At 45.0% G+C, this 57,671-nt stretch carries 52 protein-coding genes (2 of these 52 cut by a window edge); 26 read left to right on the forward strand and 26 right to left on the reverse strand.

Annotated features, from left to right (window positions below; all coding sequences use genetic code 11):
- Nucleotides 1-349 carry the 3' end of an AraC family transcriptional regulator gene (locus tag RWS24_RS00560; RefSeq protein WP_314364536.1) on the forward strand. The gene continues 662 nt to the left of window position 1, outside the view, so 349 of the gene's 1,011 nt are visible here — the last part of the coding sequence; its start codon lies off the left edge, out of view; its stop codon occupies nt 347-349.
- A 269-nt stretch (nt 350-618) separates the two neighbouring features.
- Here RWS24_RS00560 and RWS24_RS00565 read toward each other — a convergent pair whose 3' ends face one another.
- The 6 genes from RWS24_RS00565 to uvrA form a co-directional block, all read right to left on the reverse strand.
- Complete coding sequence (locus RWS24_RS00565; RefSeq protein WP_314364537.1) at nt 619-4,317, reverse strand: pullulanase; 3,699 nt, start codon at nt 4,315-4,317, stop codon at nt 619-621.
- Between the two features lie 223 nt (nt 4,318-4,540).
- Nucleotides 4,541-4,972 carry a transcription antitermination factor NusB gene (gene nusB, locus RWS24_RS00570; RefSeq protein ID WP_268701131.1) on the reverse strand — a complete coding sequence of 144 codons (432 nt, stop codon included), beginning with the start codon at nt 4,970-4,972 and terminating at the stop codon, nt 4,541-4,543.
- Nucleotides 4,965-5,354 carry an Asp23/Gls24 family envelope stress response protein gene (locus RWS24_RS00575; protein ID WP_002896484.1) on the reverse strand — a complete coding sequence of 130 codons (390 nt, stop codon included), beginning with the start codon at nt 5,352-5,354 and terminating at the stop codon, nt 4,965-4,967. The genes nusB and RWS24_RS00575 overlap by 8 nt, the downstream gene beginning before the upstream one ends.
- A gap of 19 nt (nt 5,355-5,373) precedes the next feature.
- Nucleotides 5,374-5,934, reverse strand: coding sequence for an elongation factor P (efp, locus tag RWS24_RS00580; RefSeq protein ID WP_002896485.1), 561 nt, complete (start codon nt 5,932-5,934; stop codon nt 5,374-5,376).
- Nucleotides 5,935-5,995: 61 nt separating this feature from the next.
- Nucleotides 5,996-7,057 carry a Xaa-Pro peptidase family protein gene (locus RWS24_RS00585; RefSeq protein WP_314364542.1) on the reverse strand — a complete coding sequence of 354 codons (1,062 nt, stop codon included), beginning with the start codon at nt 7,055-7,057 and terminating at the stop codon, nt 5,996-5,998.
- Nucleotides 7,058-7,210: 153 nt separating this feature from the next.
- Nucleotides 7,211-10,042: an excinuclease ABC subunit UvrA gene (gene uvrA / locus RWS24_RS00590; RefSeq protein ID WP_314364543.1), complete on the reverse strand. Its 2,832-nt coding sequence runs from the start codon at nt 10,040-10,042 to the stop codon at nt 7,211-7,213.
- A 128-nt stretch (nt 10,043-10,170) separates the two neighbouring features.
- Between uvrA and RWS24_RS00595 the strand changes: the two genes are divergently transcribed.
- The 4 genes from RWS24_RS00595 to RWS24_RS00610 all read left to right on the forward strand — a co-directional run bounded on the left by RWS24_RS00595 (nt 10,171) and on the right by RWS24_RS00610 (nt 14,152).
- Nucleotides 10,171-11,115 carry a magnesium transporter CorA family protein gene (locus tag RWS24_RS00595; RefSeq protein ID WP_314364545.1) on the forward strand — a complete coding sequence of 315 codons (945 nt, stop codon included), beginning with the start codon at nt 10,171-10,173 and terminating at the stop codon, nt 11,113-11,115.
- Nucleotides 11,116-11,133: 18 nt separating this feature from the next.
- Complete coding sequence (locus RWS24_RS00600) at nt 11,134-11,805, forward strand: DUF1129 family protein (protein ID WP_314364546.1); 672 nt, start codon at nt 11,134-11,136, stop codon at nt 11,803-11,805.
- A 281-nt stretch (nt 11,806-12,086) separates the two neighbouring features.
- On the forward strand, nt 12,087-12,830 hold the full coding sequence (locus RWS24_RS00605) for an ABC transporter ATP-binding protein (RefSeq protein ID WP_314364547.1): 744 nt from the start codon (nt 12,087-12,089) through the stop codon (nt 12,828-12,830).
- Between the two features lie 2 nt (nt 12,831-12,832).
- The gene (locus tag RWS24_RS00610) at nt 12,833-14,152 is read left to right on the forward strand and encodes a hypothetical protein (RefSeq protein ID WP_314364548.1); all 1,320 of its coding nucleotides are present in this window, start codon (nt 12,833-12,835) and stop codon (nt 14,150-14,152) included.
- A gap of 41 nt (nt 14,153-14,193) precedes the next feature.
- On the opposite strand, the gene RWS24_RS00615 is transcribed toward RWS24_RS00610, so the two are convergent.
- From RWS24_RS00615 to hutI, 8 genes are all read right to left on the reverse strand, one after another.
- Nucleotides 14,194-14,403 carry a DUF1648 domain-containing protein gene (locus tag RWS24_RS00615; protein ID WP_314364550.1) on the reverse strand — a complete coding sequence of 70 codons (210 nt, stop codon included), beginning with the start codon at nt 14,401-14,403 and terminating at the stop codon, nt 14,194-14,196.
- Nucleotides 14,403-15,947: an ABC transporter permease gene (locus RWS24_RS00620; RefSeq protein WP_314364551.1), complete on the reverse strand. Its 1,545-nt coding sequence runs from the start codon at nt 15,945-15,947 to the stop codon at nt 14,403-14,405. Before RWS24_RS00620 ends, RWS24_RS00615 begins: the two co-directional genes overlap by 1 nt.
- Nucleotides 15,937-16,650: an ABC transporter ATP-binding protein gene (locus tag RWS24_RS00625; protein WP_314364553.1), complete on the reverse strand. Its 714-nt coding sequence runs from the start codon at nt 16,648-16,650 to the stop codon at nt 15,937-15,939. The genes RWS24_RS00620 and RWS24_RS00625 overlap by 11 nt, the downstream gene beginning before the upstream one ends.
- Before the next feature lie 140 nt (nt 16,651-16,790).
- A complete protein-coding gene (locus RWS24_RS00630; protein WP_314364629.1) occupies nt 16,791-17,447 on the reverse strand; it encodes a TetR/AcrR family transcriptional regulator in 657 nt (218 codons plus the stop codon).
- Nucleotides 17,448-17,500: 53 nt separating this feature from the next.
- Complete coding sequence (gene rpsR / locus RWS24_RS00635; RefSeq protein ID WP_000068664.1) at nt 17,501-17,740, reverse strand: 30S ribosomal protein S18; 240 nt, start codon at nt 17,738-17,740, stop codon at nt 17,501-17,503.
- Between the two features lie 31 nt (nt 17,741-17,771).
- Nucleotides 17,772-18,242, reverse strand: a complete 471-nt coding sequence (gene ssbA / locus RWS24_RS00640) for a single-stranded DNA-binding protein SsbA (protein ID WP_000609606.1) — start codon at nt 18,240-18,242, stop codon at nt 17,772-17,774.
- Between the two features lie 11 nt (nt 18,243-18,253).
- A complete protein-coding gene (rpsF, locus tag RWS24_RS00645; protein WP_314364562.1) occupies nt 18,254-18,544 on the reverse strand; it encodes a 30S ribosomal protein S6 in 291 nt (96 codons plus the stop codon).
- Nucleotides 18,545-18,722: 178 nt separating this feature from the next.
- On the reverse strand, nt 18,723-19,988 hold the full coding sequence (gene hutI, locus RWS24_RS00650) for an imidazolonepropionase (protein ID WP_314364563.1): 1,266 nt from the start codon (nt 19,986-19,988) through the stop codon (nt 18,723-18,725).
- A 199-nt stretch (nt 19,989-20,187) separates the two neighbouring features.
- On the opposite strand from hutI, the gene RWS24_RS00655 reads away from it, so the two are divergent.
- From RWS24_RS00655 to hutG, 8 genes are all read left to right on the forward strand, one after another.
- The gene (locus RWS24_RS00655) at nt 20,188-22,218 is read left to right on the forward strand and encodes a urocanate hydratase (protein WP_268701128.1); all 2,031 of its coding nucleotides are present in this window, start codon (nt 20,188-20,190) and stop codon (nt 22,216-22,218) included.
- Between the two features lie 114 nt (nt 22,219-22,332).
- Nucleotides 22,333-23,232 (forward strand): glutamate formimidoyltransferase, encoded by a 900-nt coding sequence (ftcD, locus tag RWS24_RS00660; RefSeq protein WP_314364564.1) that lies wholly within the window; start codon nt 22,333-22,335, stop codon nt 23,230-23,232.
- A 14-nt stretch (nt 23,233-23,246) separates the two neighbouring features.
- On the forward strand, nt 23,247-23,873 hold the full coding sequence (locus RWS24_RS00665) for a cyclodeaminase/cyclohydrolase family protein (RefSeq protein WP_125342193.1): 627 nt from the start codon (nt 23,247-23,249) through the stop codon (nt 23,871-23,873).
- A 66-nt stretch (nt 23,874-23,939) separates the two neighbouring features.
- On the forward strand, nt 23,940-25,613 hold the full coding sequence (locus RWS24_RS00670; RefSeq protein WP_048777176.1) for a formate--tetrahydrofolate ligase: 1,674 nt from the start codon (nt 23,940-23,942) through the stop codon (nt 25,611-25,613).
- A gap of 12 nt (nt 25,614-25,625) precedes the next feature.
- On the forward strand, nt 25,626-26,225 hold the full coding sequence (locus RWS24_RS00675) for a HutD family protein (protein WP_125342192.1): 600 nt from the start codon (nt 25,626-25,628) through the stop codon (nt 26,223-26,225).
- Nucleotides 26,226-26,301: 76 nt separating this feature from the next.
- On the forward strand, nt 26,302-27,642 hold the full coding sequence (locus RWS24_RS00680; protein ID WP_314364570.1) for an APC family permease: 1,341 nt from the start codon (nt 26,302-26,304) through the stop codon (nt 27,640-27,642).
- 35 nt (nt 27,643-27,677) lie between these two features.
- The gene (hutH, locus tag RWS24_RS00685; RefSeq protein WP_314364571.1) at nt 27,678-29,219 is read left to right on the forward strand and encodes a histidine ammonia-lyase; all 1,542 of its coding nucleotides are present in this window, start codon (nt 27,678-27,680) and stop codon (nt 29,217-29,219) included.
- Between the two features lie 142 nt (nt 29,220-29,361).
- Nucleotides 29,362-30,351: a formimidoylglutamase gene (hutG, locus tag RWS24_RS00690; protein ID WP_314364572.1), complete on the forward strand. Its 990-nt coding sequence runs from the start codon at nt 29,362-29,364 to the stop codon at nt 30,349-30,351.
- 79 nt (nt 30,352-30,430) lie between these two features.
- Here the strand turns inward: hutG and RWS24_RS00695 are convergent, their stop codons facing one another.
- Complete coding sequence (locus RWS24_RS00695) at nt 30,431-33,469, reverse strand: AAA family ATPase (RefSeq protein WP_314364573.1); 3,039 nt, start codon at nt 33,467-33,469, stop codon at nt 30,431-30,433.
- A gap of 160 nt (nt 33,470-33,629) precedes the next feature.
- Here RWS24_RS00695 and RWS24_RS00700 point away from each other — a divergent pair, with 160 nt between their 5' ends.
- The 4 genes from RWS24_RS00700 to RWS24_RS00715 all read left to right on the forward strand — a co-directional run bounded on the left by RWS24_RS00700 (nt 33,630) and on the right by RWS24_RS00715 (nt 37,176).
- Entirely contained in the window at nt 33,630-34,451 is an 822-nt protein-coding gene (locus tag RWS24_RS00700) for a PrsW family glutamic-type intramembrane protease (protein ID WP_314364574.1), read from the forward strand.
- A 313-nt stretch (nt 34,452-34,764) separates the two neighbouring features.
- Complete coding sequence (locus RWS24_RS00705; RefSeq protein WP_314364576.1) at nt 34,765-35,814, forward strand: bifunctional glycosyltransferase family 2/GtrA family protein; 1,050 nt, start codon at nt 34,765-34,767, stop codon at nt 35,812-35,814.
- On the forward strand, nt 35,811-36,722 hold the full coding sequence (locus tag RWS24_RS00710; RefSeq protein WP_314364577.1) for a phosphodiester glycosidase family protein: 912 nt from the start codon (nt 35,811-35,813) through the stop codon (nt 36,720-36,722). The genes RWS24_RS00705 and RWS24_RS00710 overlap by 4 nt, the downstream gene beginning before the upstream one ends.
- Nucleotides 36,703-37,176 carry a hypothetical protein gene (locus RWS24_RS00715; protein ID WP_314364580.1) on the forward strand — a complete coding sequence of 158 codons (474 nt, stop codon included), beginning with the start codon at nt 36,703-36,705 and terminating at the stop codon, nt 37,174-37,176. The genes RWS24_RS00710 and RWS24_RS00715 overlap by 20 nt, the downstream gene beginning before the upstream one ends.
- Nucleotides 37,177-37,268: 92 nt before the next feature.
- Here the strand turns inward: RWS24_RS00715 and RWS24_RS00720 are convergent, their stop codons facing one another.
- The 9 genes from RWS24_RS00720 to RWS24_RS00760 all read right to left on the reverse strand — a co-directional run bounded on the left by RWS24_RS00720 (nt 37,269) and on the right by RWS24_RS00760 (nt 47,912).
- A complete protein-coding gene (locus RWS24_RS00720; RefSeq protein WP_314364582.1) occupies nt 37,269-37,871 on the reverse strand; it encodes a histidine phosphatase family protein in 603 nt (200 codons plus the stop codon).
- Entirely contained in the window at nt 37,872-38,468 is a 597-nt protein-coding gene (locus tag RWS24_RS00725) for a histidine phosphatase family protein (RefSeq protein WP_314364584.1), read from the reverse strand.
- A gap of 11 nt (nt 38,469-38,479) precedes the next feature.
- A complete protein-coding gene (locus RWS24_RS00730; protein WP_314364585.1) occupies nt 38,480-39,322 on the reverse strand; it encodes an HAD family hydrolase in 843 nt (280 codons plus the stop codon).
- 246 nt (nt 39,323-39,568) lie between these two features.
- Nucleotides 39,569-41,806, reverse strand: coding sequence for an alpha-galactosidase (locus tag RWS24_RS00735; RefSeq protein ID WP_314364586.1), 2,238 nt, complete (start codon nt 41,804-41,806; stop codon nt 39,569-39,571).
- Nucleotides 41,807-41,914: 108 nt separating this feature from the next.
- Nucleotides 41,915-42,859, reverse strand: coding sequence for an AraC family transcriptional regulator (locus RWS24_RS00740; protein WP_314364632.1), 945 nt, complete (start codon nt 42,857-42,859; stop codon nt 41,915-41,917).
- 1 nt (nt 42,860) lies between these two features.
- A complete protein-coding gene (gene metF / locus RWS24_RS00745; protein WP_002896521.1) occupies nt 42,861-43,739 on the reverse strand; it encodes a methylenetetrahydrofolate reductase [NAD(P)H] in 879 nt (292 codons plus the stop codon).
- Nucleotides 43,740-43,876: 137 nt separating this feature from the next.
- Nucleotides 43,877-46,129 carry a 5-methyltetrahydropteroyltriglutamate--homocysteine S-methyltransferase gene (gene metE / locus RWS24_RS00750; RefSeq protein ID WP_314364587.1) on the reverse strand — a complete coding sequence of 751 codons (2,253 nt, stop codon included), beginning with the start codon at nt 46,127-46,129 and terminating at the stop codon, nt 43,877-43,879.
- A gap of 228 nt (nt 46,130-46,357) precedes the next feature.
- Nucleotides 46,358-47,452, reverse strand: coding sequence for an AI-2E family transporter (locus RWS24_RS00755; RefSeq protein ID WP_314364588.1), 1,095 nt, complete (start codon nt 47,450-47,452; stop codon nt 46,358-46,360).
- 88 nt (nt 47,453-47,540) lie between these two features.
- Nucleotides 47,541-47,912, reverse strand: coding sequence for an insulin activator factor (locus RWS24_RS00760; protein ID WP_314364589.1), 372 nt, complete (start codon nt 47,910-47,912; stop codon nt 47,541-47,543).
- 134 nt (nt 47,913-48,046) lie between these two features.
- Here RWS24_RS00760 and pabB point away from each other — a divergent pair, with 134 nt between their 5' ends.
- From pabB to RWS24_RS00805, 9 genes are all read left to right on the forward strand, one after another.
- Nucleotides 48,047-49,777, forward strand: a complete 1,731-nt coding sequence (pabB, locus tag RWS24_RS00765) for an aminodeoxychorismate synthase component I (protein ID WP_314364590.1) — start codon at nt 48,047-48,049, stop codon at nt 49,775-49,777.
- 1 nt (nt 49,778) lies between these two features.
- Nucleotides 49,779-50,393: an alpha/beta hydrolase gene (locus RWS24_RS00770; RefSeq protein WP_314364591.1), complete on the forward strand. Its 615-nt coding sequence runs from the start codon at nt 49,779-49,781 to the stop codon at nt 50,391-50,393.
- A gap of 133 nt (nt 50,394-50,526) precedes the next feature.
- A complete protein-coding gene (locus RWS24_RS00775; RefSeq protein ID WP_314364592.1) occupies nt 50,527-51,435 on the forward strand; it encodes an ATP-binding cassette domain-containing protein in 909 nt (302 codons plus the stop codon).
- 16 nt (nt 51,436-51,451) lie between these two features.
- Nucleotides 51,452-52,210 carry an ABC transporter permease gene (locus RWS24_RS00780; protein ID WP_314364593.1) on the forward strand — a complete coding sequence of 253 codons (759 nt, stop codon included), beginning with the start codon at nt 51,452-51,454 and terminating at the stop codon, nt 52,208-52,210.
- A 37-nt stretch (nt 52,211-52,247) separates the two neighbouring features.
- Nucleotides 52,248-52,940, forward strand: a complete 693-nt coding sequence (locus tag RWS24_RS00785; protein WP_314364594.1) for an ABC transporter permease — start codon at nt 52,248-52,250, stop codon at nt 52,938-52,940.
- Between the two features lie 144 nt (nt 52,941-53,084).
- Complete coding sequence (locus RWS24_RS00790; protein WP_314364596.1) at nt 53,085-53,993, forward strand: ATP-binding cassette domain-containing protein; 909 nt, start codon at nt 53,085-53,087, stop codon at nt 53,991-53,993.
- Nucleotides 53,994-54,005: 12 nt separating this feature from the next.
- Nucleotides 54,006-54,701 (forward strand): ABC transporter permease, encoded by a 696-nt coding sequence (locus tag RWS24_RS00795; RefSeq protein WP_314364598.1) that lies wholly within the window; start codon nt 54,006-54,008, stop codon nt 54,699-54,701.
- Nucleotides 54,702-54,846: 145 nt separating this feature from the next.
- Nucleotides 54,847-55,779 carry an ABC transporter ATP-binding protein gene (locus RWS24_RS00800; RefSeq protein ID WP_002896538.1) on the forward strand — a complete coding sequence of 311 codons (933 nt, stop codon included), beginning with the start codon at nt 54,847-54,849 and terminating at the stop codon, nt 55,777-55,779.
- A complete protein-coding gene (locus tag RWS24_RS00805) occupies nt 55,772-56,494 on the forward strand; it encodes a lantibiotic ABC transporter permease (protein ID WP_314364601.1) in 723 nt (240 codons plus the stop codon). Before RWS24_RS00800 ends, RWS24_RS00805 begins: the two co-directional genes overlap by 8 nt.
- 110 nt (nt 56,495-56,604) lie before the next feature.
- Here the strand turns inward: RWS24_RS00805 and RWS24_RS00810 are convergent, their stop codons facing one another.
- On the reverse strand, nt 56,605-57,222 hold the full coding sequence (locus RWS24_RS00810) for a helix-turn-helix transcriptional regulator (RefSeq protein ID WP_314364602.1): 618 nt from the start codon (nt 57,220-57,222) through the stop codon (nt 56,605-56,607).
- A 109-nt stretch (nt 57,223-57,331) separates the two neighbouring features.
- On the reverse strand, nt 57,332-57,671 hold the end of the coding sequence (locus RWS24_RS00815; RefSeq protein WP_314364604.1) for a CPBP family intramembrane glutamic endopeptidase. The gene runs 494 nt beyond the window's last position; 340 of the gene's 834 nt are visible here — the last part of the coding sequence; its start codon lies off the right edge, out of view; it ends in the stop codon at nt 57,332-57,334.

Raw genomic sequence — 57,671 nt, forward strand, 5'->3', positions numbered from 1 at the left:
TATTGATGACCATTATGCATCCAATATCCCGCAAGACCTATTGGCCAAAATTGCCATGATGAGCAAGACAAAGCTGAAAAATGCTTTTAAACTAAAATACAATATGACCATCACTGAGTACACCCAGCGCCGGCGTATGAGTATGGCCGAGCAGCTTTTGGAAACGCCCCATCTCAGTATCAAGGATGTCGCTCTCACCGTTGGCTACCAGTCACACAGCCGCTTTTCCTCCCTCTTCAAAAAATATATGGGCATCTACCCATACGAGATCCGAAACCGGCACCACCCAACCAACGAGAAAAACTGTGCCCAATGTCAGCACACACTCTGTATACACAAGACTGAGTAAGGGAATGGTCGTTTAATTCAATTTTTTCCTTTGTTGACTTGAAACTAAAGGACTTAACCGCTGACAAAGTTGAGCAGAAAATAAAAATTTGAATCCATTTATGATGACACTCTGCATTAAAAAACGCATAAAATCATAAAAGTATTGATTCTATGCGTTTTTGCTATCTAAATTTTTTATCTATCCCTTTTATCTACAGCCTCCAAAAGCTCCGGAGAAACATCGAATCTGATGTGATTTGAGGTGTATCAGATAAAAAGCAGAACTCCTTACTGTTTCTTTCTAAAGCTTAACAGACCGGCCAGGAAAGCAAGGAAGCCACCTAAAAGTGCCAGCAGGGAGGTGCTTGTTCCAGTTTTTGGCAAGGCTTTTTCTGTTTGGCTGGTCGATTCTTGTACTGCTAAATCCTGAGTTTTTTGCCCATCCAAGGATAAAGCTTGAGGCTGAGCGTTGGCTACAGAAGAGGCAGACAGCTGCTCTTCTTGAGCTGCTGGATCTTGGGATTTTTCTTCCTGAGCGGGGTTCGCTTTTCGAAGTCGCAAAATAGTCGCTGTCAACGGAGCTAGGGCTAAACCATTGCTGTTTCTGGTGACACCTGCTGGATCAGCAATGACCGTCACTCCTGCCGTATTGCCATCTACCACAACCTCTGCACCTGCTAGATGCTTATAGGCTTCACCAAAGTTGAATTGTCGCTCCTTGGTGTCCGCATTGACAAAGATTGCATAAATATCGCCATTTGACGCAACCACTTGGTAACCGATAACAAGGTCTTCTTTCTCAATACCATCTTTGCCAGGCTGGGTAATGAGGGTCACATTTTGCTCCACTTCATCTTTGGAGCTGCGGGTAAAGGCATCCGTTGATTTCCGCAAGGCAATCAAGCCTTTCATATAGGCCCGACTCTTGGCATTTTCAGGGAACTTCTCCGAATCAGTCGCCTTGGTCCAGTCAAAATGGTTGACCGCGTCGCTCGAATCATAAGAATCATGAATGAAATAAGGATAGTCAAAGGGCGTGCCGTCCTCATTGGTCAACAAATGCGCTTTATTAGGAACCTTGTCTTCAGAGACCGGATATTTATAGGCAGGATCACGGAATTGCTTGGTCCGGCCGTACTCTTGACCAGAGTGGATAAATGGTGTCCCTTGCGAAGTCAGAATCATCAGATTTCCCAGACGCAGGCGGCGATGAATCTCTTGATAGTTGGCTACCACTGCCGGATCTTTCTTGATCGACTGGGCAATGATATCAAAGAGTGTCAGATTATCATGGGCTGCGATGTATTGGATTACATCCCCTGGACTGTCCGCCTCAAAATTGGTTGGCTGCGCCTTGATGTTTTTGAAGACATTTTCCACACTACGCTTGCCACCAGTGATAAAGGCTGGTGTTCCCTCATTTGGATACCCCGATTTCAAGGTATTCCGAATATCATCTGAGAAGACCGCTACTGTGTCTGTCAACTTCATCCAAGATTGGTCAGCAGGCTGGACAGCTTTATTTTCATCACCTGCATAAGTCTTCCAGCCCTCACCTAGCATAATGAGATTTGGGTTGAGCTTCTTGGCTTCTTCAAAGGCTTTTTGGATGGACTCAGCATCGTGATCCCCCATCATATCAAAGCGGAAACCATCTACCTTGTACTGCTCTGTCAGGTACTTGATCGAATCCACTAAGACCCGTCTGCTCATATAGTGAGTAGTACCCAAGCGGCCGCCGCCAAAGCTGGATCTCGGTGTCCCATCCGCATCCATAAAGTGGTAGTAATTGGGCTCCAAGTCTTCAAAGATAGAGGTCTTAGCCGTATGATTATAGACCACATCCAGGATAACGCCCATTCCACGCTTATGAATTTCGTTGACAAGGTTTTTGAATTCCTCAATGCGCTTGGCTGGATCTGTCGGCGCGCTGGAGTACATACCTGTCAGCGAGAAGTAGTTTTGCGGATCATAGCCCCAGTTATAGTTGCTGTTGCTAGAAGCATACTTGTCCATGCGCTCAGCATTTTTCAGCTCATTTACAAAGTAATAACTTAGAACTGGCAAGAGCTGAACGTGGGTCACTCCCAAGTCTTTCAAATAATCTAATTTCTCAATGAAAGCTGAGAAAGTTCCAAATTGAGATTTCAAATCTTTTGAAATAGCTGGATCTGAAGTAAAATCACGAACGTGCGCCTCATAAATCAAGGCATCTTCCCGCTTCTTAAAGTTCGGTATAGTAGCATAGGTTAAGTCTTTCGGTCCATATTCACTTGGATCTACAAAGGCTGCCTTGGCAATCTTGTAGGCATCCCCCTTGTCCGCATCTTCACTGTTCCAAGCGGCTAAAGACTTGGCATAGGGATCCAGCACAAGAACTTTTTTGCCGCCACGAGTAATTTCATAATGATAGAAATACCCTCGATAGTCTGAAATTCCTAGACCGCTCTCAGACGTCAGGCTACTGGTCCATGTACCCGACTCACCCTTCTGCATAGCCAGGCGTCCAATGACCTTATTCTGATCTTCCTTGTCATAGACCACCAAATCGACTTGGTCCGCACTTGGTGACCAGAAAGTTAGGTCCACTTGTTTGCCCGCTTGAGAAACACGCGCTCCCAAATCACCATCATACTTATAAATACTATCCTTCAGCTGCCAGTTCATGCTGGTTTTGAATTGGTCATTGCCATATTTGATAAGATAAGGTGACTGAGCTTGGTTAAAATCACCGATGAATTTGGCACTTTTGGTCTTAGGATCCAGAACCACATCTTTAACAGCGACTTCATTGCCATCTTTGTCCGTAATCTTTAAGTTCTTTAAAATGTCCTCTTTTTTAGCATTTTCTAAGGTAGAAAAGCTGGCTTCAATCTCGGTCAATCCTACATGCTGGGCTCCCGTCATACGAATATCGTTGACAAAGTAAGGGTTGGTATAAACTGTCGGATCCGCATCACGCAAGAAAATTTGGCTGTTTTTCTCCAAATTAGCGAAATTATAATCCTGATTTTGAATCTTCACATCATCTCCTGATTTGCTTTCGTCTAGAAGCAAAAAGCCAATCATCTTAGCAGCATCTTTCAAAGGGACATCTACATAGCGACCATATTTCCCAGTCTTTTCAAAATCCACTCCGTCAGGCCAATTCTTGCTTGGATTTTGGACATCTCCCCAGAGCCAGAGCGACTTCTTATCATACTGGCCATCTGTACGATAGTAGTTGATCCGTACCATCCCTTTTTTCAAAGGCTCGTAGGTATGAGGTTGATAGTCTGTGTCAAACCAAACCTCATTCATCTGAGGACTGAGCAGCTCAACTGTCTTGTCACCGGTAATATTTTGCCCTGCGGTATTATTGATTAGAAGGCTGATTTTGCTTCTTTTCTCAGCCATTTTAACATCAAGATAATAGCCGTAGTCATCTTCTTTGGCAGTCGCAAAGCTAGTCGCTCCGGTTGGCCAAGCTCCCTTTTGGCTAGAAGGCGTCTCAACATCATCCCAAGTCCACAGACCCAAGCTCTCTAGATTTTGTGACGGCAAGGTTTTGAAATGAAAGCGAATATTGCCTTCTTCGATAGCATCTTTCGCCGAAGCTTGCGGCTGACTAATTGGTTCTTGCTTGTCTTTTTCACTTGGATTTGCAGCTTCTTGACCAGCTGCTTCTGAACCTGCACTAGCTGGAGCTTGATTGGCTAGCACACCAGTTGGAGCAGCCTGCTCTGAAGCACCCACTCCTGAACTATCTGCCTCTCCAGTTTTTTCTTCACCTGCTGACGTAGGTTGGGCTGCTGCATTTGCATCAGAGACTGCTTCTGTTGCAGGGCTGGTAGTTGTACTCGCTTCATCCGCTTGGACTAATCGGGCATTTCCAAGTAGGAAACCTGAGGCAATGACAACAGAGGCCACTCCTACTTTTAAGCGACGGATGCTGAAATAATGACGCTTCTCGCCCATCCGAGACTGTAGGTGATAGTTATTTTTCATAAACAGAAAACTCCTTTATTTTTTCTTATAGAGAACATCTATGCAAACGTTTTCTGTATTTATTATACCGATTCTTTTTGAACTTGTAAAGGCTTTCAAGAAGAGTTTTTTCACTCAGATACTTCATGCTCTCTGTGTGGATTTTGATGATTCGATAAGCTATTTGCGATTCAAACGACATTTGACGAGCAAAAAAGTCAAGACACTTGTCTCGACCTTCATTTTATTCAACGATAAATTGACTCAAAATCCCATTGATGAACTTACTGGACTTTTCGTCAGAGAATTGCTTGGAAAGCTCAATGGCTTCGTTGACTGCTACCAGCTGTGGAGTGTCAAACTCTGTAATTTCAAAGATCCCCAGACGCAGAATATTTTTCTCTACTAGCGTCAGACGATCCACTGTCCAGCCCTTTTTGAGGTGCTGGGCAATTTTCTTGTCCAAATCGTCCTTGGACTGGATCACACCAGAGACCAGATTGAGCAAGAAGGCTGGAATATCAGCTTCCGCCGCTTTGTCAGCCTCTTCGTCCTTATCATACGAATAGGCAAATCTGCAAGCCTCCACAAGATCCCCTTCATACTCTAGGCTCATCAGGGCCTGAAAAGCCCGCTGGCGCAGACCTCTTCTGGATTCCAACAGTATATCAGTCATTGAGGAAGTCCTCATCAAATAGATCTTTCAAATCTGGCTTTGGTGCCTTTTCTGGAACAATGCCTGCCACATGGATATTGACAGCAGACAACTCTACCTCAGCCATATCAAAAACAGCGCTTTTTACAGCCTTCTGGATTGCTACTGCAACAGTCGGAACGCTGACACCGTATTCCAAATACAGATAGATGTCTACAGTCACATCACCTGTCTCATCTGTATGGAGCGATACTCCACGACCGAGTGAGCGCATAGAAAGACTGTCTGACATACTCTTATTTGCGAAGGAATAAACACCTTCTACCTTTGCCGTTGCAATGGCAATGATTTTTTCCAAAACACGTGGCGCAATGACGATTTCACCTAATTGTTCAGCTGCCATAGTTATTACCTCTTCTATATTATGCGCGAGAAACGTAAGTTCCTTCTGCAGTATTGATGATTAATTTTTGTCCAACTTCAATGAAGTCTGGTACGTTGACAACAAGCCCTGTCTCAAGCGTCGCTGGCTTACCAGATCCGGTAACAGTAGCTCCCTTGATAGAAGGCTGAGTATCAGTCACGACCAATTCAACTGTTGTTGGTACTGTCACACCAATCACTTCTGTTCCGTAGAATTGGATTTTCACATCAGAGTTTTCAAGGATGAATTTCAATTCTTCTTCTACATTGACCACTGGAATTTCATATTGATCGTAAGTCTCAGTATTCATGAAATAAGCAGTGTCATCCATTTGGTACAAGTATTGAGCTGGAACAGTTTCAATAATGGCTTGTTCAAATTTTTCTTCTGGACGGTAGCTGGTATCAAAGGTAGAGCCAGTACGAACATCGCGCAGCTTCATGCGCATAATCGTATTCCCCTTACCTGGCTTGTGGTGGCTCGCTTCCAAAACGCGGATGAGTTTTCCATCAGCTGTTTCGAAGGTCATTCCAGCTTTCAGCTTACTTGCTTCAATCATTCTATATTACCTCTTTTTAAAATTATATTTCTACTTATTCTATCATAAAGCCTGATAATTCTCAAATAACAATCAACTCTTTCGGCGCAAGAGTTAGGACTTCGCAGCCTGTTTCGGTGATGAGGAGATCATCTTCGATGCGGACGCCGTATTTGCCGTCCAGATATATACCCGGCTCATCAGTCAGGACCATGCCGGCCTCAATCGGCTCTTCTGACTTGCCGAAGTAAGGAATCTCATGGATGTCCAGACCGATACCGTGGCCAATCCCATGGCTAAAGTAAGGACCGTAGCCAGCATCGTTAATTATCTGCCGCGGAATCCGGTCAAAATCAATTCGGCTAAGCCCAGCCTTGGCTGCTTCTATCAAGGCTTGATTGCTGCGCAGGACAATATCATAAATCTCCCGCTCCTCATCCGTCACCTGCCCCACATGAACAGTCCGCGTCATATCGCTGACATAGTGATTATAGTAGCAGCCAAAGTCCATGGTCAGGGTTTCCCCTTTTTGAATGACTTTGTCACTAGCCACACCATGAGGCATAGCAGAGCGGTAGCCTGAAGCGATGATGAAGTCAAAAGAGGCACCTGAAGCACCTAGCTGGCGCATACGGGCATCTAAAAAGTTCATAACGGCTAGCTCAGTCGTCTCACCAGGCTTGATAAATTCCAGTACATCTAGGAAGGCTTGGTCCGAAATCTGACAGGCCTTGCGAATGGTCGCGATTTCTTGCTCATCTTTAATCATGCGCAGATTTTCAATAAAGCCCGTCATGGGAACCAGCTGGTAGGCCGAGAAGACATTTTCCAGCATCTTGAAGTAGGCATAGGAAATTTCATCCTCAAAACCGATTTTTTGCAGCTTGTCATCCGCAATAATCTTGACAATCTCCCCAATCGCGTCGCGCGTTTCGACAATATCAAAACCTTGGACAACTCCCTTGGCAATCAGCGTATAGCGCGCATCCGTCAGGAAAATCCGACGATTCTTGCTGATAAAAACTGTCGCTTCTGTCCCACTGAAGCCAGTCAGATAGTAAATATTTTTCAGATTGGTTACTAAAACAGCATCGCATTCTGTCTGAGCCAATGCTGCTTCAAACTTTTCAACTCTTGATAACATGAGGTACCTCCATGAAATAACTAAGCTTATTATATCAAAAAACAAGTCAAATAGGACATTTTTTGACAAGTCCTATCCAAGACTTAAATCTGACCAGCATTCTCCGACACGAAAAATCCCTGTTCTTTTCTAGAAAAACAGGGATTTGATGTATTATTTCACATGCAGCTTGCCTTTCAAGTACTGGCCGGTATAGCTGGCTGGATTAGCAGCAACTTCTTCCGGTGTCCCCGTCGCAATGATCGTACCGCCACCTACACCGCCTTCCGGTCCTAAGTCGATGATATGGTCAGCCGTCTTGATAACATCCAGATTGTGCTCGATAACGAGTACTGTATTGCCATCGTCCACAAAGCGTGATAACACATAAAGGAGCTTGGCAATGTCTTCAGAATGCAGACCCGTTGTCGGCTCATCCAAGATATAGAAAGACTTACCAGTCGAGCGCTTGTGAAGCTCGCTGGCCAGCTTCATTCGCTGAGCTTCACCACCTGACAAGGTAGTGGCTGGCTGCCCCAGAGTCACATAGCCCAGCCCTACGTCCTTGATAGTCTGGAGTTTGCGGGCAATCTTGGGAATATGCTGGAAGAACTCTACCGCATCATTGACAGTCATGTCCAGAACCTGAGCGATATTCTTTTCCTTATAGTGAACCTCTAGAGTCTCGCTATTATAGCGGGTACCGTGGCAGACCTCACAGGCCACATAGACGTCAGGCAGGAAGTGCATTTCAATCTTGATAATCCCATCACCCGAGCAGGCCTCACAGCGGCCGCCCTTGACATTAAAGCTGAAACGGCCCTTCTTGTAGCCGCGAATCTTGGCTTCATTGGTCTTGGCAAACAGATCGCGAATATCGTCAAAGACTCCAGTATAAGTAGCCGGATTAGAGCGCGGTGTCCGGCCAATCGGACTTTGATCAATATCAATCAGTCGATCCACATGCTCAATGCCGCTGATTTTCTTGAACTTACCTGGCTTGGCAGAGTTGCGGTTGAGTTTCTGGGCAATGGCTTTTTTGAGAATAGAGTTGACCAGCGTTGACTTACCAGACCCAGAAACTCCTGTCACAGCGATGAATTTACCCAAAGGGAATCTAGCCGTGATATTCTGCAAGTTATTTTCCTGAGCCCCTGTCACTTCAATAAAGCGACCGTTGCCTACACGGCGTTCCAATGGTACTGGGATTTCGCGCTTACCTGACAAGTATTGGCCTGTGATAGATTTCTTGCTCTTAGCTACTTGCGCAGGAGTGCCAGCTGCGACGATTTCACCGCCGAAAACACCGGCTCCTGGTCCCACATCAATCAGCCAGTCAGCTTCCCGCATGGTGTCCTCATCATGCTCAACCACAATGAGGGTATTGCCCAGGTCGCGCATCTTCTTGAGGCTGGCAATCAAGCGGTCATTGTCACGCTGGTGCAAGCCAATAGAGGGCTCGTCCAGGATATAGAGGACGCCGCTTAGGTTAGAACCAATCTGGGTCGCCAAGCGAATCCGCTGGCTCTCACCTCCTGATAGAGTCCCAGCCGATCGAGACAAGGTCAGGTAATTGAGGCCAACGTTATTAAGGAAGGTCAGGCGGTCATGAATTTCTTTGAGAATAGGTCGCGCAATCGTAGCTTCATTGTCAGTCAAGCTAAGCTTGTCCAACTGAAGCAAATGATCTGCAATGGACAAGTCTGAAATCTCACCAATGTGCAAGCCGTCTTCGCCGCCAACCTTGACAGACAAGGCCTGGGGACTGAGTCGATAACCATGGCAAGCCGCACAAGTCAGCTCATTCATATAAGCCCGCATCTGAGTCCGAGTAAAATCACTATTGGTTTCATGGTAGCGACGGTTGATATTAGTCACAACCCCCTCAAAAGGAATGTCAATATCGCGCACGCCACCAAATTCATTTTCATAGTGGAAATGAAACTCCCGCCCGTCAGAGCCGAAGAAAATCAACTGTTTTTCTTCCTCGCTCAGCTCCTCAAAAGGCTTGTCCATATCAATGCCAAAGGCTGCCATGGCCTGCTCTAGCATCTGCGGATAGTAGTTGGAAGAGATGGGATTCCAAGGTGCTAGCGCTCCTTCGCGCAAGGTCTTGACAGCATCCGGCACAACCACATCTAGATCCACCTCCAGCTTAACCCCCAGACCGTCACAGTCTGGACAGGAGCCAAAAGGCGCATTGAAAGAAAAGAGTCGCGGCTCTAGTTCTGGCACCGTAAAGCCACAAACTGGACAGGCATAGTGTTCAGAAAAGAGCAACTCTTGACCATCCATAGTGTCAATCACCACATAGCCCTCAGCAATCCGCAGAGCTGCTTCGACCGAGTCAAAAAGACGGCTGCGCACCCCTTCCTTGATGACAATTCTATCTACTACGACCTCAATATCATGCTGCTTGCTCTTGGATAGCTCTGGCACTTCCGTCACATCGTAAATGTCACCATCCACGCGGACACGGACATAACCGTCCTTCTGAACCTTGTCAAAAACGGTCTTATGCTGGCCTTTTTTCTTGCGGATGACCGGCGCTAAAATCTGCAACCGCTGACGCTCTGGCAATTCCAAGACCTTGTCAACAATCTGCTCGACAGACGAAGCCGTAATAGCTCCATGACCGTTGATACAGTATGGTGTCCCAACACGAGCATAGAGCAGGCGCAGGTAGTCATTGATTTCAGTGGCAGTTCCTACTGTTGAGCGCGGATTTTTACTAGTCGTCTTCTGGTCGATGGAAATAGCCGGGCTGAGACCATCAATCGAGTCCACATCCGGCTTTTCCATATTGCCCAAAAACTGCCGAGCATAGGCCGACAGACTCTCCACATAGCGGCGCTGCCCCTCAGCATAGAGGGTATCAAAAGCCAGACTGGACTTGCCCGAACCGGACAGCCCCGTCACCACGACTAGCTTGTCCCGCGGAATTTCTACATCAATATTTTTTAAATTATGAGCTCGCGCTCCATGAATCACAATTTTATCTTGCATTTTGACCTCGTTTCACTTATAAACCTTCTCCATTATAACAAATTTTTCTGCAAACTTTTGCCCCAAAAACCCGAATTTGTAGTATAATAGTACGGTATGCAAAAAACACTCTGGAAAGGAAAATGATTATGAAGCAAGTCTTTTTGTCAACTACGACAGAATTCAAAGAGATTGATTCGCTCGAATCGGGCACCTGGATCAATCTTGTCAACCCTTCCCAGAGCGAATCAATTGAAATCGCCAACGCCTTTGGTATTGACATCGCCGACCTGCGAGCACCGCTCGATGCAGAAGAAATGTCCCGACTTACAATCGAGGATGAGTATACACTGATCATCGTTGACGTACCCATCACTGAGGAGCGGAATAACCAGACTTACTATGTCACGATCCCCCTTGGTATTATCATCACGGAAGAGGCTATTATTACCACTTGTTTGGAAAAATTACCTCTGCTGGACATCTTCATTCACAGGCGCCTGCGCAACTTCTATACTTTTATGAAGTCACGTTTCATCTTTCAGATTCTCTACCACAATGCCGAGCTGTATCTGACAGCCCTGCGCTCCATTGACCGCAAGAGTGAGCAGATTGAAAGTCAACTGCACAAGTCCACGCGAAATGAAGAACTGATTGAGCTCATGGAGTTGGAAAAGACCATCGTCTATTTCAAGGCCTCTCTCAAAACCAATGAGCGCGTGATTAAGAAGCTGACCAGCTCCACTAGCAATATCAAGAAATACCTAGAAGACGAGGACTTGCTGGAAGATACCTTGATTGAGACCCAGCAGGCCATTGAGATGGCTGATATCTACGGCAACATCCTCCACAGTATGACAGAGACCTTTGCCTCTATCATTTCTAATAACCAGAACAATATCATGAAAGCCTTGGCTCTGGTGACCATCGTCATGTCTATCCCGACCATGATTTTCTCGGCCTATGGGATGAACTTCAAAAATAACGAATTGCCTCTCAACGGTGAGCCACATGCCTTCTGGATCATCATGTTCATCGCTTTTGCCATGAGTGCTTCGATCATGGCCTATCTCATGCACAAAAAACTATTTTAACCTTTAGAAAGAAGACCTATGTCACAAGTATCCCTCGACAAACTCAGCAAAAAAAACAAAGAATTTATCCATATCGCGACTAACCAGCTCTTACAAGATGGCAAATCCGATCAGGAAATCCAGACTATCTTAGAAGGCATTCTGCCGGAAATCCTGGAAAATCAAGCCAAGGGAATCACTGCCCGCGGCCTCTACGGAGCCCCAACTACCTGGGCAGCTTCTCTGACCGCAAAAGAGCGCTATGATGTCGAACATCCAAAAGAAAATGACGATCCTAAATGGATGATGCTGGACTCTGTCCTCTTTATCTTTGGTTTCTTTACCCTCCTGACCTCAATCGTCAATCTAGCTTCCTCTCAACCATCTGTCTATGGACTGACGACTCTCGTTCTTGGAAGCATCGTCGGTGGCCTTTCTTTCTATGCCCTCTACCACTTTATCTACCGTTTCTACGGACCAGACAAGGACCGCAGCCAGCGTCCTAAGCTACTCAAGTCCATCCTGACCATGGCAGCGGCTATTCTCCTCTGGAGCATGTCCATCGTCCTGACTAGTCTCCTGCCTGAATTCCTAAACCCCCGCCTGTCCAATATCGTAGTTGCTATTGTCGGTGCTATTACCCTAGCCCTGCGTTTCTATCTCAAAAAACGCTTCAACATCAAGAGCGCGACTATGGGACCGACGAGATAAGATAATAAAACGAGTCTGAAATATAAAATTTAGACTCGTTTTAATTTAGCACTTATTCTTAGAAAGTACAAAAACAAATTAATAAAACGCTTGCAAACTCATTTTTAAGAGAGGTATAATAGAATGGGTTAGCTGTTTGATGAATTATTTTCTAATTTAGAAAGCGAGAATTCATATTCCATTCACGACACTCTTTTTAATTTAAACATTTTATTTATAACTGACATATGTAAGCTAGAGAATGGTAAGCTTGTGAAAATAAAGTAATTGGAGGTGAAATCATGATGAAAGCTGCAGATATTTTGCAAGTAAAAGAATTATACCATCAATTCTCGCTTGGAAATAATAAAACTTTACCTGTTTTAAAAAATATATCGCTCTCCGCTTCAAGAGGCGAGTTTATCAGTATTCTGGGGATTAGTGGTTCTGGAAAAACAACACTATTAAAGTGTATCTCCAGTTTATTAAAGCCAACCAGTGGAAAAGTAATGTTGAATCAAATAAATCCTTATAATATCGGAAATTCAAAATTATCAAGTTTAAGACGCAACGATATAGCCTTTATTTTCCAGTCCTATAATCTAGTGCCATCTTTACCAGTATTTGAAAACATAGTGCTCCCTTTAAGATTATCTGGAAAAAAGATAAATACTAAAGAAATCAAAAATCTACTTGAACGGATTAAGTTTCATGCAGGCTTAAATGATTTTGTAAATACCTTGTCAGGTGGGGAGCAACAAAAGGTAGCCATTGCTCGCGCTATTGTCGCGGACAGTGATATAATTTTTGCTGATGAGCCAACCGGAGCTCTAGATAGTGCCTCACGTGAAGTAATCTTCGAATTATTAAGAGAGCTTGTTACAGCAGGGAAATGCGTCATAATGGTAACTCATGATATTGAATTAGCTTCAAAAACTGACCGAGCGCTAATCCTAAAAGATGGAGAAATTTTTAAAGAACTACAAAATCCTAAGGGCGAGGAACTTTATAAAATACTAGAAGTACATTCATCTAAGGAGGAGTAGAAATGCTTAAATTAATACAATATCAGTTTCAACATAATAAAAAGCAATGGTTAGGCATTTCTCCTGTAATTTTTGTTTCTAGCCTAGTTATAGGTTTGGCAATCAACGGATATATTAATGTCGATATTAACTCACAAGCTTTCGCAGGACTCCCAGATCCAAAACCTATTTTTATGTTTCCAGTAGTATTTGGAGGAATAACGTTATTCTTTGCAATTTCTACTTTGATAAGTATGCTGATTGAAATGTTCAAAGATGATTATACGCTTCTAGCTGTACTAGGTGCAAGCCGATTTCAACTCTCGTTCTTGGTCGGGGGACAGCTATTTATAATATCGTCATTAGTTAGTTTTGTTGCATATTTATGTTCTATCCCTATCACATCTAGTTATTACTATTTTTTACAATATTTTTTCGGAAAAAATATTTTACCTGATATTCAGTTCCAAATGAGCTTATTAGGCTGTGTAGCAACAGTCTTGCTCATTTCGCTTCTAGCATTTTTTAGTGGCTGCTACTATACCTTTAAAGGTATTAAAGAAAAAAATACTACTAAATTCAAACATATATTATCCATTATGATAAAAGGGAGCCTACTATGCACTTTAATAATGATTTGGGGAGCCTTCTTCTATCAAATCTTTCAGGATAATACTATCCTAATGAGAGCCCAACTAATTTTCAATATTGTCATTTTAGATATTGTTATTATTTACCAAGTATCTCCATACCTACAAATATTATTTATCAAGTTGTTTTCAAAATTGATTTTTAGAAGCAAATTCATGTTTATTTCTTCAAAATGGAATTTATTATTTCGTAAGCCATATATAAAGTCTGTTAGCGCTTCAATTATTGGAGCAATACTCCTAATTTCTAGTTTTCAAATGATATCTCAGAACATATTAGCACAATTTCAAAATAATAGTGACTTAGAGATGAAAGTATCATTCATTGTTTATGTAGGTGCACCTATTCTTATTGTGCTAGGAAATATCATTTCTATTGCATTTCTATCCTCTTACCAAGAAAAGAGCGAAATAAATCAATTTGAAATTTTAGGTGTTTCAAACTATCAAATGATAATGGTTAAATTAGGGGAATCTCTGTTTTTAACAATAATTATCGCAGCAATTTCGCTGCTATTAACTATTAAGATCCTAGCATTGATATATTACTCTTTAAACGGAGTTTCTCTCAAGGAGTTAAATTATTCTGGCTTAATATTTTCTAACATAACAGTCTCCACAATATTATTCGTTTTGTTATTCCTAACTAAAAGCTTTTATTTTATCTATAAGACTAATAAAAATAATTGCTAATCATTTACAATTTATTGATGAGGCAAACTATCAAAAAGAGGTCAGTGACCTCTTTTTGATTTGCTTTGGAAATATTTCCAATAAAGAGAGTAAGGAATGGGCAAACTGAGAATCAACCAAAAGCGATTGACAACAATGTCCGCCTTTCCTGCGCAGTTAAAATGAATGGGCACTTGCTCTGGTAGCAGGCAGATAATCAGAAATAAGATTACTGCTAAGAGAAACAAAACGAATAAATCTTTCTTTTTCATTAGCCATGGACCTCCTTAAAATATCCTTGTTTTATTAAATGCCTATAAAGGACGGCTGCCAAAAGCAAAAGTCCAAGAGCTGAGATTCGCAGCGACATCTCCAAGTCCATACCAAATAGTAAGGATAAGCAAAGAGGGAACACAAGAACCAAGATGCCTATCCCTCCAGATAAGATAGCCGAAAAACTTTGCTTAATAACAATCATTTCATTGTCCCAGATGAACTTAGGATAATGAAAATTGACCACAAGTCCTTGAAGAGCTGTAAACAGTGAATAAGCCAGCGAAATAAGGACCAAATCCACTACTTGCAAGCCTCCTAGCGAGAAACGCCAAACCAGAACAGGCAAGCCCAACAGCAAGGCTGTGAAGTGTAAGGACACCGTCAAGGCCAGCTTTGCCATCATTATCTGCCTCATAGAAACTGGGAGCGTCTGAAGCAGCCAAATCTCTTCACCTTCTAAGGAAATACTGACAGCTGCAGGATTGGAAATACTGAGACAGCTAGCCAGTAATAGAGGTAAAAACTCTCGGCTATTATTGAGTCCAATCGAAGAAAAGAGGGCATCAGGACTCATAAAACAAAGCGAGATGGCTAAAACGATGATTAAAATGGTTCCCAGTCCGCTATTGAGCATATAAAGATAGGACGTCATAAAATTCGCAATTTCTCTCCTATAGAGAGCCATAAACGGAGATTTCTGCCAGCTTCTATAGACTTTGCTTTCTGACTTCACCCCTGTTATCATCTGATTCATTTTTATATAATTTCTACTTAAATACCTTAGAAAAAGTCCTGTCAGCGCAAAAGAGATAAGCATCAACAGAAGGCTAGCCCACCAGAAATGATGAGGGTTAAAAAACAAGCTTGCCGGAGGATAGAGAGAAGTCAGCTGCTTAGTAATCAAGAGACCAACATTTTCCGCTGACATTCCGGCTCTCATAGCCCACATACTGCCTGTTGCCAGCCCCAAAAGCAAGAGGAGAGAAAAAAGGAAGGCAGCTAGATTTTTATGAGTGGTCTTTGAGGCTATGTAGGCAACGCATAAGCCAAGCAAAGAGGCTAAACAGAGAGGTAAAAGAGGAACAAATCCCATTAAAAGCAGATAAAGAAGCAACTCCAACAAGGACGCACCATATCCAAACCAAACGAGGCCTGCTGGCAGCATGAGAAGAACGGCAAATACACTGTTCAAAAGATAAAGAAAAGCATATTTCTCATAGACGATTTCTCTAATACTGAGCGGCAATACGATGAGCCTCTCAAGTTCCTCTTGGTCAAATAAGATGCCATTTGACTGCATCAGACTAAAAAAGAAAATAATAAAACTAACCAAGGCAATCATATAGGCTGGAATCAAATTTGCCTGCCCCAACTTGACCAAACTCAAAGCTGTCAAAAGGTTATAGCCTGAAAATAGCAAAACAAACAAGCAGAGCAGACCAAGCTTAAAATACCTGCCCAACCCTCCTTTTCTTAAATCATTAAGTGAAAATGTGCTGTATAATTGTACTTTTAAAAGCAAAAGAATATTAGTCATCATCCTGTAACTCCATAAATACTTGTTCTAAACTGGATGCCCCCTTAACTTCAGAGGTCCTTCCATTAGCCACCAAACGTCCCTTTTGCAGAATTGCTACCTTATTGCAGAGTTCTTCCGCAACTTCTAAAACATGGGTAGAAAAGAAAATCGCATGCCCTTGACTAGCTAGCTCTCTCATGATCTGCTTAAAATAATATGCGCCTTTCGGATCTAAACCGACAAAAGGTTCATCTAAAATCAATAGTTCTGGCTCATGTAAGAGAGCCGCTATTAGTGCCAATCGCTGCTTCATCCCATGCGAATAAGCTGATATCAACTGATCCAAAGACGTATCCAGCTCAAACATTTTAGAATACTTTTCTATAGCCGCTTGCCTCTTTTCCAAAGAGACTCTATAAATGTCTGCTACAAAGTCCAAAAACTGCCTTGCTGTCAGATTTTTATAAAGGTCTGGGTTATCCGGCAGAAACGCCATCTTTTTCTTACAAAGTAAGGGCTCCTTCCTGATAGAGTGCTCACAGATATAAATCTCTCCTTTATCAAAATCATGAATCCCCACAATGGACTTAATGGTGGATGTCTTACCTGCTCCGTTAGCGCCGATGAATCCATAAATATCCCCAGGCTCCACCATCAGACTAAGATCATCCACAGCCTTTTTACCGTTGCTATATACTTTTGTTAAATGTTCTATTTTTAACATGAATTTCTCCTTTTATTTAAACTGACATTTTGTCAGTTTTGGCGTAAAATTTTTTATAATTTAGATTAAGAGATTGAAGGCCTGGACTGACATTTTGTCAGTTTCGTTTCTAAATAAAAGGCAGAAAACTGCCGATTATTCTAAAAAATAGATTCTTCTAATCCTAAGGTTTTTTCTAATATCGCCTGGAAGCTGGTGAGATAATCCTGCAAGGTCTCTGGTTTTTCATTACTCATCTTAATATCATTTGACACAAAGACGTAGGCAGTCATGAGAAAAGAAGCCGTTTCATGTGGATATTTTAAATGAAAATCTCCGGATTTCTGTCCTTCCTCCAAGATATGAGTGAAGAAAACAATCATCCGTTCACAAAGTCTATGATAAAAGCGATCCAAAACATAGCGATTGGTCTCCAAATTGACGGTTTCCTGCAAGACTTGATTTTCCTGTGTTCTGCTCTCCTCTGGGATAAGAGTTGCCTCAATAAAGGCTCTGATTTTTTCCTTGGCTCCGACATTTGCCTGATAGCTGATTTTTTCGAGCTTTCTCAGCAAGGGTTCAGAGTTCTTTTCAATCAGACAATAGAGAATATCTTCCTTATCCTTAAAATGATAGTAAAGCAGCCCTCGAGAAATTCCAAGCTTATCAATAATGTCTTGAGTCCTTGTCTTTAGATAGCCTTTTTGGGCAAAGAGCTGCAAGGCTGCAGACATAATCTCCGCCCGCCGCACCTCTACTTCCTTGACATCACGCATGATTTCTGCCTCCTCGTGGTCAGTATAGCACTCCACTGACATTTTGTCAATGATAAAACAAAAAAACAGCAAGCCAGAGCCTGCTGTCAATTTAATTAGTCTTCATTTACGAAAGGCATCAAAGCCATTACACGAGCGCGTTTGATAGCTGTTGTTACTTTACGTTGGTTTTTAGCTGAAGTTCCTGTTACACGACGAGGAAGGATTTTCCCACGTTCTGAAACGAAACGGCTAAGAAGCTCAGTATCTTTGTAATCAACATATTCAATTTTGTTTGCTGCGATGTAATCAACTTTTTTACGGCGTTTGAATCCGCCACGACGTTGTTGAGCCATGTTTTTTCTCCTTTATAATTTTAGTTGTCCATTAGAATGGTAAATCATCATCTGAAATATCCAATGGATTGGTTGCTCCAAATGGATTTTCATCACGTGAAAAGTCTGGTACTGAATTTGTAGGCGCTGAATAGTTTGCAGTTGGTGCAGAGTAAGCTCCACCTGTATGACCCTCACGCACACTACGGCTTTCCAACATTTGGAAATTCTCAGCCACGACCTCTGTCACGTAGACACGTTGTCCTTGCTGGTTATCGTAACTACGAGTCTGGATACGACCTGTCACCCCGATAAGTGAGCCTTTTTTAGCCCAGTTAGCAAGGTTTTCAGCCTGTTGGCGCCACATAACGACATTGATAAAATCAGCCTCACGTTCGCCATTTTGACTCTTAAATGTACGGTTTACTGCAAGAGTAAAAGTCGCAACTGCTACATTTGATGGGGTATAACGCAACTCAGCGTCACGTGTCATACGCCCTACAAGTACAACATTGTTAATCATAATTTACCTTCTTACGCGTCAGTTTTGACGATCATGTGACGAAGAATGTCAGCGTTGATTTTTGAAAGACGGTCAAACTCTTTAAGAGCTGCATCGTCGTTTGCTTCAACGTTAACGATGTGGTAAAGTCCTTCACGGAAATCTTGGATTTCGTATGCAAGACGACGTTTTTCCCAATCTTTTGATTCAACAACAGTTGCACCGTTGTCAGTCAAAATAGAGTCAAAACGTGCTACCAAAGCGTTTTTAGCTTCTTCTTCAATGTTTGGACGAATAATATAAAGAATTTCGTATTTAGCCATTGATTTTTCCTCCTTTTGGTCTAATGACCCCAAGACTTTGCAAGGGGTAAGTGAGGTTTGCTCACAAATAACTATTATAGCAGACTTCCAGCAGAATGGCAAGGGAAAGTTTTGATATAAAGAAAACTCTCCCTGTCACCAGAGAGAGTTCGAAAAATACGATTCGTTTTTAGAGAGGCTAGACAATTCTACCTTGATCTACGACCAGTTTTCCAGCCTTGTAAACCTGATGGGTCAGGTTAGTCGCAAAGAAATAAAGTGGATAATCAATATTCTTAGCGTCTAGGATGGTAATGTCAGCCTGCTTGCCAGTGTCAAAGCTACCAATCTTATCTTGACGGTTCACTGAATATGCCGCATTGATGGTCACCGCGTTAAGGACTTCGACCGGTGTCAGACGCATCATAAAGCAACCCAGCTGCATGACAAACTGCAGGTTGGCTGTTGGGCAGGAGCCTGGATTGCTGTCGGTAGTCAAGGTGATGGCCATACCAGCTTCCAGCATCTTACGGGCTGGTGCATAGGTATCTTCCATCAGACTGAAGGTAGTCGCTGGCAGGAGATTGCCGATAACCTTGGCTTCCGCCATCTTGCGAATGCCCTCATCGGTCGCTACCATCAAGTGCTCTGCACTAGTTGCTCCTAGTTCAGCTGCTACGTCTACCCCACCGATAGATTCGATTTCATCAGCATGGATGCGGAGCTTGAAGCCCATTTCCTTAGCCTTAGAAAGCAAGTAGCGTGACTCGTCAGCTGTAAAGACGCCTTTTTCACAGAAAATATCACAGAACTCAGCTAGATTTTCTGCTTTTACCCGAGGCAGCATTTCCTCAACGATGAGCTCTAAATACTCCTGAGAACGTCCCTTGTATTCTGGTGGAACGGCGTGGGCAGCCATAAAGGTCGAAACGAGGTCAATCTCGTGGTCACGGTCCAGAGCCCCAACGACATCGAGCTGGCGCTTTTCTGTTTCCCAATCCAGACCGTAGCCACTCTTGGCCTCAACAGTCGTCACCCCATGTAGCAGCATATAGTCCAGCAGTCTCTTAGACTTATCATAGAGAGTGTCAAAAGAAGCATCTCGCGTCGCCCGGACCGTACTGAGAATACCGCCGCCTTGGGCAAGAATTTCTAGATAAGGGACACCAGCTAGTTTCTTAGCAAACTCATGCTCCCGGCTGCCGCCGTAGACCAAGTGAGTATGGCAGTCGATCAAGCCAGGCGTAGCAATCTTGCCCTCATAAGACTGAATCTTAGTATCTGGTCCAATCAGACTGGCATCCGGCTCTCCGCTGCCAACTGCTAGGATTTTGCCGTCTTTGACTGCAATGTAGCCGTCCTCTAAGACCTGAGCTTCCTTCATCTCCTCGCCAAAAAGGGGATGGCCGAGATCCTTGGGACAGAAGACTTGATTAAAGTGAGTTAATAGTAAATCAGCAGTCATGCTTGTTCCTCCATTTCATTTTCCGACGTATTTGCTTTTCATCATAATACACTATCGTCAAATTATAGTCAAAAGCTTGTAAAAGATAGGAGCTCCACTTTTTTTACTGTTTTTGTCATTTTCTTGACTCTTTATGGACGGGAGTCTTATAGAATGTAGGAGAAAGATATTTTACACTTGACTAAAAGGAGGATTTTTCATGTCATACTTTAGCGAAAATGAAATTGCAGCAGCAATGACCGTCAAATTAGACGATGTACTGCCTGAAAAAACAGTTTTCCAAGAAGGCATCCGTCGCGCACCTGACCGGGGCTTCCGTTTGACTCAAGCTCAAACCGAAATTGCTCTTAAAAATGCCCTTCGCTATATTCCGAAGAGATTCCATGAGGAAGTGATTCCGGAATTTCTGGAAGAACTGAAAACTCGCGGACGGATTTATGGCTACCGCTGGCGTCCAAAAGAACGCATCTACGGTAAACCAATTGACGAGTATAAAGGAAACTGTACCGCAGCCAAGGCTATGCAGGTCATGATTGACAACAACCTGAGCTTTGAAATCGCCCTTTATCCTTATGAATTGGTTACTTATGGGGAAACTGGATCTGTCTGCGCCAACTGGATGCAGTACAACCTCATCATGAAATACTTGGAAATCATGACCGACCATCAAACCTTGGTCGTGGAATCTGGCCACCCACTCGGACTCTTCAAATCTAAACCAGAAGCACCTCGTGTTATCATCACCAATGGCCTCTTGGTCGGTGAATATGACAACATGAAGGACTGGGAAATTGCAGAAGAAATGGGCGTGACCAACTATGGTCAAATGACAGCCGGCGGCTGGATGTACATCGGCCCTCAAGGTATCGTCCATGGTACTTTCAACACTCTCCTCAATGCTGGACGCTTGAAACTAGGTGTAGCTGATGATGGCGACCTGACAAGCAAACTCTTCATCTCTTCTGGTCTGGGCGGCATGAGTGGAGCTCAAGGGAAAGCAGCCGAAATTGCTAAAGCTGTAGCAATCGTGGCAGAAGTAGACTATTCTCGGATTGAAACTCGTCACTCTCAAGGATGGATTAGCCAATTAGCCGAAAGTCCGAAAGAAGCTATCGACTTGGCTCAAAAAGCTCTGGAAGCTGGCGAATCAACTTCTATCGCCTATCATGGTAACATCGTAGACCTCTTAGAATATGTCAACGAGAACAATATCCATGTAGATTTGCTGTCTGACCAAACTTCTTGCCACAATGTCTATGACGGCGGCTACTGTCCAGCTGGTATCAGCTTTGAAGAGCGGACACGCCTCCTAGCTGAAGACAAGGAAACCTTTGCTAAACTAGTTGACGAAACCTTGGAACGTCACTTCAAGGCAATCAAGACCTTGACTAACAATGGCACTTACTTCTTTGACTATGGTAATGCCTTTATGAAAGCAGTCTATGACTCTGGCATCAAGGAAATTTCTAAGAACGGCTTTGACGATAAAGACGGCTTCATCTGGCCATCTTATGTAGAAGATATCATGGGCCCAATGCTCTTTGACTATGGTTATGGTCCTTTCCGTTGGGTATGTCTGAGCGGTAAGCACGAAGACCTAGTCGCTACTGACCATGCAGCTATGGAAGTGATCGACCCTAACCGCCGCTACCAAGACCGCGACAACTACAACTGGATCCGAGATGCAGAAAAGAACCAGTTGGTTGTTGGAACGCAGGCTCGGATTCTCTACCAAGACTGTATGGGCCGTGTCAATATCGCCCTCAAGTTCAATGAATTAGTCCGCGAAGGCAAGATTGGTCCTGTCATGATTGGTCGTGACCACCACGACGTATCTGGTACGGACTCACCATTCCGTGAAACTTCTAATATCAAGGATGGCTCTAATGTCACTTGTGACATGGCCGTACAATGTTACGCTGGTAATGCAGCCCGCGGTATGAGTCTGGTAGCTCTCCACAACGGTGGTGGAACTGGTATCGGTAAGTCTATCAACGGTGGCTTTGGCTTGGTACTGGACGGCAGCGAACGCATTGATGAAATCATCAAATCTGCTATCGCTTGGGATACGATCGGCGGAGTTGCACGTCGTAACTGGGCTCGCAATGAGCATGCTATCGAAACAGCTATCGAGTACAACCGTCTCCATGAAGGAACAGACCACATCACTATTCCGTACTTAACTGACGAAGATTTGGTCAAAGAATCTGTTAAGAAATTGTTCGAATAGGAAAAACTTGTCCCCCAACTTCTGAACTGAGCTAGGTCTTACATCTAGCTCAGCTGGAAGTTCCACTTTATTCACTTTGTAATTTTAATAACATATAACACGAGGTAATATCTTATGGCAAAAATTGTTGAATGTATTCCTAACTTTTCTGAAGGCCGCAACCAAGCGGTCATTGACGGTCTAGTGGAAACAGCTAAGAGCGTGCCAGGCGTAACACTTTTGGACCACTCTTCTGATGCCAGCCACAACCGTAGCGTCTTTACCCTGGTCGGTGATGATCAAAACATTCAGGAAGTTGCCTTTCGTTTGGTCAAATACGCTTCTGAAAATATTGACTTGACCAAGCACCAAGGCGAACACCCTCGTATGGGCGCAACTGATGTCCTGCCTTTTGTACCTATCAAGGACATCACAAGTGAGGAATGCGTAGAAATTGCGAAGACAGTATCTGAGCGAATCAATCGTGAGCTCGGTATCCCTATCTTCCTCTATGAAGATGCAGCGACTCATCCAGAGCGTAAGAACTTGGCTAAGGTTCGCAAAGGACAATTTGAAGGCATGCCTGAAAAACTCTTGGAAGCTGACTGGGCGCCTGACTACGGTGAAAGAAAGATTCACCCAACTGCTGGTGTCACTGCTGTCGGAGCTAGAATGCCGCTCATCGCCTACAACATCAACTTGGATACAGACAATCTGGAAATTGCCAACAATATTGCCAAAATCATCCGTGGATCAAGCGGTGGCTACAAGTACTGTAAAGCTATCGGCGTTATGCTGGAAGACCGCAACATTGCTCAGGTTTCTATCAACATGGTTAATCTGGAAAAATTCCCGCTCTATCGCGTCTTTGAAACTGTTCGCTTTGAAGCCAAGCGTTACGGAGTTGGAATCCTCGGCTCAGAAGTCATCGGTTTGGCTCCAGCTAAGGCTCTGATTGACGCAGCAGAATACTATCTGCAAATCGAAGACTTTGACTACGGCAAGCAAGTTCTGGAAAACCATTTGCTGGGCTAGGAGGACAGAAACCTATGAAATTAGTAGATTTAAGCTTGACAGAATTTGCCCAAGTCCTAGGCTCAGATGCTCCTGCACCAGGAGGCGGCTCTGCCGCTGCTCTTTCAGCAGCGAACGGTATTTCCCTGACTAAGATGGTCTGTGAATTAACCCTTGGCAAGAAAAAATACGCAGAATTTGAAGCAGAAATCGCTCAAGTGCATGCAGAAAGCGCTCGACTGCAAGAAAGGCTGCTCGTAGCTATTGACAAGGACACTGAAGCCTTCAATCTGGTCTCCGCCGTCTTTGATATGCCTAAGGAGACAGAGGAAGACAAGGCTGCCCGTCGGGAAGCGATGCAACAAGCCCTCAAGGAAGCGACCAAGTCACCTTATGGCATGATGGAAGACATTTTGGCTGCCCTGCAAACAACTCAAAAAGCTGTCGGCAAGTCCAATACCAACGCTGCCAGCGACCTGGGAGTAGCTGCTCTCAATCTTAAGGCTGGCTTGCAAGGGGCTTGGCTCAATGTCCTCATCAACCTGTCAGGCGTCAAGGATGAAGTATTCGTCGCAGACTACCGCAGCAAGGGGGAAGAGCTCCTACAAAAAGGCTGCGCTCTAGCAGATGAAATTTATCAAGAAATTTTGAAAGTTGTCTAATAGATAAACGGAAGAGGAGCCCACTCTTTCCCATGAATGGGCTTCCTTTTCTCAAGAGGTAACAATATGGTTTTATCAGATATTGAAATTGCGAATTCGGTTCAAATGAAGCCCATCAAAGAGGTTGCAGAAAAGCTTGGAATTGCTGAAGACGCCTTGTCTCTTTATGGAAATTACAAGGCAAAAATCAGTGCCGGCCAACTGGAAGCTCTAAAAGACAAGCCAGACGGCAAACTGATTCTCGTGACAGCTATTTCTCCGACACCAGCAGGAGAAGGCAAGACCACGACTTCTGTCGGATTGGTTGATGCTTTGGCTGCTATCGGTAAAAAAGCCGTTATCGCTCTGCGGGAACCTTCACTCGGACCTGTCTTTGGTATCAAGGGCGGAGCTGCTGGCGGTGGGCACGCCCAGGTTGTACCCATGGAGGATATCAACCTCCACTTCACTGGTGACTTTCATGCCATCGGTGTTGCCAACAACCTGCTGGCAGCCCTCATTGATAACCACATCCATCATGGAAATGCCTTAGGTATCGATTCTCGCCGCATCACTTGGAAGCGGGCAGTGGATATGAATGACAGGCAACTGCGCCACATCGTAGACGGCTTGCAAGGTAAAGTCAACGGTGTTCCACGTGAAGATGGTTTTGACATTACAGTTGCTTCTGAGGTTATGGCTATTCTCTGTCTGTCAGAAAATATTACCGACCTCAAGAACCGTTTGGAAAAAATCATCATTGGCTACAGCTTTGAAGGTAAGCCAATAACTGCTAAGGATCTGAAAGCTGGTGGCGCTATGGCTGCTGTGCTCAAAGACGCTATCCATCCAAACTTGGTTCAAACTCTGGAACACACACCAGCCTTGATTCACGGTGGACCTTTTGCTAACATTGCTCATGGCTGTAACAGTGTCCTGGCTACCAAACTAGCTCTCAAATATGGCGACTATGCAGTCACCGAAGCTGGTTTCGGTGCTGATCTGGGTGCTGAAAAATTCATTGATATCAAGTGTCGTACATCTGGCCTTCGTCCATCGGCTGTAGTTCTGGTTGCTACCATCCGCGCTCTCAAGATGCACGGTGGTGTGGCTAAGAGCGACCTAGCTGAAGAAAATGTCCAAGCCGTTGTAGATGGTCTGCCAAACTTGGAAAAACATCTGGAAAACATTCAAGATGTTTATGGCCTGCCAGCAGTCGTTGCCATCAATAAATTCCCGCTGGATACCGAAGCAGAATTGCAAGCAGTTTATGACGCCTGCCAAAAACGCGGCGTTGACGTCGTGATTTCCGACGTCTGGGCCAATGGCGGAGCCGGTGGCAAAGAGTTGGCTGAAAAAGTCGTGGAACTGGCCGAAGGAGACAATCACTTCCAATTTGTATATAATGAAGAGGACTCCATTGAGACCAAGCTCAACAAAATTGTTACTAAGGTCTACGGAGGCAAGGGCGTTCGCCTGACTCCTGCTGCTAAACGCGAGCTCAAACAACTGGAAGAGCTGGGCTTCTCCAACTATCCTATCTGTATGGCTAAGACGCAGTACTCTTTCTCAGACGATGCTAAAAAGCTAGGCGCACCTAAAGACTTTGTTGTGACTATCAGCCAGCTCAAAGTTTCTGCCGGTGCAGGCTTCATCGTCGCTCTGACTGGTGCGATTATGACCATGCCAGGACTGCCTAAAGTACCAGCCAGCGAAAAGATTGATGTTGACAAAGACGGCAATATCAGCGGTTTGTTCTAATAAATACCAAAAATGACAAATGTAACCCTTCTAATAGCAAAGGATTTTCAAGTTTCCGATTGGTCGGGGGGAAAGACGAAACAGCTTTATCTTTCCCCGCCAACTGGCCACTATGGCAAGCGGGACTTTGACTATCGGCTCTCAACAGCGACTGTGGAGTTGCCTGAAAGTCATTTTTCTGACCTCAGCGGCTTTCACCGCATTCTCATGAGCCTGGACCACACACTTCATCTCCACAATGCAAGCCAGCAGGAGGAAACGGTTCTAGCTCCCTTTACTCCCTATATCTTTGAAGGGAGTGATGATATCACAAGTCGGGGGACTTGTACCGACTTTAACTTAATCTACAGCGACCATTATCAGGGACAGATGATTGCCATCTTCAATGAGCAAGAGCTTAGCCGAGATGACGAAATTCAATTTATTTATGCCTTAGAGGATCTGACGGTGACGGGAACAAACCTGCCAGCACTTAACCTAGAGGCAGAGCAGCTTCTGATAGTGGAAAAAGAGACTCAGGAAACTGAGCTGCATATAATGTTTTCGAGTAACCAGCCAAAGGGCGCTCCCCTCGCTATTTGGGCTGGTTTGACCCACATCCCTACTAAGTAAAGATACCATAATGCCTTGTCACCATTCTATCTTTACTTGGAGAGGATCGCCATATCTCTAAAGGAGAAACATTATTATGGATGCAACTAAACTCACTGCACAAGAACAAGAACAGGAAAAAGCGAAATTTAGCTTTTCCGGTGCAACTCTCTACGGTATCAATGCCGTTATCGGTTCGGGTATTTTCCTCCTACCGCAAAAGATTTATAAAGGACTTGGTCCTGCCTCTCTGGCTGTCATGCTTGGAACAGCACTCCTCGTTATTCTCTTAGCCGTCTGCTTGGCAGAAACTGCTGGTTATTTTAACAAGAACGGTGGAGCCTTCCAATATTCCAAAGCAGCCTTTGGAGACTTCATTGGATTTAACGTTGGTTTCCTAGGCTGGGTCGTAACTGGTATTGCCTGGTCAGCTATGGCTGCTGGTTTTGCCCGACTCTTTGTCATTACCTTCCCAGCTTTCACTCCTTACGAGCGTTTGCTTAGTATCGCTTTGATTATCTTGCTCAGCTTAATGAACATTGCTGGTTTGAAGACCTCAAAAATTTTCACACTCACTGCAACTGTAGCTAAGTTAATCCCAATCATTGCCTTTGCAGCATGTGCTATCTTCTTTATCAAAGGCGGAGTAGATAAAGGAAATTTCACTCCTTTCCTACAGCTTGAACCTGGAACCAATGTCATGACTGCCGTTGCCAACACAGCTGTCTATATCTTCTACGGCTTCATTGGATTTGAAACCATGTCTATCGTTGCCGGTGAAATGCGCAACCCAGAAAAGAATGTGCCTCGGGCTATCTTGGGCTCTATCAGTATTGTATCTGTTCTATATATGTTGATTATCGCTGGAACCATCGCTATGCTGGGTAGCCGTATCTTGCAAACAGATGCTTCTGTACAAGATGCTTTTGTCGAAATGATCGGCCCTGCAGGCGCTTGGATTGTTTCTATCGGTGCCCTCATCTCTATCGCAGGTCTTAATATCGGGGAATCCATCATGGTACCGCGTTTTGGAGCAGCTATCGCAGAAGAAGGCTTGCTGCCTAAGAAAATTGCAGAAACCAATGCTAAAAACGCTCCTGTAGTTGCTATCTTAATCTCTGGAGCATTCTCAATCGCTCTGCTCTTCTCTGGAAAATTTGAAGAACTGGCTACCCTCAGCGTGGTCTTCCGTTTCTTCCAATACATCCCAACTGCCTTGGCGGTCTTGAAACTCAGAAAAATGTATCCAGAAAAGAAGGTTGTCTTCCGCGTACCATTCGGCCCTGTCATCCCTATCCTAGCTGTTGTTGTCAGCCTGGTTATGATTGTAGCTGATAATCCGATGAACGTCGTTTATGGTGTCATTGGAGCCGCTGTTGCCAGCTTAGTATACTTCTTTATGCACGGCCGAAAAAAGGTTCCTACTAACCCTGACTAACTCTAAGCATTATATCCCATCATGGAGGATTTTACATGTCAAAATTGATTCACTTAGACGGAAACAGTCTAACACTTGAAGATGTTATCGCAGTAGCCCGACATGGAGCCACCTGCGAAATCAACCAAGAAGCTAAGAAAGCTGTAGAAGCTTCCCGCAAAATCGTGGATGACATCGTCCGCGAAAAGCGGGTAGTCTACGGTGTTACAACTGGCTTTGGCTCTCTCTGCAATGTCAGCATCTCACCAGAAGATACGACTCAACTGCAAGAAAACCTAATCCGTACGCACTCCTCAGGCTATGGTGATCCCCTGCCAGAAGATGCAGTCCGTGCGATTATGTTAATTCGGATTAATTCCTTGGTCAAGGGTTATTCTGGCATTCGGCTCTCTACTGTCGAAAAACTTCTGGAATTACTCAATAAATGCGTCGTGCCATTCATTCCAGAAAAAGGCTCTCTCGGTGCTTCTGGTGACTTGGCACCGCTAGCTCATATGGTTCTGCCTATGCTAGGACTGGGGCGCGCTTACTATCAAGGTGAATTGCTCTCTGGACAAGAAGCTTTGGACAAAGCTGGTATCGAGAAAATTGCTCTAGCAGCCAAGGAAGGGCTGGCGCTGATTAATGGAACGACTGTCCTGACAGGTATCGGAGCTCTGGCTACCTATGATGCCATCCAGCTGCTTAAGCTGTCAGATGTCGCTGGTGCTCTTTCCATGGAAGTCCATAATGGTATTACCAGTCCTTTCGAAGAAGACCTGCATACCATTAGACCTCAGAGCGGACAGCTAGCTACAGCCCGCAATATCCGCAACCTGCTGGAAGGCAGTGGCAACACAACCGTAGCCACTCAACAACGGGTCCAAGACCCTTACACCCTGCGTTGTATTCCGCAGATTCATGGTGCCAGCAAGGACTCTATCGCTTATGTCAAGACCAAGGTCGAGATTGAGATTAACTCAGTTACAGATAACCCAATCATCACAAAAGAAGGCCACGTCATCTCAGGCGGTAACTTCCACGGAGAACCAATGGCACAGCCATTCGACTTCCTCGGCATCGCTATTTCTGAAATCGGAAATGTATCCGAGCGTCGTGTAGAACGTTTGGTCAACAGCCAACTGAGCAAGCTTCCATCCTTCTTAGTCAAACACCCAGGACTCAACTCTGGCTTTATGATTACCCAGTATGCTTGTGCTTCACTCGCATCTGAAAACAAAGTTCTGTCTCATCCAGCCAGCGTAGACTCTATCCCATCTTGTGAAAACCAAGAAGACTTTGTCAGCATGGGAACTACTGCAGCACGTAAGGCAGCTGAAATTCTTAAGAATTCTCGCCGCATCGTGGCAACAGAAATCATGGCAGCCTGCCAAGCTCTAGATCTGAAACCAGAAAATCATGAACTAGGCAAGGGAACCAAGCCAGCTTATGACCTCTTCCGTCAGCATGTCCGCTTTATCGAGTTTGATAAGGACATTGAAATCTACGAAGAGCTCAACAAGGCTTCTGAGCTGATTGAAAACGAAGAATTCCTAGCAGCAGTTGAAAAGGCTGTGGACTTGACCATTCAATTCTAAAGCTGATGACTCTGTAAAAAAGCTAACCTAAGAAGCCCGCTCTCATTCAGCTGGGCTTCTTTTCCCGCCAAAAGTCATTGACAGGCTTGGTGGAAACTCTTATAATAAAGTCGCAAGTATCGTTATGGAAAAGGACAAAATCATGTTAGAAGATTACTATCAGCTAGATAACAGCTACTATCATAAGAGACTGGATGATGATTTATATGCTGCCAAGTGGGGGATGGTTATTGAGTTTTTGGACTTAAATGACCCTAACTTAAAACCCTTTGACGGCGTCAACTTTGCCTTGATTGGCTTCAAGAGTGACAAAGGGGTTTATATCAACCACGGCCGAGTGGGGGCTGTCGAAGGACCACAAGCTATCCGAACCCAGTTGGCCAAGCTTCCTTGGCATCTGGGCAGGAGCGTTCGCGTCTTTGATGTTGGCGATATTGACGGGCCTAACCGCTCTCTGGAGCAGCTGCAGCAAAGCTTGGCTCGAGCAGTCAAACGCCTGCGAGAGCTCAATCTCCGGCCTATTGTCCTAGGGGGCGGCCACGAAACAGCCTACGGCCACTATCTGGGACTTAAGTCGTCACTAGCTCCTGACCAAGACTTGGCCGTTATTAATATGGATGCCCATTTTGATTTGCGCCCCTATGACCAGACTGGTCCTAACTCTGGTACCGGCTTTCGCCAGATGTTCGATGACACTCTGGCTCAGAAGCAGGCCTTTAACTACCTTATCCTAGGGATTCAGGAGCACAATAACAATCTCTTTCTCTTTGACTTTGTGGCAAAATCCAAGGCTATCCAGTTTCTGACTGGAATGGATATGTATCAAATGGGTTACAAGGAAGTCTGCAAGGCGGTTGATACTTTTCTGGCTGGCAAGGAGCAGGTCTATTTGACCATTGATATTGACTGCTTCTCAGCTGGTGCCGCTCCTGGTGTCAGTGCCATTCAGTCTCTCGGTGTGGATCCCAATCTAGCTGTTCTGGTCTTCCAGCACATCGCCGCCTCAGGCAAACTGATTGGCTTTGACATCGTCGAAGTCTCTCCTCCTCACGATATAGACAACCATACGGCTAATCTGGCAGCCAGCTTTGTCTTTTACCTGACCCAAGTCTGGGCCCAAGCTCATGATTGATGGACATTTAAAAATTTCATTACAAACATCAAAAGAGGATGAACATAGCTTTCATCCTCTTTTATTTTGTGTTTAATACCTAAGATAGGCCTTGGCGTAAGTTTTCTAATTCCTTTAGTTGGTGCCGGTCACGGTAGGGATTGAGCTGGCTTTTGGCTGTTTCATAGTAGGTCTCAAAGTCCTGATCTAGCAAGTCTTCAAAGCCTGCTTCCTGCAAGCTGCCAGTCAGCAGGCGATACTTAATCACAGCCATCAGATAGTAGATCAGCCCCTTGTCCCTCGGATTGCCATAGCGACTGATGAGACTATCCTTTTTCCGCAGCAGATCAAGCATCGGCTGGTAATCTCTCTTCTCACAGCCAATCAAAGCCAAATAAACTTCCAACTGGGTCTCTTTCCAAGGGAAACTGAGGGACTTCAGAGCTGTTTTCGCCTTAAGGAAAATCCGCTCCGCCCGTTCATAATCTTTCAGCTGATAATAGGTCATGCCCAAGCCGATATAGAAAGCAAAAATCGAAGGCTCTGCTGTTTTATTTTCCGTCAACTTAATGGCCTCCTTCTGATGGGCCAGCGCAGTCGTGAAATTCCCGCGAATCTGCTCAATCTCTGCCAGATAGTCTAGAGCCGCCGCAATCTGAATCGAGTACTTGGAACGCAGCGAAGCCGTCAAGCTGAAACAATCAATAGACTGATAGAGATGGTGAAGCGACTGCTCCTCATCCCCAATCATGAGATGATAGAGTCCCTTGAGCCGGAGATTGATAGCAATGGCCTCGTGATTATTGGCCTGGACCGAAGCATCCAGAGCCAGCTCCGTATAGTAGCGCATCTCTGGGATATTCTCCGTCTGGATGCAGTAATAAATCATCTGCCGATAGCCTTCTAGGAGAAAATCCATCTGCTGCAGCTCCTTGGCCGAAATAATCACCTGCTGGATATTATCCATCCCCTGCTGGTAATTCCCCGTCCGGATAGCATAGCGCCCTTCTAGATAGAGGAAGCGAAGAACCAATAGCTGAAAATCCTTGTGATTCTGATGTTTTCTCTCTAAGCCCTCTATCTCCCGACGGATACGGTCAAACTGGTCTAAAACCGCTGACTGATTGCTATCATCCGTCTTTTCGATAAAACCAAACTCACGCGAATAAATCGGAAAGAGCTCGTGATGAAACTGCAAGGTGGCCTCAAGATAATGCAGCTCGTACTCCAGAGACTTAATCGGCTGCTTGGACATCTTGTAGTGATAGGCGATTTCATTGAGCAACTGAGCATGATAGAGAGAGTCTCCCAGCTGGTCTTCCATGCCTTGGGCAATCTGGTGATGCAGCATTCGCTTCTTAGCGAGTGACAAGCGCTCATAGGCGTAAATTCTCAAAAGCTCCTGGCTGAATCGCACTACCAAGTCCTCGCCCTGCTCTTCTTCCACCAACAGCTGCTTCCATCCAAACTCCTCAGTGATTTCGACTACTTCTTCCATCGGCAAACCTAGTAGCCTAGCCAAGAGCGAAACCGACGCAGGAGCCCTAAAGCAGGCCAGATAGTCCACCAACTCCTCTTCTTGACTGCTCAGGTAATCCAGCTTCAAGGACAGCTTGGCCTTGATGGCCGGAGTCAGCGGATGAAACTTCTCTCCTCGTAGGAGTTGCTCAGCATATTCCGACAGGAAGAAAGGGATGCCTTGACTGACCCGATAAATATCTCCTAACCTATCCTCAGGGATGGCTATCTGACCTGTCTGGGCTTGCAAGTAAGCCGCACTATCCTTAAAATTCAGCGGCTGCAGCTCGATAAAGCCCAGCTTATTGCGTACCAGCAGGTGATTGAAAAAATGTTCCAAATAAGAAGGGGTACTCAGATGCTTGGTCAGCACAAAGGCCACAGGATAGCCGGTCAAATGATTCATAACTTGCTCTAGGACAGCAACGCTGGACTTATCCATCCAGTGACAGTCCTCAATCAAGATTATCAAAGCTTTTTTCTTAGAAATCTTCTGCAGAATATCCACGACAAACTGAGCCAGCTTGTCCGCATCCAACTGAAGACCAGAAGTGCCGCCTGTCAAAATGGGAAAATAACTCTCCAAAATGACCTGCCACTGACTGATAGAGAGAATCTGGTGCTGAATAACCAAGTCCCCCAGGCCGTCCAGCAAACCACGCCAAGGCTGGAGCTCTGACTTCATCTCTTCCTTGAAGCACTCGGCCATAACAATCTGGAAATACTTGGTCTGGTTGGCCAGTACTTGACGAGTCACTGTCCGCTTTCCAATACCAGTACCACCGACTAGAACCAGAGCACGAGCCTCCTGAGTCTCTATCACTTTAGAGAAATAAGATTCCAAGCGCTTGATTTCATCGACCCGCCCGAAAAAGTGGTCCGTATTGCGCAGAAACTGCTTGGTCTTACGCTCGCTACGGTCCTTGGCAAGCACCTCATGATATAGTTGCTGGATAGGTTCCGTAGGGCTAATACCCAGTTCCTTATCCAAAATATTGACCAATTTGTAGTAGGTCTCTATCACCTTGCCAGGCCGGTCATTATCCTGATAGAGCTTCATGAGCAGATGGTAGTTCTTCTCATCAAACTCATCAATGCTGATCAAGCGGCGCAAATTCCGCTCAGCCTCTTCCAAATCCAGATGATCTTTTTCTGTTTCCAGCTGTTGGTAGCAGGCTTGGATATAAAGCTGCTCATATCGCGTCCGCATCTTAGACACCCAGTAATCAAAGGCTTCGCTGTCCTTGAGATAGAAGCCCTGCAGAAAATCCCCTTGATAGAGCGACAGATGCTCCGCAGGATGATCCGTAAAAAGTTCTACATCACTTTCAATCGCACACTCGGGATTAAGCGACAGCACAGTCCGGTTGGGAGCGACAATCCATTCCCCACCTAGTAGCTTGTTAGCTTGATAAATTGTATTGCGCAGATTCTTTTTGGCGGTCTGATTATCCTTATTTTCCCAGAGGATTCCTGCAATCTCCTCCCGATTGACTGCTCCATTGATGTGGAGATAGTAAAGCAGAGCATTGATTTTGGCAAAAGGAAAAAAGACTTCCTCCTGATTGAGAAAGACACTCGGACTTCCCAGCAATTTCAACCTCAACAGATCTTTCGTCATGCAAACGCCTCCAAGAAACCTTATAGAACTAATATAAACAAAAAGAGACAGTTTGGCAAGTAAAGTATTATACCAGCCCTTAATTTCCAGTTTTTAAATTGGTTTTATTTAGGATTTTTTTGTTATACTAGGATGAAAATAAAATTTTAGAAAGTTACTTATGAAGAAAAATATTGTTCTTTTCATTTTTCTCCTTCTGAGCGCGATTGGCTTAGAATACGAGACGCAAGCCTATACTACTGGCAGTATGTCAGGTACTTCCTATGGGATTGTCGGACTGTCAGCCCTCTTGGCTCTGCTCTATATCGTCCCTGCCCTGCTTTTGATTCGTCAACTGGGAAAAAAATGGCAGACGCCTGCACTTAGCCTTGGGGTAGCTCTGCTAGGTGGCCTTTTCATTTCTGGCTGGACCTCTGGCTTGGCTAATACCTATATCCACGAGTGGGTCAGCACCAGCTTCCCAAATACTCTGCTCAGTGACCTAGAAAATGCTATCGCAGCTCCGCTGGTTGAAGAACCCCTCAAGCTGTTGGCAGTTGCCTTTGCTGTCTATCTAGTGCCCGTCAAAAAGCTCAAATCCTTTTTGCTGCTGGGCATTACGGCTGGCATGGGCTTTCAGATTAGCGAGGACTTCTCTTATATCCTCTCTGACCTGCCCGAAGGCTTCTCCTTCACTATCTCTGGTATCCTAGGCCGCATCACTGGCGGCGTTGCCTCTCACTGGCTCTACACTGCCCTGACCACTCTCGGTCTGGCTCTCATGCTACGCTATGCCAAAACTCAGAAAAACTACTTCCGAGCAGGACTCTTCTACTTCCTAGCAGCCTTCGTTCTCCACTTCTTCTGGAACTCACCGCTGACTGCAATCGAAACGGACATCCCAATCATCGTACCAGCTATGACTGCTCTGGCTGTCTTTATCTTTTACCAAGCCTACCGAACAGCCCATAAAATCGACCAAGAAGAATTGGAAGTGGAGTAAGATCAAAAAAACGACCGTTATGGCCGTTTTTTTGTTGCAGGAAAATATTTTCCCAATATTTATATTTGAATCATAGTAATAGATTGCCAACATTTGAATTTTCTAGTTTTTATAAGTATATACATAAATCACCTTTCATACTCTATAATTCATCCCACAACTTCACCTCAACCCCTCTTCCCATCGCATTTCTACCACATTCTACCTCTGCTCTTTCCTTAAAGAAATGTTAACATTTTCTTAAAACTAACTTATATTAGGAATTTTTAAGCCGCAGTCTGTATACTTTCTACAAATCATCTAAGAAAGAGGTATGGATATGGATTTTCTAGTGATTCCGGCCTATGAGCCTGATTATAATCTTATTAAGCTGATAAAAAAAATTCACCATAAAAGTGATTTTCATATCATTGTTATCGATGACGGCAGCTCATCTAAATGCCAGATAGTCTTTGAGCAGGCAGAGCAGTACGCGACCGTGCTCCGTCATCAGGTCAATCAAGGCAAAGGGCAAGCGCTAAAAACTGCTTTCACCTTTATCCAAACACTGAAAATCTATGGAACGGTGATAACAGCAGATGCGGACGGCCAGCACAAGGTCTGGGATATTTTCCGTGTAGCGAGCAAGGCTTCTGAAAATCCCAATCAGCTGATTCTGGGAGCGCGCGCCTTTACTGGCAAGGTGCCTCTGCGCAGCCGCTTCGGTAACAGTCTGACTCGGACTCTCTTCAAGCTTCAGACTGGGGTGGGTGTCTCCGATACTCAGACAGGCTTACGAGCCTTTACGACCAACATGATTCCCTTTATGCTAAAGGTAGAAGGCCAGCGCTATGAGTATGAAATGAACATGCTCTTAGAAGCCAGCAAGGAATATCCCATTTTGGAAGTGCCCATTGAGACGGTCTATATCAATGATAATCAAGGCTCGCACTTCCGGCCGATTCGGGATGGGCTCATGATTTATAAAAATATATTCAAATTCGCCCTGACTTCTCTCAGCAGTTTCGTCGTCGACTACATCGTCTATGCACTGGCTCTCTTATTCTTAGCCGCTGTGCCGACCAGCCTGAGAATACTTTTAGCTAACGGGATTGCCCGCGTGACCAGCTCAATCTTTAACTATTCGACCAATAAAAAGCTGGTCTTTAAGAACGACGACAGTATACTCAAGACAGGAACTGGCTATTTCAGCCTAGCTGTAGTACTCTTTATCTTAGACACACTGCTGATTCGCCTCTTCTATGCTGTCTTTGGTCTTAATCTTCTGATTGTCAAAATTATCGTCGGCATCTTACTCTTCACCGTCTCCTGGATGGTCCAAAAGAGATTTATTTTTAAGGAAAGGACACACACCGCATCATGAAATTTTTAAAGAAACGCTATGCCTACGCCTCCATTTTTGGGCTGCTTCTGACAGCTTCCTTCAGCTACTCCATGCTGAAAACCTTTGTCATCGCAGAGACCATTTCCACGGTTTCAAGCGCAAGTTCGTCGTCCAATGCCGAGGCTGCCAGCAAGGCTGCGGAAACAGCGACTGTGACGGATACCAGTTATTCAGACGACAACATCTCGGTCACGTTGACTGAAAAGACCGTCAGCAACACCCAGGTCTACATCGCTGATGTGACCGTCAGCTCATCAGAATACCTGAAAACGGCCTTTGCCCAAAACACCTACGGAAACAATGTCACCGCCAAGACCTCAGAAACGGCTGCTAACAACAATGCTATCCTAGCGGTTAACGGCGACTACTATGGAGCCAATACGACTGGCTATGTCATCCGCAATGGCGTCGTCTACCGCGATACCGTCCGAGAAGACTCCAGCAATGGGGATTTAGCTATTTACAAAGACGGCTCCTTCAAGATTATCTATGAAGACCAAGTCTCTGCCGATCAACTGGTCAAAGACGGTGTGGTCAATCTCTTGGCCTTCGGCCCATCCCTCGTAGAAAATGGCGAGATTGTCGTTGATACCAACTCCGAAGTCGGCCAGTCCATGTCTTCCAATCCTCGGACTGCTATCGGTATCATTGATGAAAACCACTACATTATCATCGTTTCAGACGGACGGACCTCAGAAAGCGAGGGACTTTCCCTCTACCAGTTGGCAAAAATCATGAAATCTTACGGTGTCAAGACAGCCTACAATCTTGATGGCGGCGGCTCCTCTACACTTTACTTTAACGGTCAGGTCATTAACAAACCTACAACCAACGGAAATACTATCTCAGAAAGGTCGGTGAGTGATATTGTCTACATCGGTTACTAATCCCAGCAAAAAACGATTTAGAAAAACGGCCCTTATCTACGCACTATTAACTATTTTCTTCTTTGCTTTCAGCAGAATCTATGAATCCTTCAGCTTCGGCGAAACATCTAGCCACATGCATTATCTCTTTGCCATTCCTCTAGCAGGCGGCATCCTCCTCCTGCTCTTTATGAAGGTCATCCCTAACCTCTCTCGGCTCACCCTCAACCTCTGGAACTCAGCTGTAGCCATCATGACAGTCGGCATGCTCTTCCGTGGCATCGTCAACCTATCTGGCCGCTCCACGACACTGGATATACCCTACTGGTATGTGGGAGCAGTCTTTATAGCTCTAGCTCTATTCTCCATGGTCTTTACTCGCAGTGTGTGGAATAAAGAATGCCAAGAACAGCCAATACCCAGCAAAAAAGAAGACGCAGAACTAAGTCGTCGTGAAAGCTATAGTCAAGTATAAACCAAAAAACCTCAGAAAAATCTGAGGTTTTTATTCTAGTGATAATCTTTCTGTTTGTTCGTTACTGTGAGCAGTTTTAAAAATTTGCTTTTTCATTCACACTCATACACACTACCCATCAGCGGGTCAATGACTTCTGCCAGCCTAAAATGCCCCTGCTCATAATGGTAATGGCAGATGGCGCAGTTGCCAAAGCGCACCTTGGGGTCCAGAGCTTGAGCTGCAATCTTGAGATAAAAAGCCCACATGGCACCGCCGTGGCTGACGGCCAAGACTGGCTCTGCATCCGCCTGCTCCATGACCTCAGTCAGAGTGACCAGCACGCGCTCACCTACTTGATTCACACCTTCTCCGCCATAAGGGACGAAGAGGTCTTCAAAAGAGGTAGCTCCCGGTCGAAACTTCGGCTGCAAGCGTTCAGGCTGAGCCTCAAAAAGACCGAAGTTCCATTCTTTAATGCCCTTAAGACGAGTATAGTCGGTCCGGCCGGAGACGAGTTCTAAGGTATCAGAAGCTCGCTCCTGAGTGGACGAGTAGAGATGACCAAAACGAATGCTCCGCTCTTTCAAATAAGCTCCTGCCTGCCGGGCCTGTTCCTGCCCCAGTTCTGTCAAAGGAGAGTCGCAAGCTCCCTGCACCAAGCCTTCTTGGTTGAAAAAAGTCTTACCGTGCCTCATCAAATATAAATCTTTCATTTATGCTTCCTCCCAGCCACTAAAATCGTGACCAATCACTTTTTCTAGGTAAAATTGGTCATGTTCAAAAGTAAACTTCAAAATACCGCAATTGGTCATGTGACCTAGACTTTCCAGACGCCAGTTTTTCTGCCAAGCTCTGGCAAAATTGGCCATAGCTGCGCCATGAGAGACCATGAGCACGGACTGGCCATCTGTCTCTTGCATGAGCTTGAGAACGGTCGCAGCCATGCGCTCCCTGACCTGATCTTGTGATTCACCGCCATAGGTCACAAAGAAATCTCCATAGGGCAGGGGCGGATTAAGATCCTCGCTTTCCCCTTCAAAAGTGCCAAAGTTCCACTCCTTGAGTCCCTTGACACGCTTATAGGGAATCTTACCGTCCGTTACCAATTCCAAGGTATCACTGGCCCGCTCTTGAGTAGAGCTATAAGCATCATCAAATACAATACCGGCATCCTTAAAATATTGCCCTGCCACCTTGGCCTGATAAATACCAAAATCGGTCAGAGGAGCATCACACCAACCCTGCACCTTATGGCGTAGGTTGAAAAGCGTCTGGCCATGCCGCATCAGATAAAGAGTTTTTGCAATCATTCATATCTCCTTTAGATGAGTTCTAACTTTTCAAAGGCCTTGTAGAGACCGTCTTGGCTGACCGAGTCTGTCACCAGATCGGCCATAGCCTTGATTTCCGCTCCGCCATTTCCCATAGCGACCCCGACCTGACAATAGTCCAGCATAGGAATATCAACCTTGGCATCACCGAAAGCCAGAGTATCCGCCTTGTCAGCGTGAAGATTCTTCAGGAGAACCTCAATGGCATGTGCCTTGGTGATGTCTTTAACACCTAGGTCACCAAAGAGAGCATGCTCACCTTTGCCACCCCAAGTTCCTGCCTTGAGCTCAGGAAAAGCTGCCTCAGAGTCCAGATAGTCTTGGTAGCTCCTGAGAATAAAGCTGACTTTGTTCAGGTCGTCCCGATAGAGCTCCCCGCCATAAACCAGGCCGTGAAGAGCTTCTTCTGCCTCCATATTTACTACTTTTTCTGGATTAACACCTTTTCCAAGGACGTAGGTCCGAAGCACTGGTCGCGCTGCTTCGCGGAAGCCTTTGCTTGCAAATAGACCGTTATTACTCTCTAGGTAAAACTCTAGCCCCCGCTCTTGAAGCCAGTCGACTAGCCTTTTAGCGATATCTCGCGGAATCAGTTGGTGCAGAATAACCTCCCCCTCATGCTCCACATAAGAACCGTTGCCACCAATCATCCCATCAAAGCCAATATCCCAAATTTCCGGCGGCATCTCAGCCTTGCTGCGGCCGGTACAGACATAGACCAGATGACCCTTTTCCCGCGCTTGTCGAATAGCAGTCACAGCAGACTCTGGTATATGATTATCATAGTCAATGATGGTCCCATCCACATCCAGAAAGATGATTTTTCTCGTCATAAAACTTCCTCTTCCTCATCTTCTTCCTCGCATTTGCCGAATGCTTTCTTCAATTTTTACAAATTCTCTCACTTTTGTCCAATATTATTTTACGAACCCTCTATCCTATTATATACCTTTTCGAAAGCATTTTCCTATAGAATTATCAGAGATAATGGTACTATCCTTTTTTTCTCATAGAAAAAGAGCGAGAAGGACAGCTTTTAATCAGCTTGTTCCTTCTGCTCTTTTTATTCTCCATCTTATCTACTCATCCTCTGCTTCAAATAGCCAGAGTTTGGAATCAAAGTCATAGTTCGGCTTTTGCTCAGACTCATCTAAAAGCTGACCACTGGAAGCGTCCGTGGTAACCAGCCCAACTCGCATAAGCTCAGCCCCCGTATAGGCACGCCCCTCTAGCCGATAGACCTTATCCAAAGCCAGTCCTTTCAGTTGCAAGCGCTGATGAGAGCGATTGACTTGATTGAGGACCTTGAAAGTTCCTAAAAGTGCAGTGTTCTGATCCTGACTGACAACCATCCAAGCTGTCTGCCCATCTCCCTTAAATGGCGACTGCAGTCGATAAAAAGTTCCATTATGAATCAGCTCTCGATGGCGTTTGTAAAAAGCTATCTGTTCCCTGACCTCAGCCAATTCTTCTGGACTTAGCTGATTAAGATCCAGCTCATAGCCAAAGGAACCGAAAAAGGCGACATCCCCCCGCGTCTTCAATGGAGTCAGACGATTGGTCTGGTGATTGGGCACGATGGAGACATGGGCTCCCATGGACGAAAGAGGATAGAGAAGACTAGTTCCATACTGGATTTTCAAGCGCTCGATCGCATCCGAGTCATCGCTGGTCCAAGCTTGAGGAGCATAGTAGAGCATACCTGGATCAAAGCGGCCTCCACCCGAAGAGCAGGACTCAAATAACAATCTCGGATAGCGACTGATCAAACGCTCATACAAGTCATAAACACCCAAGACATAGCGATGAAAAATCTCTCCTTGCTGATCGGCTGGCCAGGCGGCTGAAAAGACATCTGTCAGAGGACGGTTCATATCCCACTTGATATAGTCCAGCTGCGCTTCCTCGATAACCGCTGACAGACGTTCAAAAATCTCATCCACTACTTCCGGCCGAGAATAGTCCAAAACAAACTGGTTCCGACCATGGTGGGGCTGTCTATCTGGCACTGCCAGCAACCAGTCAGGATGAGCTCGATAGAGTTGGCTGTCCTTATTGACCATTTCCGGCTCAAACCAAAGACCAAACTGCATGCACAAACCGTGAATTCGCTCTGCTAGCGAGCCCAGCCCCTGCGGCAGTCTTTCTGTATTGACAAACCAATCCCCAAGCCCAGCGCGGTCATTAGTCCGCTGGCCAAACCAGCCGTCATCTAGCACAAAGAGCTCAACTCCTACTTGCTGAGCCTTTTCAGCAAGATCCAGCAGCTGATTCTCACTAAAGTCAAAATAGGTAGCTTCCCAGTTATTGATGAGCACAGGACGCGCTCGCTCGCGCCAGTAACCCCTAGCTAGTCGTCGACGAAATAGCTGATGAAAGGCTTGACTCATACCGTTGAGGCCCTGCTCAGAGTAAACCAGCAGAGCTTCTGGACTGGTAAAGGACTGGCCCGCAGCCAGCTTCCACTCAAAGCCAAAAGGATTGATGCCTAGCTGCAGCCGAGTCACATCATAGGTATCCACCTCAGCCTGAATGAGAAAATTGCCTGAATACACCAAGGCCGCTCCTAGCACTGGACCTGAAAACTCAGTCGTTTCCGGTCGCTTAAGAGCCACAAAGGGATTGTGGTGGGGACTGGAAATACCACGAGTTGACTCAATGGACTGAATCCCCTGCTGAAGCGGGCGCTCCTTGATATGGCGTTCCCGGGCCCATGCTCCTGATAGCTGCAGCCAGTCATAATCAGCATCTGGCAGATCCAGCGACAAACTAGCTAAGGTTCCCAAATAGCAGCTTTCCCTGCCTTGATTAATCACTTTGCTGGAGCGAGAGATAACAGGCCAATCAGCAAAAATTGTATAAAACAGCTGAACTTCAACTTCTGTCAACGCATCTCGCAGGGTCAAGATAAGCGTCTTAGCCTCCGTTTGAGCCTCTATATAAGTAGCGGGCAGCCCCTCTAAAGCTGGCTTACCATCTGTTATCTGATGACTGACATAGACAAAATCAGTAATACGCGAGCCAGTCTCCTGCCGCAGACAGATAGCGGGATGGCGAAAATCTGTCGTGCCGTATTCTGGAAATTCCTGCCGCACATGCTCCAAAGAATAACGTAAATTTCCTTCTTTCCGATAGGTTGTCATGGGCCGATGCTGCAGCTCCACCAGATAAGAATAATCCCGCTCTGGTACCGCCGCTCCGTAGTAAAGTTGCAAGAGTTTACCATCCTCCGCAACCCGAAAGATATAAGAAACATCACCATTAGTCAGATGAAATTGCCTGCACTCTTCGTTAAACAAAATACTCGCCTTATTCATGGTCTTCTCCTTTCACAGTTTGCAATCAAACTTCCACTTTCATTATAAAAAAGGCCCCCCCTTTTGGTAAGCCTTTCTTTCTAGTATTATTTATCCAAATGTGACTTTTTACAGCTCCTGTCCCAGATGAGAGCTAGCCTTGCGAAAATTCAAGGGCGACTGGCCACGCGCCTTTTTGAAGGCTTTTGAAAAGCTCTGTGTTCCAGCAAAGCCTGTCTTATTGGCAATCTCTTCCACCGAAAGCTGGCTGCTCGTCAGCAAATCAGCTGCCATATTGAGCCGCAAATCATTGCTGTACTCCTTAATCCCCTTTCCTACTTCATCCTTGAAAAGCCGAGATAGGTAGGACGGGTGCAGCGCCAATTTCTGCGCCAACTCCTGCACAGATAGACTTTCTGGCAGATGGCTGCTCAGCAGTTCTAAAACCTGCTGGACATAAGGATTGACTCGACGGCTTTCCGTGATTAAGGATGTCTGCTTAAGACGTTGGGACAAGAGCTCTAAGAATCGATAAACTTGCCTTTGTAGAGCTAGTTCAGCTGTTATTCCGCTGCCTTCGTAAGCCAGACTTTCAAAGACCAAGGCCTTAAATTCCTGCAAAGAAGTCAGCTCAAAAGACCACTGGCCAGACTGTAAGCCCAGAGCCTGCAGATAAGGAGGCAAGAGGCGTCCACCCAGTCCCATCCAAACATAAGACCAAGGCTCTTCTCCATCAGCCTGATAAAAGACCGACTGACCCGGTGGCACCACAAAGCCCTGCCCTTCCTGCAAATCATAACGTTGATTGCCAACGGAGTAAGTCCCCCGTCCCTCCAGTACGATATGAATGACATAAACATCCCGAACAGCCGGCCCAAAGCTATGATGGGCTTCCGTTTTTGAATAACCACAAAAGGCAAAAAAACAATCTTCCTGGCCAAACTGCATAGACTTAACCAAGGTCAGCGAATGCTCCATCAGCTCCTCCTTAGATTTGGATAAGTTTTTTATCCTTATTATAAAACAAAAACCACTAAACAGCAAATGAATCTGATTAGTGGTTTCTTCATTCATCTTAGAAAGATTGGACGGATGGGTTATGATTAAAGAGGGCATGGGTAGCCTTATAGATATGGTAGGCTGTTGCAGCATTATTCATAGTGTAAAGGTGTATGCCCGCCACATCCTGAGTCACCAAGTCAACAATTTGATCCACAGCATAAGCCAGACCAGCTGCTCTCAGAGACTCTGGGTCATGTTCGTACTTATCCAGAATAGCCCGGAATTTTCTTGGCAGCTTGATATTCTCACAGGTCTTGAGCAGGCGCAGAGCCTGATTGCGATTGAGAATCGGCATAATCCCGGCATGAATTGGCACTTCAATACCCGCTAAAATGCACTTGTCCTGAAAGTCATAAAAGCGTTCATTGTCAAAGAAAAGCTGGGTGACCAGACTAGAACAGCCAGCATCCACCTTTTTCTTCAGATTTTGAATATCCGAAATCTGATTTGGAGAATCCGGATGGCCCTCCGGATAGCAGGCTCCAATGATGTCAAAATGCGGTGCTTCTGTCTTGATGTATTCGATCAAGTCAGTCGCATAGGTGAAATCATCCTTAGGTGCCACATCTGGAAAAATATCTCCTCGCAAAGCCAAAATCTGATGGACACCAACCCGATCTAAAGACTGTAAGATATTAGACACCATGTCCTTAGTCAGATAGACCGCAGGTAAGTGAGCTATCGTCGGAATCTTGAGGTCGTTGGCGATGAACTCTGTCAAACGAACCGTCGTCTCCTCAATGTCAAACTTATTATTGCTGGCTGTCACACTGATAAAGTGAGGAGCCAGATCTTGCATCTCTCTCAACGCCTGAAAAATCTTATCATTGCCTACTGCCGGATTGGGAGGAAATACTTCAAATGAGAGACTAGGTGTATGACGACGAACCATATAACAAAAAGTTCCTTTCAATGATGGTAGCGATAGCCGAGGACAATCCTAGAAGAACAACTTCTGCAGGATTGTCAGCTCTGCTTCAATTTTGGTATGTTCCTCCATCAAGATCAACTTTTGAGGTTCCAGGAGGATTATTGCAAGTGTTGTCTAGCTGCTTTAGCTGCTTCTACTAAGCGCTCCAAGCTAGCCTTGGTTTCTGGGATACCACGAGTTTTAAGACCACAGTCAGGGTTGATCCAGACCTTGCTGCTTGGCACCTTAGCCAAGATAGCTTCAATCGTATGGTCAATTTCCCCTTCATTTGGCACGCGCGGTGAGTGGATATCGTAAACTCCAGGCCCCACTTCTGTCTGGAAGTTCTTAGCCTTTAGCTCATCCAGGATTTCCAAGTTAGAGCGACTAGCTTCAAAGGAAATCACGTCCGCATCCATATTGTCAATAGCAGGGATGATATCAGTAAATTCTGAGTAACACATGTGAGTGTGGATTTGCGTATCTGGCGCTACTGTTGAGTGTACCAGACGGAAGGCTGGAATTGCCCAGTCAAGGTAATCTTCATACCAGTCGCTGCGACGGAGTGGCAATTTCTCACGAAGAGCAGCCTCGTCGATTTGGATAATCTTAACACCTGCAGCTTCAAGGTCAAGCACCTCATCCTTGATTGCCAAGGCGATTTGAAGGGTTGAATCCTTGATAGAGATGTCTTCGCGTGGGAATGACCAGTTGAGGATGGTAACAGGTCCAGTCAGCATGCCCTTAACAGGTTTGTCTGTACGGCTTTGCGCATAGCTAGACCATTTTACAGTAATTGGGTTGAGACGGGTCACATCGCCCCAGATGATTGGTGGTTTAACCCCACGCATACCGTATGATTGTACCCAACCATTCTTAGAGAAGAGGTAACCTGACAGGTTTTGACCGAAGTACTCAACCATGTCATTACGCTCGAACTCACCGTGCACTAGCACGTCAAAGCCGACTTCTTCCTGCCACTTGATCCATTCATCAATCTGCTCAGCCAAGAATTTGTCATAGTCTTCTGCTGACAATTCACCCTTGCGGAAAGCCAAACGTTTAGCACGGACTTCCTTAGTTTGAGGGAAGGAGCCAATTGTCGTAGTTGGCAATGGTGGCAGATTGAGCGCCTTGTGCTGAATTTCCTCACGCTCTGCAAAGACCGGCAGGCGAGTGTAGTCTGCATCTGTCAAGCCAGCGATCCGAGCAGCCAGCTCTGCATTTTCACCAACACGTTCAGTCGCAAAGAGTTCTTTGTTAGCAGCAAATGCTTCTGCACCGCTGCCATTGCGGATAGCATCCAAGTCACGGATTTCATCCAATTTTTCCACCGCAAAGGCAAAGTGGTTCAAGATTGCTGGTTCAAATTCTTCGTTAGCAGTCGTAAATGGCACATGGAGCAGCGAACATGAGCTTGTCAAGACGATGTTTTCAGCTGGGATTTGCTCAAGAACAGCCAAGCTCTTGTCATAGTTGTTGCGCCAGATGTTCTTACCATTGACAATCCCTGCATAGAGAGTCTTGTCAGCTGGGAAACCACCCTTGACAAGGTCAAGAGTTTTCTTGCCTTCGACAAAGTCCAAACCAATCGCATCTACTGGCAACTCTACAAGGTCCGCATAGATGTCACGAACATCACCAAAGTAGGTTTGAATTAAGACTTCCAAGCCTTTCTTGTCTGCCAAAAGTTTCTTATAAAGGTCCAAGAAGAGAGCTTTTTCTTCTGCAGACAGGTCTTTGACCAGACTTGGCTCATCCAGCTGGATACGCTCTGCACCTAGCTCTGCTAATTTTGCAAAGACTTCTTGATAAGCTGCAGCTAGGGCATCTACAAAGTCCGCTGCCGCCACACCGTCTTCAAAGTCAGATACTTGCAGGAGGGTGAATGGGCCAACCACAACTGGACGGGTTACCAAGCCCAACTCCTTAGCTTCTGCAAATTCATCAAAAATCTTATGCCCAGCCAGCTTGACTTGGGTTTCTTTTTCAAATTTAGGAACGATATAGTGGTAGTTGGTGTTGAACCATTTCTTCATCGGAAGGGCACGGACATCCCCTTTTTCGCCCTGATAACCACGAGCCAAGGCAAAATACCGCTCCAAGTCAGTCAACTCCAAGCCTTGCACAGATGACGGCACCACATTAAAGAGAAAGGCCGCATCCAGCACATTGTCATAGTGAGAAAAGTCATTTGACGGAATCTCTGAAATCCCCTTTTCCTTGACAATATTCCAGTGTTTAGCACGCAACTCTTTGGCCGCAGCCAGAAGCTCTTCTGCTGAGATTTCATGTCTAAAGTATTTTTCAGTTGTAAATTTCAATTCGCGGAATTCGCCCAAACGAGGGAAACCAATAATAGTCGTTGACATAAACGTCCTCCAAAATTTTTCTTGATTTTATCTTATCAGAAAATCCCCCCTCTGTATAATTGGAATTTTCCAGAGTTTGATATAGCCTAAAACTATAACCTATCTCGTCAACCAAGCCAAAACCCCCATTCTAGAAGCACCATTGACTGTAATTATTGTTTGCTATAGGTAAAAGTTATGACCTTGGAAAAAGAAAAACCAGCGATTTTTATTCTCGCTGGTTTCTTTTCATTCTTTTACTAGTGCTTTCCTCTCCTCCTTCTCCTCAACAAACTCTCTAACCAAGCGATAGATAACTGCAAAGATAGGCGTGAAGAAGATCATACCGACCAAACCGAAGAGATTACCCCCGATCAGGGCTGCGGCTAAGGTAAAGAGTGTTGGGAGACCGACAGACTGGCCGACCACGCGCGGATAGATGACATTGCCCTCAATCAGCTGCACTCCCTGAAAGACTGCGATAGAAAGGAGGGCTTTCCAAGGGCTGTCGGTAAAGATAAAGATAGCTCCCAGAGCACAAGCTGAGAAAGGCCCGATGTAGGGAATGAAAGAGAGCACTCCAGCCAAAACTCCTGTCAAGGCTGCATAAGGCAGGCCTGTCAGAGAATAGGCGATAAAGACTAAAATCCCAATAATGACGGCCTCAATCATCTGCCCCATCAAAAACTTATCATAGGTTTCGACAATGACAGAACCGACATAGGATAGGCGTTTCACAGCTTTCTCAGGAAGCAGAACCTGCAAGAGACGGCTAGTGATTGTCTGCAAATGCTCTTTGCTGCTCAAGAAGGCAAACATGAGAAAGATGGACATGATAACAGAGAAGAAATTGCCAAAGATGGCAGAGATATTACCCGTCAGGCTGCCCAAAAGAGAGATGGCTCGGTTGACAATGTCACTGTTTTGTAGCTGCTTAGTCAAATCTTTCAGCTGGCTAGAGGAAAGCAAGCCAGACTGCTGCAGCCACTTGGCTACCTGAGGCGCTACCTTGCCGATTGTTGCGCTCAGCTGATTGACCGCTGTGGTCAGAGTCGGCACGACGATGGAGACAATCCCCGTCATAATTAGAGCTAAAATCAGCACCTCCAAAACCAAGGCCAGACTGCGTTGCAACTTCTGAGGGACTCGGCATTTATCCAAGAAGTCTTCCAGTTTTTTCATCGGAACATTAAAGATAAAGGCAAGGACACCACCCAATATAATGGGTGAAAAAACCGAAGTCAGACTCTGCAGACCAGACCAGATGTTCCCGATATAGAGAACCAGAGCCAGAGCAAGCGCCGCAAAGACGATTAGTTTATAAGATTCATTTATTTTTTTCATAAGGCTTCCTTTTAAGGTTTTGTCATTTCCTTATTTTATCATAATTTTCGCGGGCTTTCGAGCAGGAGGAAGCAGAGCGACACATAGGTCAGTCTGCTTTGTCATTGCTCTTAAAATTTTGCAAATCTTGAAGATAGAGAAATCCAGCCCCTATGGACAGAAGGCCTGCAAAGATAGCTAGAAAAGGAATAAATCCCATGATAGATGCAAAAAGCAGCATCTGATGATTCATCTTATTGACCCTTGAGTCCCCACTATAATGAGACATACCAGATAAGGAAAGTATCAACAAGAAAACATTAATTAGCATAATCAGAAGTGCCCATATGTAATTCTCAATGAAGCTGACAATCAAATCAACAAACTCAAAACTCGATCTTTGTAAAGAAAAATAGATGATAAGAATTCCCGCTATAATACTCACAATCCCATTTACCAATAACAATTTATTCGACTTCATAGAAATCTCATTCTTTCTTTTTTTAAAAAATAGCATACCTAGCCACTTTCTAATCTGTCAACCTTTATAAAAGAATGACTGTCTCATCTGATAAATCCGTTTTCATTCATATTATCTTATGATAAAATAAGCTTATGCACAAGAAAACGATTATTGATTTTAAGCAGTTGGGTCAACGCCTGATTTTTACGAATCCCATCAAGGAGCTAAAGACTCGCCGTCTTGACCAAGTGGAGGAACTTTTGACAGAGATTGAGGGTTGGCAGGAGAAAGGATACTACGCTGTCGGCTATGTCAGCTATGAAGCAGCTCCAGCCTTTGAGGAAAAGTTCCAAGTTCATTCCGCTCCGCTCCAGAAAGAATACCTCCTCTACTTTACCATCCACGATAAGGCTGAGGAGGCTTCCATTCCCTTGACCTATGAGGAAGTGGAAATGCCAGCGGCTTGGCAGGGGCTGACTTCTGAGCAAGAGTACCAGAAGGCTATCGAGACCATCCACCATCATATCCGCCAAGGTGATACCTATCAGGTCAACTACACGGTACAGCTGTGCGCGGAGCTCAATCCTGAGGATAGCTTGGCTATTTACAACAGGCTGGTTGTTGAGCAAAATGCGGCCTACAATGCTTATGTAGAGCATGACGAGACTGCCATCTTGTCTATCAGCCCTGAGCTCTTTTTCGAGGAGCACCGAGGTGAGCTGACAACTCGTCCTATGAAAGGAACTACCAATAGGGGACTGACCTTAGAGCAAGATAGAGAGCAGGCTGCCTGGCTGGCTCAGGACGCCAAAAACCGAGCTGAAAATATGATGATTGTCGATTTGCTGCGTAATGACATGAATCGCATTTCTCGGACGGGCAGTGAGCGGGTTGAACGTCTCTGCAGCGTCGAGCAATACTCTACAGTCTGGCAGATGACCTCTACAATTAAAAGCCTGCTACATGAGGGAATTGGGCTGGCAGAGCTTTTCAAGGCGCTCTTTCCTTGCGGATCCATCACAGGTGCTCCTAAGATTTCGACCATGGCGATCATCAAGGCGACAGAAAAAGCTGCCCGCGGGGTCTACTGTGGTACAGTAGGTATCTGTCTGCCAGACCAGAGACGGATTTTTAACGTTGCCATCCGCACCATTCAGCTGGAGGGAAGGAAAGCCATCTATGGCGTTGGCGGCGGCATTACTTGGGACAGCACGTGGAAATCCGAATACATCGAAACCCAGCAAAAATCTGCTGTCCTCTATCGGAAAAATCCGCGATTCGACCTGATTTCTACAGGAAAAGTGACGAATAGAAAACTGACTTTACAAGACCAACACCTGCAAAGACTGACAGAAGCAGCTGGCTACTTTGCCTATCCTTTTGACCAAGACAAACTAGAGCAAGAGTTAGAAGAAACCTGCGCTCAGCTGGATAAAGGGCAGGATTACAGGCTGCGTATAGCTCTTAAAAAAGACGGCAGTATTGGGCTAGAAACAGCTCCTCTACCACCGCTGACGGCGACTTTCAGAAAGGCAAAACTAGTTGAGCAAACAGCTAATCTAGCCCAGCCTTTCACCTATTTCAAAACCAGCCATCGGCCACATCTGACCTTGGAGCAGCAAGAGCAGATTTACTACAATGCACAAGGCCAGCTGCTGGAAACCTCTATCGGAAATCTGCTGCTGGAGCTAGACGGCAAGCTCTACACGCCTCCAGCTGAACTAGGCCTGCTCAAGGGTATCTACCGTCAGCAGTTATTAGATAAGGGTCAAGCTACTGAGAAGGTTTTAACGCTGGCTGATCTGGATCATGCTGAGAAAATCTACGCCTGCAATGCAGTCAGGGGATTGTACGAGCTGGAGATTGATAAAGGAGAGCTCTGACATGAAAGTTATCTTTCTGCACGGACTAGGGCAAGATGAGTATTCTTGGAAGAAAGTTCAAGAAGCTCTAGCTGATGTCCCGACGGAGTCGCTGGCTCTTTTTCCAAAGGGCAATGAAAGCTATCAAGACATTCGACAAGCAACCCTCCAGCACCTTCAGGCCCAAAATCAGCCTTTTCTCTTAGTCGGTTTGTCACTCGGTGGCCTGCTGGCACTGGACCTGGCTGACCAAGCTCCTCCTCATCTGAAGGGCTTGACTTTATCGGGGACTCAATATAATTTAGCAGATAATTTTCTCTACAGACTGCAGATTCTCGTCTTTAAACTGATGCCTAAAAGCGTCTTCACCAAGCAAGGAGCCGATAAAGACCAGATGATACGGATTTTGACCGAACTGCGTAAGGTAAATCTCACTGATAAAATTACGAAAATCAAGCTCCCCAGCCTGCTGGTTTGCGGCAGCAAAGACAAGCCCAATCTAAAAGCTGCCTATGAGCTTAACAAGCTGCTGAAAGATTCTCAGCTTCACATCATAGAAAAGGGCGGCCATACTCTGAATAGCCAAGCGCCCGAAGCATTTGCTCAAATAATAGAGAAATTCCTACATGAGTTCTGACCCTTTTACATGACAAACCAAAAACTTTAGAAATATTTGAGAAATTCTTTATAAATATTTGAAAGTTTGGCACTATACTAATTAATAAGAAGAGGAGTTTTCTCTCCTAAGATCATGAAAAGGAGACTTAATCATGGAAAATGTTTTGGTTTTACAGCAAGTCAGCAAGAAATTCAGCCGGCAGTACGCTCTGACCGATGTGAGTCTGACGATAAAAAAAGGAGATATTTACGGTTTGATTGGCAAGAACGGGGCCGGAAAGACCACTCTGATTAAGGTCATCACCCAGCTCTTGGAAGCAAGCAGTGGCAATGTCTCCCTCTTTGGCTCTCAGAACTATCAAGAATGGACGCAGAGCCTCAAACGGGTCGGATCGGTCATCGAAACACCGGTCGCTCACAACCACCTGACAGCCTATGAAAATCTCAGCTACTACTGTAAGCTCCGCCATATTCCCCATGCGGATAAGGTCATCCGTGAAACCTTGGAATACGTGGACTTGACAGATACCGGCAAGAAGAAATTCCGCGACTTCTCACTCGGGATGAAACAGCGGCTGGGTCTGGCTATTGCGCTGCTTACCAGACCTGACCTGATGATACTGGACGAGCCTATCAATGGCCTGGATCCGGTCGGCATCAAGGAATTCCGCCAGCTGGTGCAGCGACTCAACGAGGAGTTTGGCATGACCTTTATCATCTCCAGCCATATCCTGTCTGAACTTTACTTGGTGGGTACTCGGTTCGGCATTATAGAGGAAGGACGGCTGATTCGCGAGATTTCCAAGGCGGAGTTTGAAGAACAGAGCGAAGACTATATCGTGCTTAAAACATCGCAGTTGGAAGAAGCCAGCCGGCTGATTCATGACCAGCTCATGCATCGTATCAAGGTGGTCAATGCTTCTGACGAGATTCATATCTTCACCCATTCGCATGAGATTAGCAAGATAGTCAAGGAACTTGCAGCCGCAGATATACCAGTGCAGGAGATTTACTATGCACGACAAAACCTAGAAAACTTCTTTACAGACTTGGTCAAATGAAAAAGGGAGGCTTATCATGATGGATTTCATTCGAGCCGATTTATACCGGCTCATGCGCTCAAAAGGCTTTTGGATTACTGAGTTTTTATTATTCTGTGCGATTATCACAGCAACCTTCTTCCAAGCAAATATTCATTTTGGAGCAAATATCTCCAGAAATGAGGCTGCTACTCAAGCTCTAGGAAAACTAACCGGCCTTCAAGCTCTAGACTATTTTGCAGGCAATACAGACAGTCTGCTCCTTTTCACCATCATTGGTATCAGTATGGTTCTTGGAGTGGACCTGTCTCGGAAACTTTATAAAAACTGTCTGAGCTACGGCATCTCTAAGCTCAGCTATTATTTTTCTAAATTCTTTGTCTGCGTTAGCATCGCAGCTTTTAACTTCCTGATGATTTTATCTAGCTCCTTTGTGACTGCTAGTCTGTCCAACGGAATTGGCAGTGCCCCCAGCTCTTTTTTGCCTCAGCTGGGAACTGCTCTCTTCATTCAATTTCTCAGCACGGTTACATGGATTGCCATCATTTCTTTTGTACTCTATGCCAGCCACTCCATCGTGTCTATCTTTCTGACCTATTTCCTTGGCGGTACCTTACTGACTATTCCCCTCATCTTTTACCCTGACAATGAATGGTTGATCTATCTGACTCTGCGATTTAACACAGATATGGCAGCAGATAGCGGAGCTGTTATCAAGGCTATCCTGACAGTGGTAACGATTACCCTGCTCTTTCTAGGTGGCGGGCTGATGGTTTTCAAAAAGAAAGATTTATAAAAAGCAGGAACAATCTTAATCATTCAGAGGAGATTTCATGTTACATACTATTCAGGCGGAACTCTACCAGCTTGTCCGCTCCAAACCTTTTTGGCTAATAGAAGGGCTGCTCTTTTTTCTCATTTTCATCAGCTCTCTTGGTGAACGAAACTTTAATTTTTATATCTCTACGTCTTCTGATCCAGAAGAAATAGTCATCCAAGGTTGGACAGGATTTGAAGCTCTCGGGCAGCTTGCTAAAGATTTCCTGCCCTTTGTCATGATTACTGTCCTTGTGCTCATCATCTTTCTGCTAGGTCGTGACCTGACTAGAAAACTATACAAAAATATATTGGCTGGCGGGGTTTCTCGGAAAGAATTTTACTTATCCAAAATAGCTCTTCTTGTCATAATTATCATCTTTCAACTAGTAACAGCCTTTGCTATAGCCTTTATCTTTGGGAGCCTCTTCCACGGACTTGGGACTATGCCAAAGAACTTTTTCTGGAGCTTTTCCTTGTCTTTCTTTCGCTCCTTTCTCTTTATTATGACCTGCAGTTCCGTAGTTACCTGTCTTCTCTACCTAACCCGCTCCACCCTAGCCAGCTATCTCGTCTTTTTCGCCCTGATTATGCTTCAGTCTAGCCTCGTTATCGTTTTCCCCCAGATAAATTCTGAACTATTCTTATTCCTTATCCTAGCTGGTTCTCTCTTAGGTGGTTACCAAGCCTTTCAGCACAGGGACTTATAAATTTAAGCAGTCAGCCCTTTGACTGCTTTTTTATTGCTTTTGGATTGGTTCTGCATTTCTTTAGAAATATTTTAGAATTTCTTGAGAAATATTTGAAATCTAGCTTGTATACTAAAATCAAACCTAAGAAAGCGAGAATATACCATGCAAACTGTTTTAGAAGTAAAGCAAGTTACCAAACAATATGGCCAGCAATATGCCCTTGATCATGTGAGTCTTTCGATCCAGAAGGGCGAAATTTACGGTTTAATCGGCAAGAACGGAGCTGGCAAAACCACTCTTCTCAAGACCATTAGCCGGCTCATTCATGCCAACAGCGGAACCGTTTCTGTCTTTGGTTCGCAGAACTCTAAGGAATGGAATGAAGCCTTGCGCAAGATAGGAACTGTCATCGAAACACCAGTCGCTTATAATCAGATGACTGCTTATCAAAACCTCAACTACTACTGCAAGGTCCACCAGATTGCCCAGCCCGACCAGCTCATCAAGGAAATCCTGGCCTATGTCGGATTGAGCAATACTGGGAAAAAGAAATTCCGCAACTTTTCGCTAGGAATGAAGCAGCTCTTGGGGATCGCTATTGCCCTTATCAGCAAGCCTGAACTTATGATTTTAGACGAGCCCATCAACGGCCTAGATCCGCTTGGCATCAAGGAATTTCGACTGATGATTCAGAGACTCAATCAAGAGTTGGGGATTACTTTTATTATTTCCAGCCACATCTTGTCTGAGCTTTATCTGGTAGCCACCAAGTTTGGAGTGATTGACCAAGGACGGCTTGTCGCAGAATTCACCAAGGATGACTTTGACCGAGCCAGCGAAGATTATATCGTCCTCAAGACTAGCGATAAAGAACAGGCTGCCAATCTCATCCAAGGCAAGCTCCACTATCAGCTCAAGGACGCTGATAAATCTGACGAACTGCACATTGTCGCCCAAGAGCAGGAACTAAATGACATCAACAGGGAGTTGGTCCTATCCAACATTCATGTCAATGGTATCTATACAGCTCACAAAGATTTAGAAAAATACTTTACAGATTTAGTCCAGTAAGGAGAAAAAAACATGTTACATACTTTTCAAGCAGATTTTTACCGTTTCTTTCGTTCCAAGGCTGTTTGGATTACCGAATTCATCTTTCTACTGACGACCTTGAGCGCAGTCTTTGGCAAATTAAATGCCGTCCAGCTTATACAAGCGGTGTCCAACGCTATCGGTAATAATACATTTATCATCATTATCCTCTCTATGGTCGTCATCGGGACAGATCTGAACAAGCAGCTTTACAAGAATACATTAACCAGCGGAGTTTCCCGTACCAGTTTCTTCGTCTCTAAAGCCCTAGTCATGGTCTGCGTAACGTTCCTGCAATTGGCTCTCTATTATAGCATCAACTTTATCCTAGCGGCTATCCTAAACGGTATTGGTGATTTATCCGCCACCTTCCTGCTTCAGTTTATTCTTCTATTCTTTGTGCAGTGCTTGACCGTCATGGCTTGGACAGCCATTATTTCCTTTATTCTTTATCTGAGCAAATCTATGATTGCTGCTCTGGGAGGTTACCTTTTCTGCGCATCTTTAACCGGAGCTCTGGCTCAATTTTATCCCAAATCATTATGGTTGCAGCATTTCACCATGAGCTTTGATTTTGAGACTCTCCAAAGCAACGGTGTAACCTTAAGAATTGTTCTAATCGCCTTGGTTTTAGGAACAGTCTTCACCGCAGCAAGTCTTTATACTTTCCACAAAAAGGATTTATAGTAAACAATGAGCCGGTTCTTGACTGGCTCATTTTAATCTTTCCAATTTTAAATTTCTTTAGAAATATTTTAGAATTTCTTGAGAAATATTTGAAATTTAGTTTGTATACTAAAAGTATAAACAAAGTAATTAAAGGAGAAACATCATGCAAAATGTTTTAGAAGTGAAAGGACTCACTAAAAAATACGGTGATCAATATGCTCTGAAAGATGTCAGTCTTTCCATCAAGAAAGGAGAGATCTACGGTCTCATCGGAAAAAACGGTGCTGGTAAGACCACGCTGATCAAAATCATCACGCAAGTCATCTATCCTAGCGGAGGAACCGTATCTGTTCTGGGCTCTCAGAACCAACAAGAATGGACCAGAGCCCTCGGCCATACTGGATCTGTTATCGAGACCCCTGTAGCTCATGCCCACATGTCGGCCTATGAAAATCTACGCTACTACTGTACCGACCGGGGCATTCCAAATGCTGACAAAGTCATCAAAGAAACCCTGCAATATGTCGGCCTGACCGATACTGGAAAGAAAAAATTTCGCAATTTCTCTCTAGGGATGAAACAGCGGTTGGGCATTGCCATTGCCATTTTGGGGCGTCCCGACTTGCTCATTCTGGACGAGCCCATCAATGGTTTAGACCCCGTTGGGATTCAGGAATTTAGAGAAATGGTCAAGCGCCTCAATCAAGAATTAGGCATCACCATCATCATTTCCAGCCATATCCTGTCCGAGCTTTATCTAGTAGCAACTCGCTTTGGCTTTATCAATCAAGGGCATTTCATCAAGGAGCTGTCTAAGGAAGAATTTGACCGAGAAAGCGGCGACTATATCATCCTCAAAACGGATAATATCAAGCAAGCTGCTCATTTAGTGCAAGACAAGCTAGGCTACCAGCTCAGACCGACCAACAAGGAAGATGAGCTGCATATTTCCGGTAAGGTACAAGAAATTCGCAAGATTGCCAAGGAATTAGTCCTAGCCGACATCCCAATCGGGGAAATCTACTACGCCCACAAAGACTTAGAAAAATACTTTACAGACTTAATCAACCAACAAGGAGGAAACACTCATGTTTAATAGTATCAAGGCGGATTACTACCGTCTCTTCCGCTCCGTAGGATTCTGGGGAGTGCAGGCTTTCTGCATCTTTGGAATTCTCCTCGGCATTTTCACTTCCAAAGTTGTCAGTTCCGACAACGGTATCTTTTTTGCCATAGATGTCGTCTCCTACAACAGCGGCATGCTCTTTATTGCCTGCAATGTCATGACTAGCTTGCTTCTCGGTGTTGATCTCAATGACAAACTTTATCACAATAACCTGACTACAGGCAAGACTCGGACCCAGTATTACTTCTCTAAATCACTGACTATCGGTAGCTTACTTCCTATGCAGTTCATACTACTCTACATTTTTGGTATTGTCATCGAATTTGTCCGAACCGGTGGTAATATGGGAACCCTGCCAGCTAATTTCTGGGGACAATTCGCAATACTCTTTGTCATGCAGGTCATCTGTACCTATGCTTGGTACTGCATTACCAGCTTTGTCCTCTACTTGACTCGAAACTATAGTGTCGTCTTTATCACCTATATCATGACCTACATCTTACTCGGCCTCCCTAGTCAAATGGTTGATGCCAATAATGAATGGTTCAAGGCTATCAAGATGGAGTTCGTCTACGGAGACGCTTCAATACCAGGTGTCATCATCAAAACAGCTATCTTTGCTCTCAGTCTGATCACGGTCTTTAGCTTAGCAGGACTGGCTACACTGAAAAAGAGAGATTTGTAAAATAAAAACTCAGCTAATCACTAAATTAGCTGAGTTTTTTTGAGCGGATTTTAATTGGATGATGAGCGGATTTCACCCTTTCTGGTCTAGCCGGCTTTATCGGCTTTCTTTCACTGCTTCCAATCTTGCTTTTTAAAGAACAAACTGATGCAGACTCCTAGGATAAGGTAGAAAGTGACAAAGGCAAGACTAGCTGCCAGACTGGTCGGATATGGAAAGATCTTGCCCAGAGGAAAAAGAACATTAGATAGAAATCCGAGGGGAACAAAGAGCAAGAATAAAATCAAGGCTAGCTTAACCTGAAAAGAAGGTCTTACCTCGGATAGATTGCGGCCCGTTCCCCACACCAGCAGCCCTACTCCCTGAACAATCAGCACCGGCGTTAGCAAGATACTGATCTTGAGAAAATCAGCTAGGATAATGGAGAGGATGATGCCCAGACCGATAAAGCCAAGAGAGAGCTGATAGCAAATATTACTGGCTATTCTCCTGTACTTGATTGACTGCTCTTCCTCTTTTTGGACTACAGGCTCAATTCCCTTGAGCAGATAGTCTGTGGTCACCTCAAAATAGTCACTCATGGAAATGACCTTATCCAAATCAGGCATACTCTGCTCGCTCTCCCACTTGGAAACGGCCTGTCTGGACACACCGAGTTGGTCGGCTAGCCCCTCCTGCGAAATGCCCCGCGCTTTTCGCAGGTACTGGATTCTGTCTGATAGATTCATGGATTGTTTTACCTAATCTTTCTTATTTTTTATACTTTCTTTCATTGACACTTATTATAGCACAAGGCGGAGAGACTGCAAAGTCTGATTGTCACCTCTTCATAAAATGCTAGATTTCTTCTTTAGACGGAAGAGCTTTTTCCTCCCTATCCGTCCGATACCAGAGATAGATACTATAAAGCGTCAGGAGAATCACACCTCCAAAGTAAAAGAAGGGATTGACTTGAGAGAAATCCAATTGATTGTTAGCTTGAGCTATCCCAACAAAAGTCGGGATGAGGGTGTTGGAGAGCGCATGAAAGATGTTACAAGCAAGGCCAGACTGGGTCTTCTTATACAGAGCTGCAAGCCAAAAAGATAGAAGGATACTGAAAATGATAAAAACTGGGAAAAGATCCTGACTTCGATCATAAAAGCGATCGTAAAACCAAAGGGGAATATGCCAGATG

It is taken from the genome of uncultured Streptococcus sp., from assembly GCF_963528215.1.
In the GTDB taxonomy this organism is placed as follows: domain Bacteria; phylum Bacillota; class Bacilli; order Lactobacillales; family Streptococcaceae; genus Streptococcus.

Excerpts from the sequence above, each read along its gene's own strand:
- RWS24_RS00790 (WP_314364596.1), top strand. The coding sequence starts at position 53,085 with ATGCAAACTGTTTTAGAAGTAAAGCAAGTTACCAAACAATATGGCCAG.
- RWS24_RS00710 (WP_314364577.1), top strand. The coding sequence starts at position 35,811 with ATGAAATTTTTAAAGAAACGCTATGCCTACGCCTCCATTTTTGGGCTG.
- RWS24_RS00805 (WP_314364601.1), top strand. The coding sequence starts at position 55,772 with ATGTTTAATAGTATCAAGGCGGATTACTACCGTCTCTTCCGCTCCGTA.
- ftcD (WP_314364564.1), top strand. The coding sequence starts at position 22,333 with ATGGCAAAAATTGTTGAATGTATTCCTAACTTTTCTGAAGGCCGCAAC.
- RWS24_RS00615 (WP_314364550.1), bottom strand. The coding sequence starts at position 14,403 with ATGAAAAAGAAAGATTTATTCGTTTTGTTTCTCTTAGCAGTAATCTTA.
- hutG (WP_314364572.1), top strand. The coding sequence starts at position 29,362 with ATGTTAGAAGATTACTATCAGCTAGATAACAGCTACTATCATAAGAGA.
- RWS24_RS00725 (WP_314364584.1), bottom strand. The coding sequence starts at position 38,468 with ATGATTGCAAAAACTCTTTATCTGATGCGGCATGGCCAGACGCTTTTC.
- RWS24_RS00795 (WP_314364598.1), top strand. The coding sequence starts at position 54,006 with ATGTTACATACTTTTCAAGCAGATTTTTACCGTTTCTTTCGTTCCAAG.
- RWS24_RS00775 (WP_314364592.1), top strand. The coding sequence starts at position 50,527 with ATGGAAAATGTTTTGGTTTTACAGCAAGTCAGCAAGAAATTCAGCCGG.
- RWS24_RS00630 (WP_314364629.1), bottom strand. The coding sequence starts at position 17,447 with ATGTCAGTGGAGTGCTATACTGACCACGAGGAGGCAGAAATCATGCGT.
- RWS24_RS00740 (WP_314364632.1), bottom strand. The coding sequence starts at position 42,859 with ATGAATGAAGAAACCACTAATCAGATTCATTTGCTGTTTAGTGGTTTT.
- rpsR (WP_000068664.1), bottom strand. The coding sequence starts at position 17,740 with ATGGCTCAACAACGTCGTGGCGGATTCAAACGCCGTAAAAAAGTTGAT.
- pabB (WP_314364590.1), top strand. The coding sequence starts at position 48,047 with ATGCACAAGAAAACGATTATTGATTTTAAGCAGTTGGGTCAACGCCTG.
- RWS24_RS00600 (WP_314364546.1), top strand. The coding sequence starts at position 11,134 with ATGTCACAAGTATCCCTCGACAAACTCAGCAAAAAAAACAAAGAATTT.
- RWS24_RS00625 (WP_314364553.1), bottom strand. The coding sequence starts at position 16,650 with ATGTTAAAAATAGAACATTTAACAAAAGTATATAGCAACGGTAAAAAG.
- RWS24_RS00800 (WP_002896538.1), top strand. The coding sequence starts at position 54,847 with ATGCAAAATGTTTTAGAAGTGAAAGGACTCACTAAAAAATACGGTGAT.
- RWS24_RS00700 (WP_314364574.1), top strand. The coding sequence starts at position 33,630 with ATGAAGAAAAATATTGTTCTTTTCATTTTTCTCCTTCTGAGCGCGATT.
- RWS24_RS00575 (WP_002896484.1), bottom strand. The coding sequence starts at position 5,354 with ATGGCAGCTGAACAATTAGGTGAAATCGTCATTGCGCCACGTGTTTTG.
- RWS24_RS00680 (WP_314364570.1), top strand. The coding sequence starts at position 26,302 with ATGGATGCAACTAAACTCACTGCACAAGAACAAGAACAGGAAAAAGCG.
- RWS24_RS00785 (WP_314364594.1), top strand. The coding sequence starts at position 52,248 with ATGTTACATACTATTCAGGCGGAACTCTACCAGCTTGTCCGCTCCAAA.
- RWS24_RS00675 (WP_125342192.1), top strand. The coding sequence starts at position 25,626 with ATGACAAATGTAACCCTTCTAATAGCAAAGGATTTTCAAGTTTCCGAT.
- RWS24_RS00770 (WP_314364591.1), top strand. The coding sequence starts at position 49,779 with ATGAAAGTTATCTTTCTGCACGGACTAGGGCAAGATGAGTATTCTTGG.
- RWS24_RS00730 (WP_314364585.1), bottom strand. The coding sequence starts at position 39,322 with ATGACGAGAAAAATCATCTTTCTGGATGTGGATGGGACCATCATTGAC.
- RWS24_RS00610 (WP_314364548.1), top strand. The coding sequence starts at position 12,833 with ATGCTTAAATTAATACAATATCAGTTTCAACATAATAAAAAGCAATGG.
- RWS24_RS00705 (WP_314364576.1), top strand. The coding sequence starts at position 34,765 with ATGGATATGGATTTTCTAGTGATTCCGGCCTATGAGCCTGATTATAAT.
- RWS24_RS00670 (WP_048777176.1), top strand. The coding sequence starts at position 23,940 with ATGGTTTTATCAGATATTGAAATTGCGAATTCGGTTCAAATGAAGCCC.
- hutH (WP_314364571.1), top strand. The coding sequence starts at position 27,678 with ATGTCAAAATTGATTCACTTAGACGGAAACAGTCTAACACTTGAAGAT.
- RWS24_RS00565 (WP_314364537.1), bottom strand. The coding sequence starts at position 4,317 with ATGAAAAATAACTATCACCTACAGTCTCGGATGGGCGAGAAGCGTCAT.
- uvrA (WP_314364543.1), bottom strand. The coding sequence starts at position 10,042 with ATGCAAGATAAAATTGTGATTCATGGAGCGCGAGCTCATAATTTAAAA.
- hutI (WP_314364563.1), bottom strand. The coding sequence starts at position 19,988 with ATGACTGCTGATTTACTATTAACTCACTTTAATCAAGTCTTCTGTCCC.
- nusB (WP_268701131.1), bottom strand. The coding sequence starts at position 4,972 with ATGACTGATATACTGTTGGAATCCAGAAGAGGTCTGCGCCAGCGGGCT.
- RWS24_RS00755 (WP_314364588.1), bottom strand. The coding sequence starts at position 47,452 with ATGAAAAAAATAAATGAATCTTATAAACTAATCGTCTTTGCGGCGCTT.
- RWS24_RS00780 (WP_314364593.1), top strand. The coding sequence starts at position 51,452 with ATGATGGATTTCATTCGAGCCGATTTATACCGGCTCATGCGCTCAAAA.
- RWS24_RS00655 (WP_268701128.1), top strand. The coding sequence starts at position 20,188 with ATGTCATACTTTAGCGAAAATGAAATTGCAGCAGCAATGACCGTCAAA.
- metE (WP_314364587.1), bottom strand. The coding sequence starts at position 46,129 with ATGTCAACGACTATTATTGGTTTCCCTCGTTTGGGCGAATTCCGCGAA.
- metF (WP_002896521.1), bottom strand. The coding sequence starts at position 43,739 with ATGGTTCGTCGTCATACACCTAGTCTCTCATTTGAAGTATTTCCTCCC.
- RWS24_RS00595 (WP_314364545.1), top strand. The coding sequence starts at position 10,171 with ATGAAGCAAGTCTTTTTGTCAACTACGACAGAATTCAAAGAGATTGAT.
- RWS24_RS00720 (WP_314364582.1), bottom strand. The coding sequence starts at position 37,871 with ATGAAAGATTTATATTTGATGAGGCACGGTAAGACTTTTTTCAACCAA.
- RWS24_RS00695 (WP_314364573.1), bottom strand. The coding sequence starts at position 33,469 with ATGACGAAAGATCTGTTGAGGTTGAAATTGCTGGGAAGTCCGAGTGTC.
- ssbA (WP_000609606.1), bottom strand. The coding sequence starts at position 18,242 with ATGATTAACAATGTTGTACTTGTAGGGCGTATGACACGTGACGCTGAG.
- RWS24_RS00735 (WP_314364586.1), bottom strand. The coding sequence starts at position 41,806 with ATGAATAAGGCGAGTATTTTGTTTAACGAAGAGTGCAGGCAATTTCAT.
- RWS24_RS00605 (WP_314364547.1), top strand. The coding sequence starts at position 12,087 with ATGATGAAAGCTGCAGATATTTTGCAAGTAAAAGAATTATACCATCAA.
- efp (WP_002896485.1), bottom strand. The coding sequence starts at position 5,934 with ATGATTGAAGCAAGTAAGCTGAAAGCTGGAATGACCTTCGAAACAGCT.
- RWS24_RS00585 (WP_314364542.1), bottom strand. The coding sequence starts at position 7,057 with ATGTTATCAAGAGTTGAAAAGTTTGAAGCAGCATTGGCTCAGACAGAA.
- RWS24_RS00760 (WP_314364589.1), bottom strand. The coding sequence starts at position 47,912 with ATGAAGTCGAATAAATTGTTATTGGTAAATGGGATTGTGAGTATTATA.
- rpsF (WP_314364562.1), bottom strand. The coding sequence starts at position 18,544 with ATGGCTAAATACGAAATTCTTTATATTATTCGTCCAAACATTGAAGAA.
- RWS24_RS00665 (WP_125342193.1), top strand. The coding sequence starts at position 23,247 with ATGAAATTAGTAGATTTAAGCTTGACAGAATTTGCCCAAGTCCTAGGC.
- RWS24_RS00620 (WP_314364551.1), bottom strand. The coding sequence starts at position 15,947 with ATGATGACTAATATTCTTTTGCTTTTAAAAGTACAATTATACAGCACA.
- RWS24_RS00810 (WP_314364602.1), bottom strand. The coding sequence starts at position 57,222 with ATGAATCTATCAGACAGAATCCAGTACCTGCGAAAAGCGCGGGGCATT.